General features: G+C 62.3%; 52 protein-coding genes. 33 read left to right on the top strand and 19 right to left on the bottom strand.

Going from position 1 to position 56,425, the window contains the following annotated elements:
* Positions 1–63: 63 nt before the first annotated feature.
* The 3 genes from ABLE85_RS13555 (at position 64) to ABLE85_RS13545 (ending at position 2,339) form a co-directional block, all read left to right on the top strand.
* Complete coding sequence (locus tag ABLE85_RS13555; RefSeq protein ID WP_348793517.1) at positions 64–207, top strand: hypothetical protein; 144 nt, start codon at positions 64–66, stop codon at positions 205–207.
* 201 nt (positions 208–408) lie between these two features.
* Positions 409–1,809 (top strand): L-serine ammonia-lyase, encoded by a 1,401-nt coding sequence (locus tag ABLE85_RS13550; protein ID WP_348793273.1) that lies wholly within the window; start codon positions 409–411, stop codon positions 1,807–1,809.
* A 92-nt stretch (positions 1,810–1,901) separates the two neighbouring features.
* Positions 1,902–2,339, top strand: a complete 438-nt coding sequence (locus ABLE85_RS13545) for a DUF1489 family protein (RefSeq protein WP_348793272.1) — start codon at positions 1,902–1,904, stop codon at positions 2,337–2,339.
* Between the two features lie 151 nt (positions 2,340–2,490).
* Here ABLE85_RS13545 and ABLE85_RS13540 read toward each other — a convergent pair whose 3' ends face one another.
* Both ABLE85_RS13540 and ABLE85_RS13535 read right to left on the bottom strand, forming a co-directional pair.
* Entirely contained in the window at positions 2,491–2,760 is a 270-nt protein-coding gene (locus tag ABLE85_RS13540; RefSeq protein ID WP_348793271.1) for a hypothetical protein, read from the bottom strand.
* Positions 2,761–2,813: 53 nt separating this feature from the next.
* A complete protein-coding gene (locus ABLE85_RS13535) occupies positions 2,814–4,232 on the bottom strand; it encodes a D-alanyl-D-alanine carboxypeptidase family protein (protein WP_348793270.1) in 1,419 nt (472 codons plus the stop codon).
* Between the two features lie 281 nt (positions 4,233–4,513).
* Between ABLE85_RS13535 and ABLE85_RS13530 the strand changes: the two genes are divergently transcribed.
* The 3 genes from ABLE85_RS13530 to clpA all read left to right on the top strand — a co-directional run bounded on the left by ABLE85_RS13530 (position 4,514) and on the right by clpA (position 7,911).
* Complete coding sequence (locus tag ABLE85_RS13530; protein WP_348793269.1) at positions 4,514–4,843, top strand: phasin family protein; 330 nt, start codon at positions 4,514–4,516, stop codon at positions 4,841–4,843.
* Between the two features lie 264 nt (positions 4,844–5,107).
* A complete protein-coding gene (gene clpS / locus ABLE85_RS13525; protein WP_348793505.1) occupies positions 5,108–5,437 on the top strand; it encodes an ATP-dependent Clp protease adapter ClpS in 330 nt (109 codons plus the stop codon).
* Positions 5,438–5,445: 8 nt separating this feature from the next.
* Entirely contained in the window at positions 5,446–7,911 is a 2,466-nt protein-coding gene (gene clpA, locus ABLE85_RS13520) for an ATP-dependent Clp protease ATP-binding subunit ClpA (RefSeq protein WP_348793268.1), read from the top strand.
* Between the two features lie 63 nt (positions 7,912–7,974).
* Here the strand turns inward: clpA and ABLE85_RS13515 are convergent, their stop codons facing one another.
* Entirely contained in the window at positions 7,975–8,394 is a 420-nt protein-coding gene (locus ABLE85_RS13515) for a VOC family protein (protein ID WP_348793267.1), read from the bottom strand.
* Between the two features lie 296 nt (positions 8,395–8,690).
* Here ABLE85_RS13515 and ABLE85_RS13510 point away from each other — a divergent pair, with 296 nt between their 5' ends.
* Both ABLE85_RS13510 and ABLE85_RS13505 read left to right on the top strand, forming a co-directional pair.
* Positions 8,691–9,425: an AzlC family ABC transporter permease gene (locus ABLE85_RS13510; RefSeq protein ID WP_348793266.1), complete on the top strand. Its 735-nt coding sequence runs from the start codon at positions 8,691–8,693 to the stop codon at positions 9,423–9,425.
* Complete coding sequence (locus tag ABLE85_RS13505; protein WP_348793265.1) at positions 9,425–9,772, top strand: AzlD domain-containing protein; 348 nt, start codon at positions 9,425–9,427, stop codon at positions 9,770–9,772. Before ABLE85_RS13510 ends, ABLE85_RS13505 begins: the two co-directional genes overlap by 1 nt.
* A gap of 41 nt (positions 9,773–9,813) precedes the next feature.
* Here the strand turns inward: ABLE85_RS13505 and ABLE85_RS13500 are convergent, their stop codons facing one another.
* Complete coding sequence (locus ABLE85_RS13500; RefSeq protein ID WP_348793264.1) at positions 9,814–10,239, bottom strand: HIT family protein; 426 nt, start codon at positions 10,237–10,239, stop codon at positions 9,814–9,816.
* 78 nt (positions 10,240–10,317) lie between these two features.
* Between ABLE85_RS13500 and ABLE85_RS13495 the strand changes: the two genes are divergently transcribed.
* Positions 10,318–10,653, top strand: a complete 336-nt coding sequence (locus ABLE85_RS13495) for a multidrug efflux SMR transporter (protein WP_348793263.1) — start codon at positions 10,318–10,320, stop codon at positions 10,651–10,653.
* 3 nt (positions 10,654–10,656) lie between these two features.
* Here the strand turns inward: ABLE85_RS13495 and ABLE85_RS13490 are convergent, their stop codons facing one another.
* From ABLE85_RS13490 to ABLE85_RS13480, 3 genes are read right to left on the bottom strand one after another with little or no spacing between them, the layout of a single operon-like run.
* A complete protein-coding gene (locus ABLE85_RS13490; RefSeq protein WP_348793262.1) occupies positions 10,657–11,880 on the bottom strand; it encodes a GNAT family N-acetyltransferase in 1,224 nt (407 codons plus the stop codon).
* Between the two features lie 53 nt (positions 11,881–11,933).
* Entirely contained in the window at positions 11,934–12,662 is a 729-nt protein-coding gene (locus ABLE85_RS13485; protein WP_348793261.1) for a glycerophosphodiester phosphodiesterase, read from the bottom strand.
* An 11-nt stretch (positions 12,663–12,673) separates the two neighbouring features.
* Positions 12,674–13,138 (bottom strand): RidA family protein, encoded by a 465-nt coding sequence (locus ABLE85_RS13480; RefSeq protein WP_348793260.1) that lies wholly within the window; start codon positions 13,136–13,138, stop codon positions 12,674–12,676.
* Positions 13,139–13,273: 135 nt separating this feature from the next.
* On the opposite strand from ABLE85_RS13480, the gene ABLE85_RS13475 reads away from it, so the two are divergent.
* The 14 genes from ABLE85_RS13475 to lpxB all read left to right on the top strand — a co-directional run bounded on the left by ABLE85_RS13475 (position 13,274) and on the right by lpxB (position 27,623).
* A complete protein-coding gene (locus ABLE85_RS13475) occupies positions 13,274–14,101 on the top strand; it encodes a cell envelope integrity EipB family protein (protein WP_348793259.1) in 828 nt (275 codons plus the stop codon).
* Positions 14,102–14,355: 254 nt separating this feature from the next.
* Positions 14,356–15,138, top strand: coding sequence for a 30S ribosomal protein S2 (rpsB, locus tag ABLE85_RS13470; protein ID WP_348793258.1), 783 nt, complete (start codon positions 14,356–14,358; stop codon positions 15,136–15,138).
* 127 nt (positions 15,139–15,265) lie between these two features.
* Entirely contained in the window at positions 15,266–16,189 is a 924-nt protein-coding gene (gene tsf / locus ABLE85_RS13465; protein WP_348793257.1) for a translation elongation factor Ts, read from the top strand.
* 160 nt (positions 16,190–16,349) lie between these two features.
* Positions 16,350–17,072, top strand: a complete 723-nt coding sequence (pyrH, locus tag ABLE85_RS13460) for a UMP kinase (protein WP_348793256.1) — start codon at positions 16,350–16,352, stop codon at positions 17,070–17,072.
* Between the two features lie 45 nt (positions 17,073–17,117).
* Entirely contained in the window at positions 17,118–17,678 is a 561-nt protein-coding gene (gene frr / locus ABLE85_RS13455; protein WP_348793255.1) for a ribosome recycling factor, read from the top strand.
* A 3-nt stretch (positions 17,679–17,681) separates the two neighbouring features.
* The gene (locus tag ABLE85_RS13450) at positions 17,682–18,437 is read left to right on the top strand and encodes an isoprenyl transferase (RefSeq protein WP_348793254.1); all 756 of its coding nucleotides are present in this window, start codon (positions 17,682–17,684) and stop codon (positions 18,435–18,437) included.
* Positions 18,438–18,448: 11 nt separating this feature from the next.
* Positions 18,449–19,261, top strand: a complete 813-nt coding sequence (locus tag ABLE85_RS13445) for a phosphatidate cytidylyltransferase (RefSeq protein WP_348793253.1) — start codon at positions 18,449–18,451, stop codon at positions 19,259–19,261.
* 102 nt (positions 19,262–19,363) lie between these two features.
* The gene (gene rseP / locus ABLE85_RS13440) at positions 19,364–20,509 is read left to right on the top strand and encodes an RIP metalloprotease RseP (RefSeq protein ID WP_348793252.1); all 1,146 of its coding nucleotides are present in this window, start codon (positions 19,364–19,366) and stop codon (positions 20,507–20,509) included.
* Between the two features lie 218 nt (positions 20,510–20,727).
* Entirely contained in the window at positions 20,728–23,130 is a 2,403-nt protein-coding gene (gene bamA / locus ABLE85_RS13435; RefSeq protein ID WP_348793251.1) for an outer membrane protein assembly factor BamA, read from the top strand.
* 51 nt (positions 23,131–23,181) lie between these two features.
* Positions 23,182–24,222 carry a UDP-3-O-(3-hydroxymyristoyl)glucosamine N-acyltransferase gene (gene lpxD, locus ABLE85_RS13430; RefSeq protein WP_348793250.1) on the top strand — a complete coding sequence of 347 codons (1,041 nt, stop codon included), beginning with the start codon at positions 23,182–23,184 and terminating at the stop codon, positions 24,220–24,222.
* Positions 24,223–24,229: 7 nt separating this feature from the next.
* On the top strand, positions 24,230–24,697 hold the full coding sequence (gene fabZ / locus ABLE85_RS13425) for a 3-hydroxyacyl-ACP dehydratase FabZ (protein WP_348793249.1): 468 nt from the start codon (positions 24,230–24,232) through the stop codon (positions 24,695–24,697).
* 13 nt (positions 24,698–24,710) lie between these two features.
* Positions 24,711–25,544 carry an acyl-ACP--UDP-N-acetylglucosamine O-acyltransferase gene (lpxA, locus tag ABLE85_RS13420; RefSeq protein WP_348793248.1) on the top strand — a complete coding sequence of 278 codons (834 nt, stop codon included), beginning with the start codon at positions 24,711–24,713 and terminating at the stop codon, positions 25,542–25,544.
* Positions 25,519–26,421: a UDP-2,3-diacylglucosamine diphosphatase LpxI gene (gene lpxI / locus ABLE85_RS13415; protein WP_348793247.1), complete on the top strand. Its 903-nt coding sequence runs from the start codon at positions 25,519–25,521 to the stop codon at positions 26,419–26,421. Before lpxA ends, lpxI begins: the two co-directional genes overlap by 26 nt.
* Entirely contained in the window at positions 26,418–27,623 is a 1,206-nt protein-coding gene (lpxB, locus tag ABLE85_RS13410; protein WP_348793246.1) for a lipid-A-disaccharide synthase, read from the top strand. The genes lpxI and lpxB overlap by 4 nt, the downstream gene beginning before the upstream one ends.
* A 46-nt stretch (positions 27,624–27,669) precedes the next feature.
* On the opposite strand, the gene gltA is transcribed toward lpxB, so the two are convergent.
* Positions 27,670–28,959: a citrate synthase gene (gltA, locus tag ABLE85_RS13405; protein WP_348793245.1), complete on the bottom strand. Its 1,290-nt coding sequence runs from the start codon at positions 28,957–28,959 to the stop codon at positions 27,670–27,672.
* A gap of 180 nt (positions 28,960–29,139) precedes the next feature.
* Positions 29,140–30,561 (bottom strand): glutamate--tRNA ligase, encoded by a 1,422-nt coding sequence (gene gltX, locus ABLE85_RS13400; RefSeq protein ID WP_348793244.1) that lies wholly within the window; start codon positions 30,559–30,561, stop codon positions 29,140–29,142.
* A 158-nt stretch (positions 30,562–30,719) separates the two neighbouring features.
* On the opposite strand from gltX, the gene ABLE85_RS13395 reads away from it, so the two are divergent.
* Positions 30,720–33,293 carry a ComEC/Rec2 family competence protein gene (locus ABLE85_RS13395; protein ID WP_348793243.1) on the top strand — a complete coding sequence of 858 codons (2,574 nt, stop codon included), beginning with the start codon at positions 30,720–30,722 and terminating at the stop codon, positions 33,291–33,293.
* Between the two features lie 50 nt (positions 33,294–33,343).
* On the opposite strand, the gene lexA is transcribed toward ABLE85_RS13395, so the two are convergent.
* The 6 genes from lexA to ABLE85_RS13365 all read right to left on the bottom strand — a co-directional run bounded on the left by lexA (position 33,344) and on the right by ABLE85_RS13365 (position 39,779).
* The gene (lexA, locus tag ABLE85_RS13390; protein WP_348793242.1) at positions 33,344–34,063 is read right to left on the bottom strand and encodes a transcriptional repressor LexA; all 720 of its coding nucleotides are present in this window, start codon (positions 34,061–34,063) and stop codon (positions 33,344–33,346) included.
* Positions 34,064–34,353: 290 nt separating this feature from the next.
* Positions 34,354–35,559, bottom strand: coding sequence for a gephyrin-like molybdotransferase Glp (gene glp, locus ABLE85_RS13385; protein ID WP_348793241.1), 1,206 nt, complete (start codon positions 35,557–35,559; stop codon positions 34,354–34,356).
* A gap of 2 nt (positions 35,560–35,561) precedes the next feature.
* Positions 35,562–36,050 carry a cyclic pyranopterin monophosphate synthase MoaC gene (gene moaC / locus ABLE85_RS13380; protein ID WP_348793240.1) on the bottom strand — a complete coding sequence of 163 codons (489 nt, stop codon included), beginning with the start codon at positions 36,048–36,050 and terminating at the stop codon, positions 35,562–35,564.
* Positions 36,051–36,053: 3 nt separating this feature from the next.
* Complete coding sequence (trpC, locus tag ABLE85_RS13375) at positions 36,054–36,872, bottom strand: indole-3-glycerol phosphate synthase TrpC (RefSeq protein WP_348793239.1); 819 nt, start codon at positions 36,870–36,872, stop codon at positions 36,054–36,056.
* Between the two features lie 4 nt (positions 36,873–36,876).
* On the bottom strand, positions 36,877–37,887 hold the full coding sequence (gene trpD, locus ABLE85_RS13370; RefSeq protein ID WP_348793238.1) for an anthranilate phosphoribosyltransferase: 1,011 nt from the start codon (positions 37,885–37,887) through the stop codon (positions 36,877–36,879).
* A 2-nt stretch (positions 37,888–37,889) separates the two neighbouring features.
* The gene (locus ABLE85_RS13365) at positions 37,890–39,779 is read right to left on the bottom strand and encodes a SurA N-terminal domain-containing protein (RefSeq protein WP_348793237.1); all 1,890 of its coding nucleotides are present in this window, start codon (positions 39,777–39,779) and stop codon (positions 37,890–37,892) included.
* 149 nt (positions 39,780–39,928) lie between these two features.
* Between ABLE85_RS13365 and tpiA the strand changes: the two genes are divergently transcribed.
* The 4 genes from tpiA to ABLE85_RS13345 all read left to right on the top strand — a co-directional run bounded on the left by tpiA (position 39,929) and on the right by ABLE85_RS13345 (position 44,174).
* The gene (tpiA, locus tag ABLE85_RS13360) at positions 39,929–40,693 is read left to right on the top strand and encodes a triose-phosphate isomerase (RefSeq protein ID WP_348793236.1); all 765 of its coding nucleotides are present in this window, start codon (positions 39,929–39,931) and stop codon (positions 40,691–40,693) included.
* Positions 40,694–40,843: 150 nt separating this feature from the next.
* Positions 40,844–41,239, top strand: a complete 396-nt coding sequence (secG, locus tag ABLE85_RS13355; protein ID WP_348793235.1) for a preprotein translocase subunit SecG — start codon at positions 40,844–40,846, stop codon at positions 41,237–41,239.
* A 270-nt stretch (positions 41,240–41,509) separates the two neighbouring features.
* Positions 41,510–42,400 (top strand): L,D-transpeptidase, encoded by an 891-nt coding sequence (locus ABLE85_RS13350; protein WP_348793234.1) that lies wholly within the window; start codon positions 41,510–41,512, stop codon positions 42,398–42,400.
* 136 nt (positions 42,401–42,536) lie between these two features.
* The gene (locus ABLE85_RS13345; protein WP_348793233.1) at positions 42,537–44,174 is read left to right on the top strand and encodes a CTP synthase; all 1,638 of its coding nucleotides are present in this window, start codon (positions 42,537–42,539) and stop codon (positions 44,172–44,174) included.
* A 90-nt stretch (positions 44,175–44,264) separates the two neighbouring features.
* Here the strand turns inward: ABLE85_RS13345 and ABLE85_RS13340 are convergent, their stop codons facing one another.
* Positions 44,265–45,722 carry an NCS1 family nucleobase:cation symporter-1 gene (locus ABLE85_RS13340; RefSeq protein ID WP_348793232.1) on the bottom strand — a complete coding sequence of 486 codons (1,458 nt, stop codon included), beginning with the start codon at positions 45,720–45,722 and terminating at the stop codon, positions 44,265–44,267.
* A 260-nt stretch (positions 45,723–45,982) separates the two neighbouring features.
* Here ABLE85_RS13340 and ABLE85_RS13335 point away from each other — a divergent pair, with 260 nt between their 5' ends.
* Complete coding sequence (locus ABLE85_RS13335) at positions 45,983–46,264, top strand: hypothetical protein (RefSeq protein ID WP_348793231.1); 282 nt, start codon at positions 45,983–45,985, stop codon at positions 46,262–46,264.
* Positions 46,265–46,323: 59 nt separating this feature from the next.
* Here ABLE85_RS13335 and ABLE85_RS13330 read toward each other — a convergent pair whose 3' ends face one another.
* From ABLE85_RS13330 to uvrA, 3 genes are all read right to left on the bottom strand, one after another.
* Positions 46,324–47,136, bottom strand: coding sequence for a DUF72 domain-containing protein (locus ABLE85_RS13330; RefSeq protein WP_348793230.1), 813 nt, complete (start codon positions 47,134–47,136; stop codon positions 46,324–46,326).
* A gap of 87 nt (positions 47,137–47,223) precedes the next feature.
* On the bottom strand, positions 47,224–47,631 hold the full coding sequence (locus ABLE85_RS13325) for a DUF302 domain-containing protein (RefSeq protein ID WP_348793504.1): 408 nt from the start codon (positions 47,629–47,631) through the stop codon (positions 47,224–47,226).
* Positions 47,631–50,555 (bottom strand): excinuclease ABC subunit UvrA, encoded by a 2,925-nt coding sequence (uvrA, locus tag ABLE85_RS13320; protein ID WP_348793229.1) that lies wholly within the window; start codon positions 50,553–50,555, stop codon positions 47,631–47,633. The genes ABLE85_RS13325 and uvrA overlap by 1 nt, the downstream gene beginning before the upstream one ends.
* Positions 50,556–51,483: 928 nt before the next feature.
* On the opposite strand from uvrA, the gene ssb reads away from it, so the two are divergent.
* From ssb to ABLE85_RS13300, 4 genes are all read left to right on the top strand, one after another.
* On the top strand, positions 51,484–52,014 hold the full coding sequence (gene ssb / locus ABLE85_RS13315) for a single-stranded DNA-binding protein (RefSeq protein WP_348793228.1): 531 nt from the start codon (positions 51,484–51,486) through the stop codon (positions 52,012–52,014).
* A 184-nt stretch (positions 52,015–52,198) separates the two neighbouring features.
* Positions 52,199–53,413 carry a tyrosine-type recombinase/integrase gene (locus ABLE85_RS13310; RefSeq protein ID WP_348793227.1) on the top strand — a complete coding sequence of 405 codons (1,215 nt, stop codon included), beginning with the start codon at positions 52,199–52,201 and terminating at the stop codon, positions 53,411–53,413.
* The gene (locus ABLE85_RS13305; protein ID WP_348793226.1) at positions 53,413–54,936 is read left to right on the top strand and encodes a site-specific integrase; all 1,524 of its coding nucleotides are present in this window, start codon (positions 53,413–53,415) and stop codon (positions 54,934–54,936) included. Before ABLE85_RS13310 ends, ABLE85_RS13305 begins: the two co-directional genes overlap by 1 nt.
* Positions 54,933–56,309, top strand: a complete 1,377-nt coding sequence (locus ABLE85_RS13300; RefSeq protein ID WP_348793225.1) for a hypothetical protein — start codon at positions 54,933–54,935, stop codon at positions 56,307–56,309. The genes ABLE85_RS13305 and ABLE85_RS13300 overlap by 4 nt, the downstream gene beginning before the upstream one ends.
* Positions 56,310–56,425 lie beyond the last annotated feature (116 nt).

Raw genomic sequence — 56,425 nt, 5'->3', positions numbered from 1 at the left:
CATGGCGCCTCTATGAGGTGGTAGAGGCGTCTTTCGAATCACGTCCGCACCGGTTCTTGGGGATTGAAAAAAGACATCATGGACGAAAGCGTTCAGAAATCCTGCTGGGGCTTGACCGCCAAGGCAGTGATTGGATTTGCCGGTATCATCCTTCTTGCCTGGCTTGTGAGCGGCGCCGACAAGGTCGCTGTCCTCGCGGGAGGATAAATCGAGGGATTGGCAACGAGGTTTGAGAAGAGACGCGGCTTTCGCGTCTCTTTTCTTTTGGGCTTGCCCCTTCCATGTCGTTGGCGAAGCAGCCGAGGTCGGGAAGCGCCAAGCTTCGCCTGACAAAGGCGAACAAACATCCTAATACTGTTCCGGCAAGGGCACGTGCCCTTCCTGTCCGTCCATGGAGATCTGCCGCTCGTGTTCCTGTCGGTTTTCGACCTTTTTAAGATTGGCATTGGCCCTTCGAGTTCCCACACCATGGGCCCGATGACAGCGGCATCCCGCTTTCTCGAAGAAATCCTGGGCAATGATTGGCCGCGCCCTGCGAATGCGAAAGTCGATCGCCTTGCGGCCAGCCTGCACGGTTCGCTTGCCTATACCGGCGTAGGTCATGGCACGGACCGGGCTGTTATCCTGGGCCTGACCGGCCTGATCCCGACAACCGTCGATCCGGACCACTCCGACTCTGTCATCGACAAGATCACGCTTGAGAAGCGGGTCACGCCTCCGGGTCATCCGTCCTACCGCTTCGATCCGGCCGTCGACCTTGTGCTGGACAAGAAGACGCCGCTTCTCGGACACGCCAACGGCATGGCGTTCTACGCCTATGACGGCGACGACCAGCTGCTGCTGAAGCGCATCTATTATTCGATCGGCGGCGGCTTCGTGGTGTCGGAAGAGGAGTTGCAGCGTCTCAAGTCGCACGGCGAAACGCCTTCGAGCGTCCAGGTGCCATATCCTTTCCGAAACGCGGTCGAGATGCTGGCGATGGCGGCGGAGAGCGGCCTGTCGATCGCCGAGATGAAGCGGGCCAATGAGGAGCGGCATATGTCGCGCGACGAGCTCGACGCCGGCCTGGACCGCATCTGGGGCGCGATGAAGGGCTGCATCGATCGCGGCCTGTCGCAGGACGGCATCATGCCGGGCGGGCTCAAAGTGCGCCGCCGCGCCCGCCAACTGCACGACAAGCTGCAGGAAGACTGGCGCCGGAACAAGCCGAACCCGCTGCTGGCCAACGACTGGCTCTCGGTCTATGCCATGGCGGTCAACGAGGAGAACGCGGCTGGCGGCCGCGTTGTCACGGCACCCACCAACGGTGCGGCAGGCACGTTGCCCGCAGTGCTGCGCTATTGGCTGCATTTCCACCCCGAGGCCGATCAGGTCAGCATCCGCGACTTCCTGCTGTCGGCTGCGGCCGTGGGCGGCATCATCAAGACCAACGCTTCAATTTCAGGCGCCGAGGTCGGCTGCCAGGGCGAGGTGGGCTCGGCTTCGGCCATGGCGGCGGCAGGCTTGTGCGCGGTCATGGGTGGCACGCCCGAACAGGTGGAGAATGCGGCCGAGATCGCGCTCGAGCACCATCTCGGCATGACCTGCGATCCGGTCGGCGGCCTCGTCCAGGTGCCTTGCATCGAGCGCAACGCGCTGGGTGCGGTCAAGGCGGTCACGGCGGCGTCGCTGGCGATCAAGGGCGACGGCACGCATTTCGTGCCGCTCGACGCGGCGATCGAAACCATGCGCCAGACCGGCATGGACATGAACGAACGCTACAAGGAAACCAGCCTGGGCGGTCTTGCCGTCAACGTCGTGGAGTGCTGAACTGCCACGCCTGAGAACGCGCTGGCGGCCGGCTCTGTGGACAACCGGCCCAGCGCGTTGACCCGGACACCGCCCGCGCTAAACCTTCAGCCATGGCCCTGAACCTCATAAAACTCTGCGTCGGCTGCGACAGCGTCGAGGATCTGGAAGAGTGGATTTCCTTCCGGCTCGATGAGCGTCGCCGCGCAGGCGAGCCGGTGGAGCAATATCACACGACCCGGATGGTTCCGACGCGCCGCGACGAACTCCTCGACGGCGGCTCGCTCTATTGGGTGATCAAGGGTAGCGTTCAGTGCCGCCAGCGGCTGCTGGATGTCCGGCCCTTCGTCGACGATGAGGGGATTTCGCGCTGCCACCTCGTGCTCGACCCGGTGGTGACGCGTACCGATTGGCAGCCGCGCCGCGCTTTCCAGGGCTGGCGCTACCTGAAGGTGCAGGATGCTCCGGCCGACCTCGGTGCAGGCCACGCCGGCCTGGCGGAAATGCCGCCTAAGCTCAGGCAGGAGCTTGCCGACCTGGGGCTTCTGTAGCCGCGGTCACGGGGCTGCGTCCGGCCTGACCAGGCCATCTCTAACGCTCATGTTTGCACGCAAACGAAAGGCTGGCACAGGTCAAGCGTCAGCCTTATGCGAGTCGATGGAACTTAGCTTAAAACTCTGAGACGACCCTCAAGACCGCCAGTTACGAGAGACGTATCCTGATGGCCGGGTTCCCGTCTGGTGCCACGACGCGGAGGCGAATCGTCGCGAGCGGCATGGTGCTTCGCCAGGTTCTGGCGCCGTGGCTGAGGAGGAGGCCCACAAGATCCTTTGTCTTGAAGCGAGGGGCTCCGGGTCGGATGTCGGCAAGGCGCATCGATGCCTGATGCAGCGCCTGCATTCCGATGTCGGAGGGGCGCTTTTCCTGGCGGCGCGGATCAATGAAGCCGAGGACGTTTTGCTCACCAATCACGATTAGGACTCCTTCGACACGGCTACCACCGGGAGGGTTTCTGTTGCAGGTGACTAGTTCTGGATGGCGTAACAGCTGATCTTTTGCTTCTTCAGTGCCGCGCAAGCATCCCACGCCGCGACCTTGGAGCCGAAGCCGCCGAAGCGTGCGCGGTGATAGGTCACGCCGCCCTTCTCGAATGGCACGGTGAAGCCGGAGGCCTTGCGGAGCACGCCCGGCGCCTGCTTGCTGGTCTTGTCGAGGATCGACTCGGCCTCGGCGCGGCTAGGCGAGGAAGCGATCTGCACCACCCATCCCGATGCGGCGACGGACGCCGTCTTGATGGGGTCGACTTGCGGCTTGGCGACTGCTGCTTCGAGGGCGGCCTGCGGGCGCGACGTAGGCTCTGCGTAGGCCTGCAGGGTCGGGGCGGGGACTTCTTCCGGAGTAGGCGCGGCCTTGGCCTTGCGAACCGGCGCTGCCGGAGCGTCGTCGACAGATGCAACAGTGACGTCGGCAGCGGGGCGCGTGTCGGGGGTGGGTGCTGCCTGCTTAGGCAGTGCCGCAACCTTGTCGACGGCGTCGAAGTTCGAGCCGCCGGCTCTTGCGACCAGCGGAGCACCCTTGCCGCTGTTGGAGGCGCTGGGCAGGTATTTCATGATCAGGTCGGCCATGTGGTTGTCGCGGCTGGCACCGCTGGCGCCACCCATGACGACGGCGACGATACGGCGGTTGCCGTCCGTAACCGACGACACGAGATTGAAGCCGGATGCGTTGGTGAAGCCCGTCTTGATGCCGTCGACGCCCTTGATGCGCCCGAGCAGGCGGTTGTGGTTGGGCATGCGCTGGCGGCCATAGGTAAAGGACGGCGTGGAGAAATAGCCGTAATACTGCGGATAGTGCTCGCGCAGAGCGAGGCCGAGGGTGGCCATGTCGCGCGCGGTGGTGAACTGTGCGCTGTTGGGCAAGCCGTTGGCGTTGCGGAACACGGTGCCGGACATGCCCAGCGAGCGTGCCTTGGCCGTCATCATGCGGGCGAAATTCTCCTCGGAGCCGCCGAGCATCTCGCCAAGGGCGGTGGAGGCGTCGTTGGCGGACTTGGTCACCAGCGACAGGATCGCGGTCTCGACCGTCACTGAGCCGCCTGCGCGCACACCGATCTTGGTCGGCGGTTCGGCGGAAGCGTGGGCCGAAAAGGGCACCAACGTCTGCTTCGTGATCTTGCCGCGCGAAAGTGCCTCGAAGGTGAGGTACAGGGTCATCATCTTGGTGAGCGAAGCTGGATAGCGGCGCGAATCCGCATTCGCCGAAAATAGGACCTTGCCCGTGTTGGCATCGATCACGAAGGCGGCGTACTTGGAATTCTGCTTGGCTGCCTGGGCGACGGCCGTACTTGCGGCTACGACGCTCATGGCTATGGCGAGGAGGCCTGCAATCGCTGATTTCGCAGAGAATATCTGCGTGAAGGCGAAGCCGGCAAACGCTTGACGCACTGTTACACCCTTTGATTTTTGTTGCACCCGAGGCGGCAAAGGCTCCTGCCTCACTTTCGGGCACACTAGGGCGGCAGCGTTACCAATCCGTTTATGGTAACTGCAACGTTCATCTTTTCGGCGGCGTTTTAGAAAGAATTTAGTTTTCCCGACAAGGCCAGCGTCGCTGGCGGTAGATGCGACGCATTGACTTGTTGTGCAGTGCACAATAAATTGACCATGACGCAAAATAACGCGCCGAGACCATCAACGGCCACCGAAACGTCGAAAGGGATGCGCAGATGTTGCAGTCGTTCGAGGAAGCCAACAAGTTCAGCAAGGAATTCGTGGATCGCGGGCTGAAAAGCTTCGCAGCGGTCTCCAAGAGCGCCCAAGCCATCGCCGTCGAGGCGGGGGAATACACCAAGCGCTCGTTCGAGACCGGGACTGCAGCCCTGGAGCAGGTGATGTCGTCCGGCTCCTTGGAGAAGGCGCTCGAGATCCAGAGCGACTATGCCAAGCAGACCTATGAAGGGTTCGTGGCGGAAGCTACCAGGCTTGGCGAACTTTATGCGGACCTGGCCAAGGAAGCCTACAAGCCGTTTGAGAACGTCGTGGCCAAGGCAAAATAGCTCAGCCACGAGTGTTTTCGGGGTTTTGGGCCCCGCCTTGAACCCGGCCGCGCAGCGCGGTCGGGTTTTTCGCGTCGCGACATCGGGTCGCCGGTTCACGAATGGGAGAAATCCCTCTCTTGGGTGGCAACCGTATTGTCAGCACCGAAGAAGAGCTTAAAATCTCTGAACGATTACCTACATTCGGGTTCGGGTGAGGATCCCGTGAAAGGCATGAAACTGGTGACGAGCGTTGGGGGCGCCATGACAGTACGAATGGCGCATATGCAGAATAGCGGAGATGGGAGCGGCAACCCCAGTCGGGGGACTGCGGTCATAACGCGTACGAAAACCAAGACCAAGAAGCCCAGCCTATATCGGGTTCTGATCCTCAATGACGACTACACGCCGATGGAGTTCGTGATCCATATTTTGGAGCGTTTTTTTCAAAAGGATCGTGAAACCGCCACACGCATCATGCTGCATGTTCACAATCATGGCGTGGGCGAGTGTGGAGTCTATACGTTCGAAGTGGCCGAGACGAAAGTGTCCCAGGTCATGGATTTTGCCCGCCAGAATCAACATCCGCTGCAATGCGTGATGGAGAAGAAATGAGGTTTTGAATGCCGGCTTTCTCACAGGGCTTGGAAAAGGCGCTTCATCAAGCGCTGACCTTTGCCAACGAGCGTCACCATGAATATGCCACGCTCGAACATCTCTTGCTGGCTCTGATCGACGACGCCGAGGCAGCGGCGGTGATGCGCGCCTGCAACGTCGATCTCAACGAACTGAGACAGACGGTTCTCAACTATATCGATACCGAACTCGACAATCTCGTCACCGGTTATGACGAGGATTCCAAGCCTACTGCGGGCTTCCAGCGCGTCATCCAGCGCGCCGTGATTCATGTGCAGTCGTCGGGCCGCGACGAGGTGTCTGGGGCCAACGTGCTCGTCGCGATCTTTGCCGAGCGCGAGAGCCACGCGGCCTATTTCCTGCAGGAACAGCAGATGACCCGTTACGACGCGGTCAACTACATCAGCCACGGCATCGCAAAGCGGCCGGGGGCCAGCGAGACGCGGACACCGCGCGGCGCCGAGGAGGATCAATCCGGCTCGACTGGCGATTCGTCGGAGGAAAGCGGCAAGAAGAAGCAGCAGGATGCGCTGACCGCCTATTGCGTCGACCTCAACAAGAAGGCGCGCGCCGGCAAGATCGATCCGCTGATCGGTCGCGAGGCCGAGATCAACCGCACCATCCAGGTGCTGTGCCGGCGTTCGAAGAACAACCCGCTCTATGTCGGTGATCCCGGCGTGGGGAAGACTGCGATTGCCGAGGGCTTGGCCAAACGCATCGTCGAGGGCGACGTTCCCGACGTTCTGGCCGATGCGACGATCTTTGCGCTCGACATGGGCACGCTCCTGGCGGGCACGCGGTATCGCGGCGATTTCGAAGAGCGCCTGAAGCAGGTGGTCAAGGAACTCGAGGAGTATCAGGGCGCGGTCCTGTTCATCGACGAGATCCACACCGTGATCGGCGCCGGCGCCACTTCCGGCGGCGCGATGGATGCGTCGAACCTGCTGAAGCCTGCGCTGTCGTCCGGTGCGATTCGCTGCATCGGCTCAACCACCTACAAGGAATTCCGCCAGTTCTTCGAGAAGGACCGCGCGCTGGTGCGGCGCTTCCAGAAGATCGACGTGAAGGAGCCGACGGTCGACGACGCAATCGAGATCATGAAGGGCCTGAAGCCCTACTATGAGCAGTTCCACAGGGTGAAGTACACCAACGAAGCCATCAAGGCGGCGGTGGAGCTGTCGGCGCGCTACATCAACGACCGCAAGCTGCCGGACAAGGCGATCGACGTGATCGACGAGACCGGCGCCTCGCAGATGCTGCTGCCGGAAGGCAAGCGCAAGAAGACGATCGGCATCAAGGAGATCGAGGCTACCATCGCCACCATGGCGCGCATTCCGCCCAAGACGGTCTCGGCCGACGACGAGCAGGTGCTGGCCAATCTGGAAAGCGAGCTGCGCCGCGTCGTCTATGGGCAGGACACGGCGATCACAGCGCTCGCCTCCGCGATCAAGCTGGCGCGCGCCGGCCTGCGCGAACCGGAGAAGCCGATCGGCTCCTACCTGTTCTCGGGTCCGACCGGCGTCGGCAAGACCGAGGTGGCGCGGCAGCTGGCCTCGTCGCTGGGCGTCGAGCTGATCCGCTTCGACATGTCCGAATACATGGAGCGCCACACAGTGTCGCGCCTGATCGGCGCGCCTCCCGGCTATGTCGGCTTCGACCAGGGTGGCCTGCTGACCGACGGTGTCGACCAGCATCCGCACTGCGTGCTGCTGCTCGACGAGGTCGAGAAGGCGCATCCGGACCTGTTCAACATCCTGTTGCAGGTAATGGACCACGGCAAGCTGACCGACCATAACGGCAAGCAGATCGACTTCCGCAACGTCATCCTGATCATGACGACCAATGCGGGTGCCGCTGACATGGCCAAGTCCGCCATCGGCTTTGGTTCGTCCAAGCGGGAAGGCGACGACATGGAGGCGATCAACCGGCTGTTCTCGCCGGAGTTCCGCAACCGTCTCGATGCGATCATCCCGTTCAGCTCGCTGCCGGTGCCGGTTGTGCATCAGGTCGTGCAGAAGTTCGTCATGCAGCTCGAGGCACAGCTTTCCGAGCGCGGCGTGACCTTCGATCTGTCGCCCGATTCGATCGCCTGGCTGGCCGACAAGGGCTACGACGAGCGCATGGGTGCGCGTCCGCTCGGACGCGTGATCCAGGAGTACATCAAGAAGCCGCTCGCTGAAGAGGTGCTGTTCGGCAAGCTCAAGAAGGGCGGCACGGTCCGCGTGACGGTCGAGACGAAGGAAGACGGCGAGACCGGCCTGAAGCTCGAGACCATCGCCGACGAGGTGCCGGTCAAGCCGAAGAAGGAAGAGCCGCGCAAGGCCCCCGTCAGGAAGCCCGCCGCGAAGAAGGCTGGACCCAAGAAGGTTGTGGCTCAGAAGCCCAGGGCTGCGCCGAAAGGCAAGGACGGCCCCAAGCGCAGCCTCGTGCCGCAATTGCCGCGGAAGGGCTGACAAAGCCTGCTGCGAACGAACAGACCGCCGGCCGCATCTGCGGCCGGCGGTCTTGCTTTATGTTCATACGCCAAAGGTGACCAATCCGGCCTCGCTGATGGCCCAGGAAGGGTTCCAGGCGATCTCCCAGGCATGATCGTCCGGGTCGGCGACATAGCCGCTGTAGCCGCCGTGCGGCGGCTCGATTGGCGCCTTGAGCAGGCGGCCGCCACTGGCCACGAGTTGGTCCATCGTCGGTTGCACGTCGCTACGCTGCGGCACATTGTGGCCCATGGCAAAGGCACCCGGCCGAGCAGGCGTGCGGCCGATATCCGTTGCGAGGGCGCCCTCAAGCCAAGTTCCGAGCATGAAGCCGTTCATCTGGTAGAAGACGATTTCTTCGTTCTCGAAAACCGGCTTCCAGCCGAAGCCTTCGACATAAAAGCGGCGCGACCGCGCGAGATCGCGGATGCCGAGCGTGATGACAGAGATTTGCTGTTGCATGACCATATCCCCAACGTTGCCGCGACGCACCATGCAGCGCGGCCTCCGTCACGGGACTTGGCGCCAAGCGCCAGCCAGAGCTTCCCTCGGGAAACGACCGGGCTAACCAAACCGGTGCGCCTTTTTAGACTGCAGCAGGCTAGCCGGAGCCTGCCGTCGCTTCAAGCACGGTGCCGCACGCCGGGCATGTCTCCTGACAAGCGGACATGCCGCCTGGCACAAGACTTTGCCGTCGCCCAGCTTTTCACCCCGTGCTAATCAGCGCGTCGATGTCGGAAGAGTCTGCTGCAGCGATAATGGAACATGCCGCCCCGGCTGTGCCTGCCGGGCGCAGGACTTGGTATCTGCGCGGCGTTCAGGCGGCGGTGTCCGTGCCTGGCCTGATCCTGGCCAGCGCATTCATCGGCTTTGCCGGGCTTGCGAAGGAATCGGGGCTGACGCTGGCGCAGGCCGTTTTCATGACCGGCATGGTCTGGGCGCTGCCGGCGAAGGTTGTTTTGATCGGAGGGATCCTGTCCGGCACGTCGCTGCCGGCCGCCGCGCTGGCGGTGGCGCTGTCGTCCGTGCGGCTGACGCCCATGGTGGTTGCGCTTGTGCCGGAATTGAAGGGATCGCGCACGCCGAGGTGGGTGCTTTACCTTCTGTCCCATTTCGTCGCGGTGACATCATGGGTCTTGGCTATGGAACGGCTCAGGAACATCCCGCGCGAGATGCGCACCACCTACTATGCAGGACTGGGCTCGACGCTCGTCCTGTTCAACATGGCGGTGGTGGCAGTCGTCTTCGTGGTCGCCGACAGCATGCCGCCCATGGTGTCGGCCGCACTGCTGCTGCTGACGCCCATGTATTTCCTGACCTCCCTGTGGGGCTCGGCACGAGAGCGGGCAGGGCATGTGGCGATGGTGCTGGGGCTGGTGCTCGGCCCGATCTTCCATGCCGCGTGGCCGGGATTCGATCTTCTTGCGGCCGGTCTGTGCGGCGGCGGCGGTGCCTATGCCTATCACCGCCTGTCTCGGAGAAGGGCAGGCTAATGACCTTCACGTCATACGACCAATGGTGGTGGCCGTTCCTGTTCATCCTCATCGCCGGCTGGCTTGCGACCGACAGCTGGCGGTTCCTCGGGGTCTATTTCGGCGGCCGGATTTCGGAAAGCTCCGACATCCTGGTGCTGGTGCGCACCATTGCCACGGCACTGGTGGCGGCGGTCATCGGCAACCTGATCATCTTTCCGAGCGGAACACTGGCGTCCGCGCCCATGGTCCTGCGGATCGGTGCCGTAGCTGTCGGCTTTGCGGCATATCTGCTGTGCGGCCGCCGTGTCCTGGTCGGCATCGCCGCGGCCGAGATCGTCCTCGGCGCGGGGCTGATGACGTTTTAGGGAAATCGCCTCGTTTGCGCTTCCCCGCGGGCCTGTCGGATCTATGAGTTCGCCAGGACTGCGCGGATTTTCTCGGCGTTAGCGGCCAGAACCTCCGGTTTCTCCATCTGCCCCGTGTGCGGCTTCAGCGCGACGCCCTCGAAGCGCGGCAGGACGTGGACGTGCAGGTGGTAGACCGTCTGGCCGGCAGCCGGCTCGTTGAACTGCATCACCGTCACGCCGTCCGCGGCGAATGCTTCCTTGGTGGCGCGAGCGATCTTCTGAACAACGGCCATGAGGGGACCAAAGGTTGCCGGATCAGCGTCGAGAAGGTTGCGAGAGGGAGCCCTGGGCAGCACCAGGGTGTGGCCCGTACCTTGCGGCATGAGGTCCATGAAAGCGATGGCGGTGTCGTCCTCATACACCTTGTGCGCGGGCAGCTCGCCGCGCAGGATCCGCGCAAAGATGTTGGTATCGTCGTATTTCATGGTCTGCCTCTCGTCCTGTACCTGTTCGGGTAATATTCGTTTCGAGGGTTTCTCGCAATCAACGAGGCAGGAATGCGCATGAGTTGGAATTACGCCTATCTGATCGTCGCCATCATATTCGAGGTTCTGGCGACCACCGCGCTGAAGGAGACGCACGGGTTCACCCGGCTAGTGCCTTCGCTGGCGACGGTCGTGGGCTATGCGCTGGCCTTCTATTTCCTGTCGCTGACATTGCGCAGCATGCCGGTCGGCATCGTCTACGCCCTCTGGTGCGGCGCCGGCATCATCCTGATCACTGCGATCGGCTGGATCTGGTTCCGGCAATCCCTGGACCTGCCGGCCGTGGTAGGCATGGGCTTCATCATGCTGGGCGTCGGCGTCATCAACCTGTTTTCGAAGACGCTCGTGCACTGAGGTCTATGCGTCGGGCGCGGGGCCGTCCTTGCGGAACGGTCCGTGCTCATCAAGATATTCGCCGATGCGTTCCATCTCCTGGCGCTCGCGCTCCAGGTAGTCGGCCACCGCGTTTCGCAGACCGGGATGCACGATGTAGTGGGCGGAATGCGTGGTGACGGGCCGGTAGCCGCGCGCGATCTTGTGCTCGCCCTGCGCGCCGGCCTCGACCACCTTCAGCCCCCGTGAAATCGCGAAGTCGATCGCCTGGTGGTAGCAGACCTCGAAATGCAGGAAGGGATGGTCCTCGATGCAGCCCCAGTTGCGGCCGAAAAGCGTATCCGAACCGATGAAGTTGATGGCGCCGGCCACGTAGCGGCCATTGCGCCGAGCCATGACGAGCAGGACGTCATCGCGCATGCGCTCTCCTACCAGGGAGAAGAACGTGCGGTTGAGATATGGCCGTCCCCATTTGCGGCCGCCGGTGTCCATGTAGAAGGCGAAGACGTCGTCCCAGACACGTTCGGTGAGGTCGCTTCCCGTCAACCAGTCGATGTCGATGCCGTGTGCAAGGGCCTCGCGCCGTTCCTTCTTCAGCGCCTTGCGCTTGCGCGAAGCGAGCGTGGCGAGGAAATCGTCATAGCTCGAAAAGCCCTCGTTGAAGAAATGGAACTGCTGGTCGGTACGGGCGAGAAAGCCTGCGCCCTCGAGCGCTCTCATGTCGTCTTGCGTGGCAAAGGTGACATGGGCGGACGAAACGCCGAGCCTGTCGGTCGCCAGTTTGAGTCCGGAGGCGAGGGCGGCCCTTACGACGTCGGCATCGGCCGCGCGGTGGGCAAGCAGCCTCGGCCCCGTCGCCGGCGTGAACGGTATGGAGACTTGCAGCTTGGGATAATAGCGCCCGCCAGCACGTTCGAAGGCGTCGGCCCAGCCGTGGTCGAAGACATATTCACCCTGGCTGTGCGACTTCAGATAGCAAGACACCGCGCCGAGAAGCGTGCCGTCGGGCGCCTCGAGGCGTAGGTGCTGACCCATCCAACCGGATCGGCGTATTGCGCAACCAGATTCTTCAAGAATCTGAAGAAAATCAAACGATATAAATGGATTATAGTAATTACCTAACTGATTGCGCGAGGTGCCGCTCAGGCATTCCCATTCAGCCCGGGTGAAGCCGCCGATACTGTCGACGACGCGGATGGCGTAGTCGCCACCCGCCTTTGTCTCGTTGCCGTCCCGCGTGCTGTCCATGAGGCTTTAGATACGTGGCCTGTCTGGCGGTGCAAGAGGGCGCGGCAATACATTCACGGTGCCTGCATCGGATTCGGTTCGAAGCCCTCGAAGGTCATCTGGTCTGCGTGGGCGAAGGTCTGGTCCACTGCCGCCTGGTCGCGCACCGTCCAGGTAATGACGGGCATGTTCAGCTTTCCGCGCACAAATTCGACGAAGCGGTTGGGTAGGTCGAACACGCCGAAGGAGACGAAGGAAACGCCATGCGCGAGCATGGAGAAATGCGCTTCCAGTTCATGGTCCTTGGCTCCGTAGGCCGTGAGCCCGGTGGGGATATCACCGGCATGCGCCGGAAACTGGCGGATCAGCCAGTGATCGAAGGACATGATCGCCACTTGCCCGGGATAGCTGCGCAGCAGCGCGCAGACTTTCTCCACCAGCCCCTCGTCCTTGCCAGGAATGCCCTTCAGTTCGACCACCAGCGGCACGCGGCCGCCGACGCGATCGAGCAATTCCTGCAGCGTTGGCGCATGGTCGGTCGTGCCGCCGATGCGCAGCGCCGCCATCTCGGCGGCGGTACGTTGCCAGACATAGCCTTCCGTGCCGGTCAGTCGCTTCAGGTCGTCGTCATGGAACAAGACGGGCACGCCGTCGGAGGACAGGTGCACGTCACATTCGATGGCGTAGCCCCGGTCGATGGCACGGTCGAAAGCCGACAGTGTGTTTTCCCACACAGCCTTGTTGAGGTCGTGATAGCCACGATGCGCGATCGGCCGCGCCGTCAGCCAGGACAGGTCGGTCATGCTCTGGCCTTTCAGGCGACTTCGACGATGGCTTCGACCTCGACAGCGGCGTTGAGCGGCAATACGGCCACGCCGACGGCCGAGCGCGCATGCTTGCCAGCCTCGCCGAGCGCGGCCACCAGGAAATCCGATGCTCCGTTGGCAACCAGATGCTGTTCGGTGAAGTCGGGTGCGGAGGCGACGAAGACGGTGATCTTCACCAGCCGCTTGATTCTTTCGAGGTCGCCGAGCGCGGCCTTCACCTGGGCGAGCACGTTGATCGCGCAGAACTTGGCAGCTTCCTGGCCCGTGGCGGTGTCGAGGTCGCGGCCGAGCAGGCCGGAGGCCGCGAGCTTGCCGTCCTTGAGGGGCAGCTGACCGGCCGTGAAGACGAGATTGCCGCTCTGCATGTAGGGCACATAGTTGGCCGCCGGGGCAGCCGCCACAGGCAGGGTCACGCCAAGCTTGCCGAGCCGGTTTTCGATTGTTTCACTCATCGTCTTTCCCTATGTCTTGCGATGGAGGTCGGGTGTCGCGCGCAAACTGCTATTTTTGCCTCGCTTCCGCCACGACTTTTTTTAAAGTGCCCACTCTTTCCAGCGGTTGACCGAACCGCGCCTGGGAGCGTCTCCATGAGCGCATCGCGCCTTGCCTTGCTTGCCGTCCTTTCCGCCTCCGCCTTTGGCCCTGTTCCGGCTTGGGCTGCGATGCCCCTGGCGCCGCATCGGGCGGTCTACGATCTTGTTCTCGACAAGGCGTCTGACAATTCCGGCGTAACGAGCCTTGCCGGGCGCATGGTTTACGAATTCAACGGTTCGGCCTGCGAGGGTTATACGGTCAAATTCCGATTCGTGACCCAGATCGACACCGATGAGAAATCCCAGGTCACTGATCAGCAGACTACGACTTTCGAAGACGCCGACGGCAAGACCTTCAGCTTTGTCACCAAATCCTTCGTGGATCAGAAACTCGACCGCGAGGTGAAGGGCAACGCCACCCGTGAAGCTGCCGGGCTCAAGGTTGCAATCGACAAACCTGAGAAGAGCAGCCTGGAACTCGCCCCTACCCAGTTTCCCACGCAGCATCTCGTCGAGCTGATCAACAAGGCCAACAGCGGCGAGACATTTTATGAGACCAGTCTTTTCGATGGTTCGGAGGACGCTAACAAGGTCATGACAACCACTGTCGTCGTCGGCAAGAAGACCTCGTCCGACAAGAGCGACCCCGAATTGACCGCTCTCAAGGGGTTGGCCAAGGATAAGTATTGGCCTGTCAACATCGCCTATTTCGACGAAAGCTCCGGGACCGGCGAGGAAATGCCGGAATATCGCATCAGCTTCAAGCTGCACGAGAACGGCCTGACGCGCGATCTCGTCATGGATTATGGCGATTTCTCGATGTCCGGAAAGCTGGTCGACCTGTCGCTGTTCGACCAGCCGCAGAAGGCCTGCAACAAGTAAGCAGGCTGACTGCGACCCTGTTGCCGCAAGCCGGCCGGCAAGGCGCTAAACCTTCCGCGGCCACACATCTTGCATTCGCGGCGCATCCTCTTTATATGCGCCCGCATTCCACACACGGACTTTGGTCTTCGCCGGGAGAAATCCGACCAAGACCTCCGGTGGCATTCTAGGGATGGCCCTAAGAAGTCTCGCACTTCGGCCAGCCCCAGAAATGTCGGGTGTCCGTGGAGGCTAACCGGAAAGGAAAACTAGGAATGGCTCTGCCTGATTTCAGCATGCGCCAGCTTTTGGAAGCTGGTGTTCACTTCGGCCACCAGACGCACCGCTGGAACCCGAAGATGGCGCCCTACATCTACGGCGCCCGCAACAACGTCCACATCATCGACCTGTCGCAGACGGTTCCGCTGCTCGCCCAGGCGCTCAAGCAGGTTTCCGACACCGTCGCCAAGGGCGGCCGCGTGCTGTTCGTCGGCACCAAGCGCCAGGCTTCGGACATCGTCGCTGACGCCGCGCAGCGTTCGGCTCAGTACTACGTCAACTCGCGTTGGCTCGGCGGCATGCTGACCAACTGGAAGACGATCTCGAACTCGATCCAGCGTCTGCGCAAGCTCGACGAGCTGCTGGCCGGCGAAGCCCAGGGCTTCACCAAGAAGGAGCGCCTGAACCTCGAGCGCGAGCGCGAGAAACTGGACAAGGCCCTCGGCGGCATCAAGGACATGGGCTCGACGCCGGACCTGATGTTCGTGATCGACACCAACAAGGAGGCGATCGCCATCCTCGAGGCCAAGCGTCTCGGCATTCCGGTCGTCGCGATCATCGACTCCAACTGCGACCCGGACAAGGTCGACTTCCCGATCCCGGGCAACGACGACGCCGCCCGCGCGATCTCGCTCTACTGCGACCTGGTTGCCCGCGCTGCCATCGATGGCATCGCCCGCCAGCAGGGCGCGCTGGGCGTCGATGTCGGCGCTTCGGCTGAAGCTCCGGTCGAGCCCGCGCTCGACGAGAAGCCGGAAGGCAGCGCTTCCGAGGCGTAATGGCGCTGGGGGTCGTGAAATGACCCCCGATTTTTCCCGGATTGGGCGCGCATTGTCGCGCTGGCGTCAGGCGCATCATCGATTGTTCGGTGGTGCGCCCACGCGTTTCTAACCAAGAGGCAAAAGAATGAGCATTTCAGCAGCACAGGTCAAAGAACTCCGCGATATGACCGGCGCGGGCATGATGGACTGTAAGGCTGCGCTGGCTGAGACCGGCGGCGACATGGAAGCCGCCGTTGACTGGCTGCGCGCCAAGGGTATCGCCAAGGCCGACAAGAAGGCCGGTCGCACGGCCGCCGAGGGCCTGATTGCCGTCGCTGGCGACTCGGGCAAGGCCGTCGTCGTCGAGGTGAACTCCGAGACCGACTTCGTTGCCCGCAACGAGGCCTTCCAGGACATCGTCCGCAACGTCGCGCAGGTCGCGCTGGCCACCGGCGGTGAGACCGAGGCTGTCGCCGCCGCCCAGTATCCCGGCTCGGAGAAGTCCGTTACGGACACCATCAAGGATGCGGTCGGCACCATCGGCGAGAACATGGGCTTCCGCCGTTCGGCCATGCTGTCGGTGCCGTCGGGCGCCGTCGCGACCTATGTCCACAACTCGGTTGTCGACGGCCTCGGCAAGCTCGGCGTCCTGGTTGCCGTCGAGACCACCGGCAATGCCGATGCCGCTCGCGCTTTCGGGCGCCAGGTGGCCATGCATGTCGCCGCAACCAACCCGCTGGCGCTGACCGCCGAGCAGATCGACCAGGCCGTGGTCGCCCGCGAAAAGGCGATCTTCATCGAGCAGGCCCGCGAGTCGGGCAAGCCGGACAACGTCATCGAGAAGATGGTCGAAGGCCGCCTGCGCAAGTTCTACGAGGAGACGGTGCTCCTGAAGCAGGCCTTCGTCATCAACCCCGATCTGACGGTTGAGGCCGCGCTCAAGGAAGCCGAGAAGGAAATCGGCGCCCCGGCCAAGATTTCGGGCTTCCTGCGTTTCGCGCTCGGCGAGGGCATCGAGAAGGAAGAAACCGACTTTGCCGCCGAAGTTGCGGCTGCAGTGAAAAAGTAACGCTGCATCAAGCCCTTCTTAGTGGTTGACGAACAAGGGCACCGCGTGACAACGCGGTGCCCTTCGTGTATCGCAATCGCGCATCGGCACATCCGCGACGCGGCGGATCTTCGCCGGCGCGAATGATGCCTTGAAAAATACCAGAACCAACGAGGACAAGATGACGGTCAAACCCTTGTACCGGCGTGTTTTGCTGAAGGCGTCAGGCGAGGCGCTCATGGGTGACCAGCATTTCGGCATCGACGTGTCCGTCGTTGATCGCATCGCCTCGGACATCGCCGAGGCGCGCGCGCTGGGCGTCGAGGTGGGCGTGGTCATCGGCGGCGGCAACATCTTCCGCGGCGTGGCAGTCGCGTCGAAGGGCGGCGATCGCGTCACCGGCGACCACATGGGCATGCTTGCCACCGTCATCAACTCGCTGGCGCTGCGCACCTCACTGGTCAAGCTGGGTGTCGACGCGGTGGTGCTTTCGGCCATCGCCATGCCGGAGCTCTGCGAGAGCTTCTCGCAGCGCCAGGCCACTGCCTACATGAACGCGGGCAAGGTGGTGATTTTTGCAGGCGGCACCGGCAATCCGTTCTTCACCACCGATTCGGCAGCTGCGCTGCGCGCCGCCGAGATCGGCGCCGACGCCTTGTTCAAAGGCACCCAGGTCGATGGCGTCTACTCGGCCGATCCGAAAAAGGATCCGACCGCGACCCGCTATGAGCGCATCACGCATGCCGAAGTTATTGCCCGCGGCCTTACGATCATGGATACGGCTGCAATTGCGCTTGCACGTGAAAACAACATTCCGATAATCGTCTATTCGATACATGAGCAGGGCGGTTTTGGTGAAATCCTCAGGGGCGGCGGCCACTGCACGGTCGTCTCCGACGCATGAACCGCAAGACTGACCTGACGACTTGAAGGTCAAGGAGAAGAAGAAATGAGCAACGGCGCAGATTTCAACGACATTCAGCGGCGCATGGAAGGCGCGGTCAACGCCTTCAAGCATGATCTTGCTTCGCTGAGAACCGGCCGTGCGTCCAGCAACCTTCTCGATCCGATCCAGGTTCAGGCCTATGGCTCGGCCATGCCAATCGCGCAGGTGGCGACGATTTCGGTGCCGGAGCCGCGCATGATCTCGGTTTCGGTCTGGGACAAGTCGATGGTCGGCGCGGTCGACCGCGCGATCCGCGAATCCAATCTCGGCTTCAATCCGATCATGGACGGCACGACGCTGCGCATCCCGCTGCCGGAACTCAACGAGCAGCGCCGCAAGGAACTGGTCAAGATCGCCCATACCTATGCGGAGAACGCTCGCGTGGCGGTGCGCCATGTGCGCCGCGACGGCATGGACCATCTCAAAAAGGCCCAGAAGGACGGCGATATCAGCGAAGACGATTCGCGCGTGCAGTCCGAGCGGGTCCAGAAGCTCACCGACGAGACGATCAGCACGATCGACAGCCTGCTCACCGGAAAAGAAGCCGAGATCATGCAAGTCTAAGGCATGACTGGCCAGGACCGGCGGCATGAAAGCGAACCGATGACAACGCCCGCGCATGTCGCAATCATCATGGATGGAAACGGCCGATGGGCGAAGGCCCGCGGCCTGCCGCGGCTTGCCGGCCACCGGGCCGGCGTCGAGGCGCTTCGCCAGACGGTCCGGGCGGCGGCCGACCTCGGCATTTCCTGGCTGACCGTCTACGCCTTCTCGTCGGAAAACTGGTCGCGGCCGAAATCGGAAGTCAGCGACCTCATGGGGCTGCTTCGGCTTTTCATCCGGCGAGACCTGGCAGAACTACATCAGAACGGCGTACGGGTTCGCACTATCGGTGATCGCACCGGCCTGCAGCCGGACATCGCGGCGCTGCTCAATGAGGCGGAAACGCTGACGGCGGGCAACAGCGCGATTAATCTCGTCATCGCCTTCAACTATGGCGGGCGCGACGAGATCGCACGGGCGGTACGCAAGATAGCCGGACAAGTCCTGGCCGGCGAAACTGAATTGGATCAGATCACGCCCGAGAGCGTGGCGATGGCGCTCGATACGAGCGACATTCCCGATCCAGACCTCGTCATCCGCACCAGCGGCGAGCAGCGCCTGTCGAATTTCCTGCTCTGGCAGGCGGCCTATAGCGAGCTAATCTTCATGTCCTGCTACTGGCCTGACTTCAGCAAGGGCCATCTCGTGGAGGCGCTGGAGCAGTTTGCCGCCCGCGAGCGTCGCTTCGGCGGCCTTGTCGCCAGGGGCGCGGCGTCTTGAGCGACAGGAAGATGAGCAATCTGCAACTTCGCGTCATTTCCGGCGTGATCATGGCGGCCGTGGTGCTTTGGCTGACCTGGCTGGGCGGCCTTCCGTTCCGCGCTCTCTCGGCGGTCATTTCCCTGGCGATCTTCTACGAGTGGTGCGCCATGTCGCGCACGCCCGCCAATGGCGCGTATCAATGGCTTTCGGCCGCGTTGCTCGCCCTTGTGCTGCTTGCGCTGCTGTTCGGAGCGCCCGCCCACGCCGTTCTGCTTGCGTTGTGCGGGGCGGTCCTGGTGTCTGCCGGGATCGACCTGGTGCGTGGGCAGGGCAGCTGGACCACGGTCGGGCTCGCCTATGCCGGCCTGTCGGGCATCTCCCTGGCGCTGCTGCGCGGCAGTGACAAGGCAGGGCTGGTTGCGATTCTCTTCCTGTTCGCCGTGGTCTGGGCGACCGACATCCTGGCCTATTTCGTGGGCCGCGCCGTCGGCGGACCGAAGCTTGCGCCGGCGATTTCGCCGGGAAAGACGTGGAGCGGCGCGATCGGCGGTACGATCTGTGGCATGATTGCCGGGCTTGCGGTGGCGGCTGCCGGCGGTGCTGACCTCTTAGTCACGGTGCCGGTGGTGCTGCTCTTGTCGGTCGTGTCCCAGATCGGGGATCTCTTCGAGTCCTGGGTGAAGCGGCGCCATGGCGTCAAGGATTCGAGCCACCTCATCCCCGGTCATGGCGGCGTCATGGACCGCGTGGACGGGCTTGTCGCGGCGGCTTTTGCCCTATACCTCATCGGTGCACTGCTTGGCGGTGCCGGGCAGCCAGCCAGCGGCTTGTTTTCGCTCTGAGATCAGGCGCGCGTCGCCTGACCGTTGACGGCAATACGCCTTGGATTTGCCGGGATTGGCATCACACTCGCCGCGAGCCCGGCTGATTCTTGCATTGGGAGCATGATATTGAGCGAGATACTTCCCGCGATTTTCGGCACGAACAGCCTGCTCGTGGGCACCATCATCCCGTTCCTGTTCGTGCTGACGGTGGTCGTGTTCGTTCACGAGATGGGTCACTATCTCGTCGGCCGCTGGTGCGGCATCGGTGTGAAGGCCTTTTCGATCGGGTTCGGACCGGAACTCTTCGGTTTCAACGACCGCCACGGAACGCGGTGGAAACTGTCGGCGATCCCGCTCGGTGGCTATGTGAAATTCGTCGGTGACATGAATGTCACCAGCACGCCGGACGCCGAGGAAACTGAAAAGCTCTCCGAAGAGGAGCGCAAGGTCGCCTTTCACACCCAGCCTGTATGGAAGCGGGCTGCAACCGTCTTTGCCGGCCCAATGTTCAATTTTCTGCTGACCATTGCCGTCTTCACGGTGATGTTCTCCATGTACGGCCGCTTTGTCTCGGAGCCGATGGTGGCGGAGGTGCGTGCGGGCAGCCCGGCTGCGGTGGCGGGTTTCCGTCCCGGGGACCGCTTCGTCAGCGTCGATGGTGAGCGCGTCGAGACGTTTTCCGATGTCCAGCGCCTGGTCTCGGGCCGGGCTGGCGACACGCTGGTCTTCGTGATGCTTCGCGACGGCCAGGATATCACCCTGACCGCCGCGCCCGAGCCGACGGAGCAGACCGACGCACTTGGCAACAAGGTCAAGGTCGGGGTGATCGGGGTGATCAACGACGAGCAGCTCGGGCATCCGCGCATCGTCCACTACAGCCCGCCAGCAGCTTTTGCGGAGGCGGTGCAAGAGACCGGCAGCATCATCGGCCGTACCGGCGAGTTCTTTCAGCGTTTCGTGGTCGGTCGCGAGGACAAGTGCCAGCTCGGTGGGCCCGTGAAGATCGCCGACATGGCGGGCAGGGCTGCAAAGCTCGGCTTCGAATGGCTGGTCCAGCTCGTCGCACTGCTTTCTGTGGGAATCGGATTCCTCAATCTTTTGCCGATCCCTCCACTGGACGGCGGCCATTTGCTTTTCTATGGAGTGGAGGCTGTCATCCGCAGGCCGGTGTCGGAGCGGACGATGGAGATTTTTTATCGAATCGGTATGATGGTGGTTCTGGGCTTCATGGGCTTCGTGTTCTGGAATGACCTGTTTGGTTGCTGAAATTTATGAAGAAATTGGCCTCGCACGGAGGCGCGTTGAGAGGGCGTTTACCATCAGCGGCAATATGCGTGACGCGAATGTCACGCGGGATCGCTAAGTAAATGCAAATTAACCAGAAGCCTTGCGTGTAGGGAAAATCCGGTTAATACGGTAGGGGAAATTAGCCGCACGTCCGGTTTTCTCGCCGTGGGGACTACGAGAAAAGGTTTAATAGCCCGATGAAGGCAGCATCCAATTTTCTAAGCGCCGCGTCTGCGGTGGCCTTGTCCGCGTCTCTGGTTGTGCCGGGGGCCGTGGTCGCTCAGATGGCCACCGTCTCGGCCGCGTCGGCGGCAGTCGTCAACAACATCGAGGTGCGCGGCAACAAGCGCATCGAGGCGTCGACGATTCGCGACTATGTTGCCGTTCGTCCCGGCAAGTCGTTCTCCGGCGCCGACATCGATGAGGCCGTAAAGCGCCTTTTCGCAACTGGCTTGTTTTCCGACGTGCGGATCAACCAGGTTGGCTCGACACTAGTCGTTCAGGTCTCCGAGCTCCAGGTCGTCAATCAGGTCCTGTTCCAGGGCAACAAGAAGATCAAGGACGTGCAGCTCAGCGGCACCGTGCAGCTGAAGCCGCGCGGCACCTTCTCGACCGCGACTCTGGAGACTGACGCCGAAGCGATTCGCGAAGCCTATCGCCGCATCGGTCGCAATGATGCGAACGTGACCACGCAGGTCATGGATCTGGGCGAGAATCGCGTCAACGTCGTCTTCAACATCAAGGAAGGCGATCGCACCAAGATCACGGCGGTCAATTTCGTGGGCAATCACGCCTTCAGCGCCCGCCGTCTGGCCGACGTGATCACGACCAAGAAGTCGTCGACCCTGTCCTTCCTCTTCCGCGATGACGTCTATGACGAGGATCGCCTGCGCGCCGACGAGGAGGCCCTTCGCCGCTTCTATTACAATCGCGGCTATGCCGATTTCCGTGTTGTTTCGGCCTCCGGCGATCTCGATCAGGCAACGAACGCCTATACCGTGACGATCACGGTCGACGAGGGTGAGCGCTATACGTTCGGCAACGTTTCGGTCGATACCTCTATCCCAGACATCAACACCGCCGAGCTCGAGTCGCAGGTCAAGACCAAGGCCGGGGCGGTCTACAGCGCCAAAAATGTCGAGGATTCGATCATTTCCCTCACCGAGGCTATGGCTGGCAAGGGCTATGCCTTCGCCCAGGTTACGCCGCGCGGTGACCGCAATTTCGAAAACCGCACGATCTCCGTGGCCTATACCGTCGACCAGGGGGCTAAGGCTTACGTCGAGCGCATCGAAATCCGGGGCAACGAGCGCACGCGCGACTACGTCATCCGTCGCGAGTTCGATGTCAGCGAAGGCGATGCCTTCAATCAGGTTCTGATCCAGCGCGCAAAAAAGCGTCTGGAAGGTCTTGGTTTCTTTGAAAGCGTCCAGGTTTCGACCGCGCCGGGCAGCGAGCCTGACCAGGTCGTTCTGGTGGTCGATGTCGTTGAGAAGTCCAGCGGTGAGTTCTCGGTCGGTGCCGGTTACACCACCGGCGGCCAGACGCCCGGGCCGTCGGTCGAGGGCTCGATCACCGAGCGCAACTTCCTCGGTCGTGGCCAGTACATCCGTCTTTCGGCTGGTGGCGGCAAGAATGCGCGCGACTTCATGGTCTCGTTCACCGAGCCGTATTTCCTCGGAAACCGCATCGCGGCCGGCTTCGATATCTATCGGCAGACCCGCACGTTCACCAACTACGAGAACGAGCTCAACGGCGGCACGGTGCGGTTCGGCTTGCCTGTCACCGAGACGCTGTCGACCCAGCTCGCGTACAATCTCACGCAGGAAAAGTACAAGTTCCGCGGCAACTGCACGGATGAGAACGCTGGCAAGGAATCGGACGATCCAACTAAAAAAGCGCCCTGCGGTCCCGATCAGATTTCTCAGGCGATCATCTCTGGTGTGAAAAACAGCCCGTGGATCAAGTCGTCCGTTTCCGGAACGCTGCTCTACAACACGATCGACGACATGAAGAACCCGCATTCGGGTCTCTATGCGGCGTTCACGACCGAAGTGGCGGGGCTTGGCGGTGACTCCAAGTTCGTCAAGGTTACCGGCCGTTCTACCTATTACCAGACGCTGTCCGAAGAGATGGACATTGTTGGTCTGGCAACCGTTGGTGGCGGCCATATCGTCGGCTACGGCTCTGACAACCTGCGTATCTTCGATCACTTCCAGAGCACCGATCGCATGATCCGCGGCTTCGAGTATGGCGGAATCGGTCCCTTTACGCCGAAGAACCAGGATCATGTCGGCGGCACGAGCTACCTGAATGCTTCTGCCGAAGCGCAATTCCCGATCCCGGCCATTCCCGAGAGCCTGGGCCTGCGCGGCGCGTTCTTTGCCGATGCTGCGACGCTGTTCGGAAACAAGATTCCTGACAGTCAGGGCGGTGGGGACGTTCTCGGCAAGAGCATGGAGTGGCGTGCATCCGTTGGTGCCGGCCTGATCTGGGCCTCGCCGTTCGGTCCGTTGCGGTTCGACTACGCGATACCGGTGCTCAAGAAGGACACGGACGTCGTGCAGAACTTCAACTTTGGTATCTCGACCCGCTTCTGATCTGAAGCGCGCGAACTTCCGGGCCGCTTGGGCCCGGAAGAAAAGGTTCATATGTCCGACCCGGTCTTCTTCGTGCCGTCGCGCCGTTTCACGGCGATTGAGATCGCGAACCTCACCGGCGCCGAGCTCATCGATTCCAGCTACGCTGACAAGGTGGTCTCTACCATCGCCCCGGCGAGCGAGGGCGGGAGCGAGGCGCTTGTTTTCGTCGAGGGAAGGCGCAATGCCGGTGTCCTCGAATCGCTGCGCGCAGCCGCGATCCTCTGCACTTCGGATGTGGCAGATCAGGTGCCGGCTGGAATCGCGGTTCTGGTCGCCGCGAAGGCCCAGGCTGCCTTCGCCCAAATCGGGCGACTGCTGTTTCCGGCGGCCGCTTCGCCAGGCACGATCACAGGTGAAACTGGCGTCTCGCCGCGCGCATTCGTTGATCCGAGCGCGCGCCTGGAGCCCGGCGTAGTCATCGAGCCCGGCGCGGTCATCGGGGCCGGCGTGGCGATCGGCAGTGGAACGATCGTGGCGCCCAATGCGGTGATCGGCATGTCCACGCAAATTGGCCGCGACTGCTATATCGGATCCAACTCTACCGTGCAGTGCGCGCTGGTCGGCAATCGCGTGGTGATCCACAGCGGTGCCAGCATCGGCCGCGAGGGTTTCGGCTTCGTCAGCGGCCCCACGGGGCCGGAGCGGATTCCACAGATCGGCCGCGTCATCATTCAGGACAACGTCGAGATCGGGGCCAACACCACGGTCGATCGCGGCACCATGGCCGACACCATCATTGGCGAAGGCACCAAGATCGACAATCTGGTCCAGATCGCGCACAACGTTCGCATCGGTCGCGGCTGCGTGATTGCCGGGCATTGCGGCATTTCCGGCTCCGTCACCATTGGCGACTACGTGATGATGGGCGGCCGCGTGGGACTTGCCGACCATCTGACGATCGGCAGCGGGGCTCGGCTGGCAGCGGCGAGCGGCTTCATGAACGACGTGCCCGCCGGCGAAGTGTGGGCAGGGCTACCCGCCAGGCCCATGATGGAATTCATGCGCGACGTTGCCACCATCCGCAAACTGTCGAAGCCCAAGAGGGGGTGAGATCACAATGGCTGACACTGGCGTAACGACACTCGAAGCCGTAGACATTATTGGCCTGCTGAAGCTGCTGCCGCACCGTTATCCCATGCTGCTGGTCGACAGGATCGTCGACATTGATGCCGACAATTCGGCCGTCGGCATCAAGAATGTCACTTTCAACGAGCCGCATTTCCAGGGCCATTTCCCCGATCAGCCGGTCATGCCTGGCGTCCTCATCATCGAGGCAATGGCACAGACTGCCGGCGCGATCTGCATCAAGAGCCAGAACACCGACAGGCCGTCGCTGGTCTATTTCATGACGATCGATAACGCAAAGTTCAGGCGGCCGGTGGTTCCGGGCGACCGTCTTCACATCCATGTGAAAAAGTTGAAAAAGCGGGGCAATATCTGGCGTTTCGCTTGCGAAGCGTTGGTCGACGGGGCAAAGGCAGCGGAAGCGGAGATTTCCGCGATGATGTCGCCGCCCACGGATTGACCAGCGAGAATACATGCAGACTGAAACCTTCGTTCATCCCTCGGCCGTCGTGGAAGCGGGCGCGCAGCTTGGCGCGGGCGCGCACATCGGACCTTTCTGTTACGTTGGCCCCGATGTGGTGATCGGTGCGGGTACCCGGCTCATCAGCCATGTCACCATCCTCGGCGCGACCACCATCGGTACGGGCTGCACGATCCACGCGCAGGCTGTGCTTGGCGGCCTGCCGCAGAACTTCAGCCACAAGGGCGGCCGCACCACGCTGACGATCGGCAACAACTGCACGATCCGCGAATTCGTCACCATGAACACCGGTACGGACAATTCGCGTGGTGCGACCATCGTCGGCGACAACTGTACCTTCCTTGCCTATTGCCACGTCGCGCATGACTGCGTCATCGGCAACAACGTCACCTTCGCCAACGGCGCCACACTGGCCGGCCACTGCGAGATCGGTGACAACGTCGGCATCGGCGGGCTGAGCGCGGTGCACCAATTCGTGCGCGTCGGCCGCAACGCCTTCCTGGCCGGCGGCTCCATGATTGCGGGCGACGTGATCCCTTTCGGCATTGCCGTGGGCAATCGCGCGAAACTGCGGGGTCTCAATATGGTCGGCCTGCGGCGGTCGGGCATGTCGAAGGCGGAGATCAAGACGCTGATCCGCGCCTATCGGACCGTTTTCGACCGCAGTCGCCCCGTCAGCGAGAATATCGAGATCGCACGGGCCGAGTTTTCGGATTCGCCGCTGGCCATGCTGATCGTCGATTTCATCAACGACCGCGGCAAGCGCCACTACACCGTGCCGCCGCTGAAGGGTGCCGTCGATGACGACGCCGACGATCAGGACTGAGCCGGAAATACGGTTCAAGTTTGCTCCCGGTGACAGGGTAGGTATCGTCGCGGGCAGCGGAAGACTGCCCGTCAACGTGGCGGAACGCCTGGTTGCGAACGGCCATTCGCCCTTCGTGGCCATGATCAGGGGCGAGGCTGACGACTTTTCGACCTTGACCGCTTGCGAGCACGATTTCATCGAATTGGAAAACTTCGCCGGCCTCGTGCCGATGCTGAAGCGCCGCGGTGTCACCCATGTCATCCTGGCCGGCGGGGTGGACCGTCGCCCCAGATGGCAGAAAGTGCGTCCCAGCCTCATGTTGCTAAGGATGCTCCCGAGGGCAATCGCCGCTCTGACGCGCGGCGACGACGGGCTCCTGTCGGCCCTCGTCAAAGGCTTGGAAGGCTTTGGCCTAAAAGTGGTTGGTGCGCACGAAGTCGTGCCCGACCTTCTGGCCCCATCAGGCCTCATGACGCGCGCGGCGCCGCAGAAGGCTGACTGGGCGGATCTGGATGCCGGGCTGGAGGCTGCGCTGGCGATCGGCCGGCTGGACATCGGCCAGGGCGCCGTGTCGATCGGGGGCCGCGTCATCGCTCTCGAAGGAATAGAGGGCACCGATTGCCTTCTTGCGCGCGTAGCCGACATGCGTGACCATGGCCGCCTCGCGGGCAGGAAGCGGGGGGTTCTCGTGAAGTGCTGCAAGCCGGGGCAGGAGAGGCGGGCAGACCTGCCGGCCATCGGGCCAGCCACGGTCGAGGGCGCCCATGCTGCCGGCCTCGCCGGCATCGGGGTAGAGGCTGGAAGTTCCTTCGTGCTCGACTACGGTCAGATGGTGAAGCGTGCGGATGAGCTCGGCCTGTTCGTCATCGGCCTGACAGCCGGTGAACGCAAATGACGGCGTCGCTGCCGCTGAAGATCGCAATCGTGGCCGGCGAGGAGTCCGGCGACCTGCTCGGCGCCGATCTTGTTCGTGCCTTGCAGAGCGCCACAGGGCGCGAAGTCGAGCTTGTCGGCATCGGTGGCCGCCATCTGCAGGCACTTGGCCTGAAGCCGCTCTTCGATGGCAGCGAAATCGCCCTGATGGGCATCACCGCAATCCTGCGCGACCTGCCGCGCCTGATCCGCCGCATTGGGGAAACGGCCCGGGAAATCGCCGCTGCGAAGCCCGATTGCCTCATCACCATCGACAGCCCGGATTTTTCGCTGCGCGTCACGACAAAGGTGAGGGCGCTGAACCCGGATATTCCGATCGTCCACTATGTCTGCCCCAGCGTGTGGGCATGGCGGCCGGGACGCGCCAAGGCCATGCGGCCGCATGTCGACAGGGTTTTGTGCATCCTGCCTTTCGAAGCTTCGGAGCTTGACCGGCTTGGCGGGCCGCCGGGCACCTATGTCGGCCACCGGCTGACGCAGGTGCCGGGCGTCATTGCCGCGTCCGCGGCCCAGGCACAGCCGCGGGATCTGTCGGCATCGCGGGAAAAGACGCTGCTTCTCCTGCCCGGGTCGCGCCGCGGCGAGGTGAGGGGGCTGCTGGAGCCCTTCGGCCAGACGGTGACGGCCTTGCGCGCGCGTGGCCACCGCCTGCGGCTTCTCCTGCCCACGGTTCCGCATGTAGCCGAAATTGTCCGCTCCACCGTCGCCGGCTGGGAACAGCAGCCTGAGATCATCTTGGAGCCTGCACGCAAGTGGCAGGCGTTTGGCGAGGCCGATGCCGCGCTGATCGCCTCGGGCACCGTGTCGCTCGAACTGGCGCTTTCCGGCGTGCCGATGGTCTCGGCCTACAAGCTCGATGCAATTGCACGGGTTCTGCAGGGCATGGTCACCGTGTGGTCGGCGCTTCTGCCAAACCTGATCGCGGATCGCGCGATCGTGCCGGAATTTTATGATCGCTACGTGCGGCCGGAAAACCTGGCCCGCCAGCTCGAGGCGCTTTTGGGCGACACCGGCTTCCGCGCCTGGCAGAAGGACGGTTTTGCGGAAGTTGCCCGGCGCATGGCTACTTCCCGGCCGTCCGGTGAAATCGCGGCGGAGGCCGTGCTTGCCGAGATCGCGAGACGAAGCCGGCTGGCCACGCAAGGCACCCCGCAAAACGCATAAAAAAAGCGCCCCGCGGGGCGCTTTTTCGTTTCGAGGCTTCTGCCGATCAGCGCTTGGCGATCGGTACGTAGTCGCGCTCCGGATAGCCGGTATAGAGCTGGCGCGGACGGCCGATTCTCTGGCTCGGATCTTCGATCATCTCCTTCCACTGCGCGATCCAGCCGACGGTGCGCGCCACGGCGAACAGGACAGTGAACATGGTGGTGGGGAAGCCGAGTGCCTTCAGCGTGATGCCCGAGTAGAAGTCGATGTTCGGATAAAGCTTCTTTTCGATGAAATATTCATCGGTAAGCGCGATCTTCTCAAGTTCCATCGCAACGTCGAGCAGCGGATCGTCCTTGATGCCGAGCTCGCCGAGCACCTCATGCGTGGTCTTCTGCATGATCTTGGCGCGCGGATCATAGTTCTTGTAGACGCGGTGGCCGAAGCCCATCAGGCGGAACGGATCGTTCTTGTCCTTGGCGCGGGCGATGAACTCGGGGATACGGTCGACATGACCGATCTCGGCCAGCATGTTGAGCGCGGCCTCGTTGGCGCCGCCATGGGCCGGGCCCCAGAGGCAGGCGATGCCGGCGGCGATGCAGGCAAACGGATTGGCGCCCGACGAGCCGGCCAGACGCACCGTCGAGGTCGACGCATTCTGCTCGTGGTCGGCGTGCAGGATGAATATCCGCTCCATGGCGCGGGCGAGAACCGGGTTGACCTTGTATTCCTCGCACGGCACCGCAAAGCACATGTGCAGGAAGTTGGCCGCAAAATTCAGCTCGTTCTTCGGATAAACGAAGGGCTGGCCGATGTGGTACTTGTAGGCCATCGCCGCGATCGTCGGCATCTTGGCGATCAGGCGGATCGAGGCGACCATGCGCTGGTGCGGATCCGAGATGTCGGTCGAGTCGTGATAGAAGGCCGACAGCGCGCCCACCACGCCGCACATCACCGCCATCGGGTGAGCATCGCGGCGGAAGCCCGTGAAGAAGCGGGACATCTGCTCATGCACCATGGTGTGGCGCGTGACGCGATAGTCGAAGTCGTCCTTCTGCGTCTTGGTCGGCAGCTCGCCGTAGAGCAGCAGGTAGCAGACTTCGAGGAAGTCGCCATGCTCGGCAAGCTGGTCGATTGGGTAGCCGCGGTGCAGCAGCACGCCGGCGTCGCCGTCAATGTAGGTGATCTGCGATTCGCAGCTGGCCGTCGACGTGAAGCCCGGATCGTAGGTGAATGCGCCGGTTTCCTTGTAGAGCGCGCCGATGTCGATGACTTGTGGTCCGACCGAGCCACTTCGCACTTTGAATTCGTGGGTCTTGCCACCAAATTCTAGCTTGGCTGTCGAGTCGGTCATCGCAAACTTCCTTTTTTCCATTCGGCGAACGGCATCGCCCGCGAAACAATGCCGGAAATCCGGCATTCGAAATGCGGGTTTTTGCTAACGCATTTCCGGGAGCGTGCCAAGTTCAGCAACGGCATTATGTTGCACCGCAGCAGGCATGTTGCAATGCCAATCAGCGGTGCCACAATTACGTTAATCGATTTGATCCGAGATGCGCGCCAGGCTCTCTTCCCGGCCGAGCACCGCAAGCACATCGAACACGCCCGGAGAGGTGGCGCGGCCGGTGAGTGCCGCCCGCAACGGCTGTGCAACAGCCCCCAGCTTGAGCTCGCTTCGGGTCGCGAATTCCCGGATTGCCGACTCGGTAGAGGCGGCTGACCATTCGTTCACGCCCTTCAGAGCATCGAAGGCGCCGGAAAGCACGGTGCGAGGTTTTTCGCCGACCAGCGAGGCCGCCTTTTCATCCAGAGCCAGAGGGCGCTGCGCGAAAAGGAAGGCTGCGCCATCAGCGAGTTCGACCAGCGTCTTGGCGCGCTCCTTGAGGCCGGGCATGGCCGCGAGCAATTGCGCCCTGGTGGCATCGTTCAGCCCGGCTGCGATTGCCTCTCCATTCGGCAGATAAGGCAGCGTGTCGATGAAGATGTCGAGCAGTTCGGCATCGTCCATCTTGCGCATGTACACACCGTTCAGCGCTTCGAGCTTCTGGAAATCGAAGCGAGCCGCCCCCTTGTTGACGTCGACGATGTCGAACCAGCCGATCATGTCGTCCATCGACATGACCTCGTCGTCGCCATGACTCCAGCCGAGGCGCGCGAGATAGTTGAGCAGGGCCGCCGGCAGGTAGCCCATGGCGCGATAGGATTCGACGCCGAGCGCGCCGTGTCGCTTGGAGAGCTTGGCGCCGTCCGAGCCATGGATCAGCGGGATATGTGCCATCTGCGGCACGTCCCAGCCCATGGCGTTGTAGATGACGGTCTGGCGCGCGGCGTTGGTCAGGTGGTCGTCGCCGCGGATGATGTGGGTGACGCCCATGTCATGGTCGTCGACAACCACGGCATGCATGTAGGTGGGGTTGCCGTCCGAACGCAGGATGATGAAATCGTCGAGATCCTTGTTGGGGAAGCGGACCTCGCCCTGGACGCTGTCGTTCACCACCGTCTCGCCTTCGGTCGGCGCCTTGATGCGGATAGCGGGCTTCACGCCGGCCGGCGCCTCGGACTGATCGCGGTCGCGCCAGCGCCCGTCATAACGCGGCGGACGGCCCTCGGCGCGAGCCTTTTCGCGCATCTCGTTCAGCTCCTCGGGCGTGGCGTAGCAATAGTAAGCCTTGCCCATGCGCACCAGGTCCTCGGCCACTTCGCGATGGCGCGGCGCGCGCTCGAACTGCGACACAGGCTCGCCTTCCCAGGTGAGACCCAGCCAGGTCAGGCCGTCGAGAATGGCTGCCGTGGCGGCATCGGTGGAGCGCTCGCGGTCGGTGTCTTCGATACGCAGCAGCATCGTGCCGCCGGTGTGGCGCGCATAGAGCCAGTTGAACAGTGCCGTACGGGCGCCGCCGATATGCAGGTAACCGGTGGGAGAGGGGGCGAAACGGGTGATGACTTTATCGGACATTGGGTTTCCAGAAGGAAGGGACAACTGGGCGGAGCCGCCGCGGCGGGCGCATGGCAATTCGGTAGCGTTCATGTAGCATAGAGGGTCAGGGGTGCAAGGGGCAGGGCCGGTTCAGTGCCGCGTGGCGTCGCAAGCCGGGTCCGGGATGGGGGACTTGCATGGCGCGCGGGACGGCCTCCGACGAGGTAAGCGAACGGGAGCTGTTCGCCTCCGGGGCGGAAGGCGCTGCGCCGCGGGAACCGCAATCCTATCCTGAGGCCGACGCCCGGAGTTCACCGAGGTCGGCCAAACCCGGGCGAGGCACGAGACCATCTGCAGCCTCGTGGCTCGCCGTTGTCAAAATCCTCTACGCCAAAGCAGTTCGCGCGACCACCGCCGCTCTCGCCACTGAGCTGGACCGCGGAACGCCCTTCCTTTTTGCGCCCGTGCTTTTCGGCTGCGGCACGATCATCTACTACGGATTGCCCGAAGAGCCCGACATTCAGGTCCTAATCGGCGGGCTGGTGGTCGCTGCGGTGGCGCTCGCCTTTGTTCCCGTACACCGACAGGCTCTGCGGCTTCTCATCATTGCGGCACTGTTCTGCCTGTTGGGCATGTTTCTTGCCAAGTTTGAAACCTGGCGGGCCGGAACGAATACGCTCGGCAGCGAGATTTCAACGCGCCTGACGGGGCGGGTCGCCGAGATCGACCACATGGCCAATGGCCGCGTGCGCCTGACCATCGATGTTTTGACAACCGCCAAACCGAAGCTGCGCTATGCGCCCGAGCGCGTGCGCCTTTCTGCTCGCAAGATCCCGCCGGGGTTGGTCGTCGGTTCGGAGATCGAGGGCGCGGTTCGCCTGATGCCGCCGACCGGCCCGGTTCGTCCCGACAGCTACGACTTCTCGTTCAGGAGCTATTTTTCGGGCATCGGCGCCAGCGGCTTTTTCATGCGCGGTCCCGATCTCGTTGAGGGGGACGCGCCGTTGCCGGTCAGCGCACGCCTCTTCAACAGCGTCCAAAACCTCCGCAACACCATTGCCGAGCGTATCCGCGACCTTATCGGCGGACCCGAAGGCGAGATCGCGGCTGCGCTGGTGGTGGGCATCCGCGCCGGCATTCCTGACGACATCAACGAAGCGATGCGGCGAACGGGCATCTATCACATCGTCGCCATTTCGGGGCTTCACATGGCACTGGTCGCGGGAACGGTGATGGGCTCACTGCGGATGATCTTCGCCCTGTTTCCCGGCTTTTCCTCCCGTCATCCGGTCAAGAAATATGCGGCGGTCGCGGCGCTTGCCGCCATCATCAGCTACCTGTTCATTTCGGGCGGCCAGGTGGCGGCGCAGCGCAGTTGCTTCATGCTGGGCATCATGCTCACCGCACTGCTGTTCAACCGTGGCGCGCTGACCACGCGCAACCTGGCGATTTCGGCCTTCGTCATCGTGGCGATTTCGCCGCACGAATTGATAGGCCCAAGTTTCCAGATGTCCTTCGCTGCCACGGCCGCGCTCGTCGGTGGCTACGCGCTTTGGTCGGAATACCGCCAAAAGCGCAGGCGTGCGCCACCTGCTACCGGGCGCCCGCTGGCGATCGCAATCGTCAGCAAGGTAGCGGGCGATGTCGGCAGCCTGATGTTCACCTCGACCATCGCCGGCATCGCCACCACTGCCTTCGGCGTCTACCACTTCCAGCGCGTCTCGCCGCTCAGCCTGATCGCCAACCTGGCCGTCATGCCGAGCGTGTCGTTCCTGGTGATGCCCTTCGCCGTCCTCGGTTCGCTCGCCATGCCGCTCGGTCTGGATGCGCCATTCTTCTACGTGATGGGCAAGGGACTGACGATCATGATCACGGTCGCGAAATGGATATCGGACCGTTCGCCGATAGATGGGGTCGGCCTGATTTCCTCGCATTCGCTGGCCCTTTTGACCATTGCCCTGGTCATCGTCACCATGGCCACGACCTGGCTGCGTGCGCTGGCACTTCCCTTTGCGTTCGCGGGCATGCTCACGCTGACGGACGTCCGCACGCCCGATGTACTCATCTCCGAAGATGGTCGGCTCGTCGGGGTGCCCATCGGCGATCAAATGTTCGCGGTAAACAGGGCGCGACCAAATGCATTCACCGTCGAAAACTGGAGACGGGCGCTGCGCACCGAAGAGATCGTGGGCCCAATCGACAGCCTGAAGCCAAAGTCCGGCCGCAAGGGCATTGTGATCCTGGAAACGAGGGCTATCACCGACCCCGATGACATCTCTGCGGAACAGCTGGCCACCAGCGTACCACGCCAGGCAGATGCTGACGCAAGCTTGGCGGACGGCGCGTCAGGCAGCGGATTCGATTGCCATGACGGGCTTTGCGTTGCGGTGCATGCTTCCGGCACCATCGTGGCGCATGCGACCGACATACGGGCCGCGCATCGGGCTTGTGACTATGCCAGCCTCATCGTCATCGAAGACGCCACCGCGAAAAACGTCTGTTCGACCGGCCCGCCGCTGATCCTCACCAAACGCGAACTGGCAAAGTACGGCAGCGCCGCCGTCTACCTTCCGGACGATGAAACCGGCCAAGTGCCGGAAGTCAGGTTTGCGCTCTCCGAGCCCTATCGGCCCTGGCACACGCAGAGACGGTTTTCGCGTGAAGCACGCGGTTTGCCGCCATATGAGCAGAAGCAGCACGCGTTCTCAGGCGCCAAATTCCCCCGGGTCAAAAAACAGCCGGCCGATGATTCTGGCCCATTGGAGGACTAACGCCGACCCAAGCAATACGGCCAAGCCAAAACAATACAGCTGAACGAGGTTCAGTAGCGGCGGATGAGGCCGACCAGCTTGCCTTGCACCTTCACGCGGTCCGGGCCGAAGATGCGTGTCTCATAGGCGGGGTTGGCGGCCTCCAGGGCGATGGACGCCCCCTTGCGGCGGAAGCGCTTCAAGGTTGCTTCTTCATCATCGACCAGCGCCACGACGATTTCGCCGGGGCTGGCGGTATTGGCGTTGCGGATGATGACAGTGTCGCCGTCGAAGATGCCGGCCTCGATCATCGAGTCACCCTTGACCTCGAGCGCGTAGTGCTCGCCACCGGTGATCATCTCGGGCGGCACCGAAATGGAATGGGTCTTGTGCTGGATGGCATCGATCGGCACGCCGGCTGCGATGCGGCCCATGACGGGAATGGAAATCGCGATGCCGGCTTCGTCATTGCCTGCCACCGGGGGGCGAGCAGGTTCCGGCGCGCGGCGCCCAAGGCTGCCTTCGATGACGCTAGGCGAGAATTTTGCGCGCTGGGGAGCAAGGCCGGGCGCAATGGAATCAGGCAGGCGCAGCACTTCGAGAGCGCGCGCGCGGTTCGGAAGTCGCCGAATGAAACCGCGTTCCTCCAGCGCCGTGATCAGGCGGTGAATGCCGGATTTGGACGCGAGATCGAGCGCTTCCTTCATCTCGTCGAAAGACGGCGGGATGCCCGTCTCTTTCAGCCGCTCGTGGATGAAGAGAAGCAACTCGTGTTGTTTGCGCGTCAGCATCGCCGGCTCCCCCGAGAATCAAACCCAAAACAAAACCAGAACAAACACTATCTGTTCCATTTGTGTTCCGCAACTGTTTAAATTTTAATGAATGGGTTAAGGGGCCGGAAACCATGACGGTTCTGCTGAGGACCAGGGCCGGTAACGCGAACCGGCAGAATCCGTCTCTACGGTCTTGATTCCAGGACGTTTTCCTTATGACGCCGCGGCATGCGGCATGTCGATCGCCGGTTGCCTTTTTCCAGCGGTTCTCACTGCGCTTTCAGAGACACGGCAGCCCCTGCCACGGCTCAGCGGAGCCTCAGCACCGTGCAGGGTGAGCCGGCCGATGCGGCCGGCGCGAAGGGTTCGCGGATAATCAGGGCATTGGCTTCGGCGAATGTCCTGAGCATCGAAGAATCCTGCACCTCGAACGGCGTCGCTATCAGCCCCTCGGGTTCTTGGCGTAGCACCGCGCGGACATAATCCTGGCGCTGGTCGTTGGCCGCCATGGTCCTGTCGAGCACGGCCTGGCAAAGGTCAGGCTCGTAGGGCCTGCCGCCGAGCCGCGACAGGAGCGGCTTCAGGAACAGATGCGAACAGACGAGACTGGCGACCGGATTTCCGGGCAGGCCGAGGAAGCGGGTGCGCCCACGCCGGCCGAACATCAGCGGCTTGCCGGGGCGCATGGCAATCTTCCAGAAATCGAGCTTCATGCCTTCGCCGACCAGCACCTCGTTGGTCAGGTCGTGGTCGCCAACGGAGGCGCCGCCGAGCGTGACGACCACGTCGGCGTCCTTTTCCAGGGCCTGCCTGATGCGCGCCGCGATGGCCGGGCGGCTGTCAGGCACGACGCCCAGATCGAGCACACGCGCGCCAACAGATGCCGCGATCGCGGCCACGCCGAAGGCATTCGAGGCGACGATCTGGTCGGGCCCCAGCTCGCTGCCCGGGGGCAGCAGCTCGTCGCCGGTGGCGATGATGGCGATCAGCGGCTGCTTGATCACGTTGAGGCGAGGGTGGTTTGCCGAAGCGACCAGCGAAAGCGCGCCGGGATCCAGTTCGCGGCCCTTTTTCAGGAGCAGATCGCCGGTGACGAAGTCGAGCCCCATGCGCCGGATGTGGCGGCCAATGGCGACAGTCTCGAAGACTTCGACGGAGTCGGGCCCGAGCTTGCGCGCATTTTCCTGGATCACGATGGTGTCGGCACCCTCCGGTACCGGCGCCCCGGTGAAGATGCGTACAGCCTCTCCGATGCCGATGGAGCCGTCGAAGCGCTTGCCGGCTGGTGCCTGGCCGATGACCTTGAGCGTGACCGGCACAGTTTCAACGTCTGCACCGCGGACCGCGTATCCGTCCATCGCCGCTGCATCGAACGGAGGCTGCGTTCTCAGCGCCCTGACGTCCTCGGCGAGTATGCGCCCGGCGGCTTCCGCCAGCGGCACGGATTCTCCCTCGCCAGGTACTGCTCCTTCCAGAAGCCGCTCGAGCGCTTCCTTGACCGGCAGCAGCGCCATCGTCACGCGTCCGCCCGATAGTCGCCGGACTTGCCGCCGGTCTTCTCGACCAGCCTGATGCCGGAAATCACCATGCCGCGATCGACCGCCTTGGCCATGTCGTAGATGGTCAGGCAGGCGACGGAAGCCGCCGTCAGCGCCTCCATTTCGACGCCGGTCTTGCCGGTAACGCGCGCCAGCGCGGTCACGCGCAGGCCGGGCAGCGATTCGTCCGGCTCGATGTCCACCGAAACCTTGGTCAGCAGCAGCGGGTGGCAGAGAGGGATCAGCTCGTGCGTACGCTTAGCGGCCATGATACCGGCCAGTCGCGCGGTGCCCAGCACGTCGCCCTTCTTGGCGTCGCCCTCACGGATCATCCGCAACGTCTCCGGCAGCATGGTAACGGTGCCCTCGGCGATCGCCGTGCGCTGGGTCTCCGCCTTGGCGCCGACATCGACCATGTGCGCCTGGCCCTCGGCGCCCAGATGGGTAAGCGCGGGCTTGTCAGTCATGGCCTATCCATTCGCCGCGTGAGCCGTTAGCGCGCCCGTGAGAAGAGCCCGGGTGGCCTCGGTCACATCGGCCTGTCGCATCAGGCTTTCGCCGACCAGGAAGGTCCCGATGCCGCAGTGTTCCAGGCGCAGACAGTCGTCATGCGTGAAGATGCCACTTTCGCCGACAAGCAGCTTGTTGTCTGGCACCAGCTTCGAAAGCCGTTCGGAGGTTTCGAGGCTGACCTCGAAAGTGCGCAGGTTGCGGTTGTTCACGCCGATCAGGGGGGAGGCGAGCTTCAGCGCCCGCTCCATCTCAGCCTCGTCATGCACCTCCACCAGCACGTCCATGCCGAGATGGTGGGCGGTGTCCTCGAGCGCCTTGGCTTCGTCGTCGCCCAGGCTGGCCATGATGACTAGGATGGCATCGGCGCCCCAGGCGCGGGCCTCATAGACCTGGTAGGACTCGAACATGAAGTCCTTGCGCAGGGCCGGCAGCCCGCAAGCCGCGCGCGCACTGGTCAGGAAATCCGGCGCGCCCTGGAAGGACGGCGTATCGGTCAGAACCGAAAGGCATGCGGCTCCGCCCAACTCGTAGGCGCGGGCAAGCGCCGGCGGGTCGAAGTCCGCTCGGATAAGGCCCTTGGACGGGCTGGCTTTCTTGATCTCGGCAATCAGCGCGAAATCGCCGGCAGCGCGCTTTGCCCGCAATGCGGCCAGGAAGCCGCGCGGGGCCTCGGCGTCGCGGAGGCGCGCCTTCAGTTCCACAAGCGGGAGCCGAGCCTTGGCGGCCGCGATTTCCTCGCGCTTGTAAGCTTCGATCTTGGCGAGAATGTCGGCCATGGCCCTATCCGTTGGAAACCCTGATCAGCGCTTCGAGCACGCCCAGAGCGCGGCCGTTGTCGATCGCCGCGGCGGCAGTCTTTACGCCCTCGGCGATGGTGGCGGCCTTGCCGGCCACAACCAGGCCCGCGCCTGCGTTCATCAACACGGTGTCGCGATACGCCCCGTCGGCGCCAGACAGCACACCGCGCAGCGCGTTGGCGTTAAAGGCTGCGTCGCCGCCGCGCAGTTCTTCCTTGGTGTGACGCTTCAGGCCGAGCTCCTCGGGCGTCAGCACGAATCGCCTGAGCGCGCCGTCGACCAGCTCGACGACATGCGTCTCGCCCGTGGTGGTGATCTCGTCATAGCCGTCGCCATGCACGACCCAGACGTGGTCGGCGCCAAGAGCCTTCAGCGTCTCGGCTACCGGTTCGATCCATTCGGGAGAGAACACACCAACCATCTGGCGTGTCACGCCCGCCGGGTTCGACAGTGGGCCGAGCAGGTTGAAGATGGTGCGCGTGCCAAGCTCGACGCGCGTCGGGCCAACATGGCGCATCGCCGGATGATGCGCCGGCGCGAACATGAAGCCGACGCCGGCCTCGCGCACGCATTCGCCGATCTGCTCCGGCGTCAGGTCGATTTTGACGCCGAGAGCCATCAACACGTCGGCGGCGCCCGTCTGCGAGGAGAGGCCGCGGTTGCCATGCTTGGCCACCGGTACGCCGGCACCCGCTATCACGAAGGAGGAGGCGGTCGAGATGTTGACGCTGTGCGAGCCGTCACCGCCAGTGCCGACGATGTCGACCGAGCCGGCCGGCGCGTCGACACGGAGCATCTTGTCGCGCATCGTCGCAACCGCACCGGAGATTTCGTCGACAGTTTCGCCGCGCACCCGGAGCGCCATGAGGAAGCCGCCGATCTGGCCCGGCGTCGCGTCGCCGGACATGATGATGTCAAATGCCTCGCGGGCTTCCTCGAAGGTGAGGGGGGTGCCCGCGGCGACCTTGGCGAGATGGGGTTTCAGCGTGGTCATTTTCAGAAAGCCAGAGCCTGATCAACCGCGTTCCGGTTGACCTCGACCGAGTACTGGGTCTGCAGCTTTGCCACCAGCTCGTCCAGCAGGTCGTCGGCAATGCCGGTCGCGAACTGCTTCTTGAGGTCTTCCGGTACGGAGTTGGCATCCGCGCCTGCAGGCTCGAACACTTCCGTTACCTTGAACAGGATTTCAGCGTCACCGGTCGGCGAGGGGAACAGCCCGACGCCGTTCTGGGCGACGCCGAACACCGCCGACACGCCCGCCCTGCCGAAATCGCCGTCATCGGCTTCGCGCTTCAGACCGCGCTTGGTCTGCTTATCGAGCGACAGCTCGCTGGCCAGCGTATCGAACGACGTGCCGTCGCTGAGGCGCTTGCGCAGCTCTTCGCCCTTGGCCGCGAGCCGCTTCTCCGTCTCGACCTTGGTCCAGTCGGCAACGACTTTCTCGCGAACTTCGTCAAGCGTGCGGTCGCGCGCAGCGGTGATGTCCTCGACCTCGTAGAACACATATCCGGCGGCGCCCAGGTTCACCGGCGGGTTGTCGGCGCCAACGTCGGCCTGGAACACAGCCTGCACGAGTTGCTGCGGTTGCGGCAGCGAGTCGATCGGCGTGCCGTCGGGACGCTGGCCGGCGCGGTCGATGGCATCGATGGTCACCATCTTCAGATGCGCCTTGGCGGCGGCGTCAGCCATCGAGTCGCCAGCAGTGCGTGCATCTTCGTAGTTGTCATGCACTTCGAGCAGCACCCGGTTGGCTTCGGCGAGCGCGAGCCGCTTGCGGATGTCGCCGGCCACCTCATCCAGAGGCTTGACCACTTCCGGCTTGATCTCGGTCACGCGCAACAGGACAGGGCCGAACTGCCCCTGGACGACAGGGCTGACCTCATTGACGGCGAGCGAGAAGGCAGCGTCGGCGACGGCCCGGTCGGCAATCTTGTCCTTGGCAAGGGTCCCAAGCAGCGTATCGGCTTCGGTCTTGCCCTCTGCCGCGGCGATCTTGTCGAAAGTGGCGCCGCCCTTGAGCGAATCCAGCGCGGCATTCGCCGCTTCCGGTGACTTGAACACGATCTGCTCGATCGTGCGCGTCTCCGGCGTTGTGTAGAGCGCCTTGTTCTTCTCGTAGTCCTCGCGAACCTGTTCGTCGGTAATCGACTTCTCGTCGGCGATGTCGGACGGCTCGAGCTTTACATAGGAGAACTTGCGGTATTCAGGGGCAGCGTACTTCTTCTTGTTTTCCTCGAACCAGGCCGACAGCACATCGTTGGACGGTGCCGTGATCGGCTCGACCAGCGACTTGGGCAGGACCAGGTAGTCTACCGTGCGATCTTCGCCACGATACAGTGCGACGGCGCGCAGCAGCGTGTCGGGCGCCTTGAGCCCGTCGGACACGGCCTCGATGACCTGCTGACGGATCGCCACCTGGGAACGGTTGGCGAAATAGTCGTCCGGCCGCATGCCGATCTGACGCAGCACATAGTCGAACTGCTGACGGTTGAAGCGGCCGTCGGGCCCGCGGAAGGCCGGATCCTCGGCCGTCAGGGCAGCCAGGCGGTCCTTCGAAAGGCCGAGCCCCATCTTGCGCGCTTGCTCGTCGAGCAGGGCGCCGGCAACCATTTGCGCCAGAACCTGGTTGTCGATGCCTAGCGCCTTGGCCTGGTCTCGGCTGAGGCGCTGGCCGAATTGCTGCGACATAAGGTTGACCTGGCGATCATAGGCCAGCCGGAACTCGTTGATCGACACCGAGGTGCTGCCGGCAGTGATCACCTTGTTGCTGCCGTGGCCTTCCATCATCTTGCCCGTAATGCCCCAGATGGCGAAGCTCAGGACCAACATGAGAAGCAGCAGCTTCGCAACCCAGGTTCCAGCGGCATTTCGCAAGCTATTGAGCATTGATCACTTCCGGTCTTGGCGCATTCTGGCGCGTTTCGCGTCTGAATAATGGGCAATAGCGCCCTTCACGGCCAGTGTCGATTGCTTTGTAGATCGATTTTGGTAGTGAGGACTCGGGTCACCGGTCACAGGAACAGGATTAGAGCATAATGACGCCAGGAATTCGCCCGCTGGTCGCCGGCAATTGGAAAATGAATGGAACGAGCGCGTCGCTCGGCGAGCTCCGCGCCATGGGCGAGGGCTTCACGAATGGGCTCGACGCTGTCGCGGACGCCCTGGTCTGCGTGCCGGCAACACTCATTTCGCGGGCTGCGGACGTGCTGACCAAGACCCCGGTGACTGTGGGCGGCGAGGATTGCCACGCGAGGGAGAACGGTGCGCACACCGGGGACATTTCGGCCGAAATGCTTAGGGACGCAGGCGCCACGCATGCGATCGTCGGCCATTCCGAACGCCGCACCGATCATTGCGAGGATGACGCGAAGGTCCATGCCAAGGCGGAAGCTGCATGGCAAGCCGGGCTCGTCGCCATCATCTGCATCGGCGAGACCAAGGACGAGCGCGAGGGCGGCGCAACCCTCGACATTCTTTCCCGCCAGATCGACGGATCGGTTCCGGCAGGCGCCACCGCGGACAACACCGTCGTCGCCTACGAGCCCGTGTGGGCGATCGGTACCGGCCTGACGCCGACGGCCGCCGACGTGGCTGAGGCGCATGCTCACATCCGCGCGCGGCTGGCCGCCAAGCTGGGAGCGCGCGCCGGCAAGATGCGCATTCTCTATGGCGGCTCGGTAAAGCCGTCGAATGCGGTCGAACTGCTCGCGGTCGAGAATGTCGACGGAGCACTGGTCGGCGGCGCCAGCCTGAAGGCGGCCGATTTCCTCGGTATTGCCGACGCTTACCGGTCTATCTGACGGGTTTCACCACACAAAAGCGTTGCAAAGCCGGTTTCGTATCCCATATTGCGACACAGGCTTGGAAATGCGGCGAAACCGTTGTATTGAGCCGCCTCCACACTCCGCGATGCCATCGCATCCGCACATCCGCCAGATTCAGGTGAAGCCATGCAAACTGTAATCATCGTCATTCATCTGATGATCGTTCTCGCGCTTGTCGGCGTCGTTCTGCTGCAGCGCTCCGAAGGCGGCGGGCTCGGCATTGGCGGCGGTTCAGGCTTCATGACCGCGCGAGGCGCTGCCAACGCGCTCACCCGCGCGACCGCGATCCTTGCCGTCGCGTTCTTCGCGACCTCGCTGATCCTTTCGGTGATCGCTCGCTATGGCGAGCGCCCGATCGACATTCTCGACCGGGTTCCGATCACGCAGGGCGACACGGGGACAGGCACGGGCACCGGCGGCGCTGGCGTCCTCAACCAACTGGGCGGCACCCCGGCCGCGCCGGCAGCTCCTGCCACGTCGGAGCCCGCGCAGCCGGCAGAACCGCAGGTTCCGAACCAGTAACAGGTCACGAACCTTTCAACGTCTCGCATTCGAACGCTTCGCCTGCACATGCCGGCGGAGCGTTTTGCTTTGGGCGGCCTGCGCAGCTGTTGTCGTTTGAACACACTCCCCACAAATGGCGAATCGCCGGTCGGATTTTGGCTGTCGCCGGGCAGTGGTTCTCTTGAGATTGTTAGTATTAATGGCTTATAAAGCCTGAAGCGGCAGTATCTGCTTACGCAACGCATGAACATGCGCTGCCGCAAGCCATTTTATATCAGGATCGCCATCATGCATATTCGCAGCCTCGTTGCCTTGGGCATCTGCGCGGCCGTCGGCCTGTCCGTACCGGCCTACGCTGAAACACCCCCAGCCAAGACACCCCTGTTTTCGTCGAAGGCCAAGGCCGTTGAGGCCGATGCCAAGGAAGAGCAGCTCAAGAAAAAGCTGACCTCCAAGCAGAAGGCTAAGGAAAACGAAAAGCAGCAGGTCGCCAAGAACAAGCAGCCGGAGACGACCGGCGCGATTCCTGACCCGGTGGCTATCACGCAATCCGGCAACAGCGGAGAACTGCGCAGCGAGGCGGCTGGCCGGCCGCAAGGCGGCTTCCTGGCTCTGCTGCTCGGCGGCGATGCTTCCACCCCTAACATGCTGCCTCAGACGCGTGCGCTGGACGCCGTGCTTGAACAGCGCCAGGCCAAGAAGCAGTTCAAGGTGAAGGCGGACTTCGAGCCCCAGTCCGTTGCTTTCTCGGGCTACGAGCGCGGCACCATCGTGATCGACACCAAGGCCCGTTACCTCTACCTGGTCGAAAGCTCGTCCACCGCCCGCCGTTACGCGATCGCGGTCGGCCGCGAAGGTCTCGAGTTCAAGGGTACGGCCAAGGTCGGCGACAAGCAGGAATGGCCGCGCTGGATCCCGACGCTGGACATGCAGAAGCGCGATCCGCAGAAGTATGGTCACTACAAGGATGGCATGAACGGCGGCCCGGACAATCCGCTCGGCGCCCGGGCGATCTATCTCTACCAGGGCAAGAGCGACACGCACATTCGCATCCACGGCACCAACCAGCCGCAGACGATCGGTACGAACTCGTCCAACGGCTGCTTCCGTATGGTCAATGATCACGTCATCGACCTCTACAACCGCGTCAAGATGGGCACGGAAGTCGTCGTTCTGTGATCGATAAGGCATCGTGGAAAGGGCCGGCCCTGCCGGCCCTTTTTGTTTGGGCGCATGGCGTCCGCGAAAACCGAGCCGGGAAAATGCGCAGTGCGCGGATTTTTTTCTGGCGGAATCAATCCTACAGCGATAAGCGATGACTCCCATGGCGCGATATGTATTCATCACTGGCGGCGTGGTTTCTTCCCTTGGAAAAGGCATAGCCGCAGCAGCACTCGGTGCTCTCCTTCAGGCACGCGGTTACCGCGTGCGTATCCGGAAACTCGATCCATACCTCAATGTGGATCCCGGCACGATGTCGCCGTATCAACACGGCGAGGTCTTCGTGACCGACGACGGGGCGGAAACCGACCTCGATCTCGGCCACTATGAACGCTTTACAGGCCGCTCTGCGAATCAGAGCGACAACATCACCACTGGCCGCATCTACAAGAACATCATCGAACGCGAACGCCGCGGCGATTATCTCGGCGCGACCGTGCAGGTCATTCCCCACGTCACCGACGAGATCAAGAACTTCATCGTGTCCGGCAACGACGACTACGATTTCGTGCTCTGCGAGATCGGCGGCACCGTCGGCGATATCGAGGCGATGCCCTTCCTGGAGGCCATCCGCCAGCTCGGTAACGACCTGCCGCGCAACAACGCGGTCTATGTCCATCTAACTCTGATGCCGTACATCCCGACGGCCGGCGAGTTGAAAACCAAACCGACCCAGCACTCGGTCAAGGAACTGCGTTCGATCGGCATTGCACCCGACATCTTGCTCGTGCGTGCTGACCGGCCAATCCCCAAGGAAGAGCGCAGGAAGCTGTCGCTGTTCTGCAATGTCCGTGAAACCTCGGTCATTCAGGCACTCGACGTCGGCCACATCTACGATGTGCCGCTGGCTTATCATAAGGAAGGGCTGGATTCGGAAGTGCTCGCAGCATTCGGCATCGATCCGGCGCCCAAGCCGCGCCTCGACGCGTGGCAAGGCGTTTCGCAGCTCATCCATAATCCGGAGGGCGAGGTCACCATCGCGGTGGTCGGCAAGTACACCGGCCTCAAGGACGCCTACAAGTCGCTTATCGAGGCGCTCTCGCATGGCGGCCTGGCCAATCGGGTCAAGGTCAAGCTCGAATGGATCGAGTCGGAGATTTTTGAAAAGGAAGATCCGGCTCCCTGGCTCGAAAAGGTCCACGGGATTCTGGTGCCCGGCGGCTTCGGCGAGCGCGGCGCGGAAGGCAAGATCCTTGCCGCCAAGTTCGCCCGCGAGCGCAAGGTGCCGTATTTCGGCATCTGCTTCGGCATGCAGATGGCCTGCATCGAGGCGGCTCGTTCGCTCGCCGGCATCGAGAGTGCATCCTCGACCGAGTTCGGCCCGACCAAGGAGCCGGTCGTCGGTCTGATGACCGAATGGCTGAAGGGCAACATGCTCGAGAAGCGGCAGTCGGCCGGCGATCTCGGCGGCACGATGCGGCTCGGCGCCTATGAGGCGCGTCTCGCGGAGGGCTCGAAGATCGCGGAGATCTACGGCGACACCGATATCTCCGAGCGTCACCGCCATCGCTACGAGGTCAATGTCGACTACAAGGAGCGGCTGGAGGAGTGCGGGCTGGTCTTTGCCGGCATGTCGCCCGACGGCGTCCTGCCCGAGACGGTCGAATATCCCGACCATCCGTGGTTCATTGGCGTGCAGTACCATCCGGAACTGAAGAGCCGCCCGCTCGACCCGCACCCGCTATTTGCGAGCTTCATTGAAGCGGCAGTGGAGCAGAGCCGGCTGGTCTAATCGGCCAGACATCGCGCTTCGGTTCATTCGAACGCTGAATCGAAACGGGCGGAGTTTCCTCCGCCCGTTTTTCGTTGCTCGTGACTGCGGCTATGCCCGCGCCACCGATTTGTTGGCGCCTACCTTGGCCGAGCGGAGCGCATAGTAGACGATACCCGCGATGCCCACGCCGAAGAACCAGCCATACACGCCCCACCATGCCGGCAGCCAATCGGTAAAGTTCGGCAGGATCGACGAGAACAAGGCGCCTATGCCGGCCGCGATGAAGGCGGGGACGTGCCAGCCAGACTGGAAGCGATATTCCCCATCGTCGCGGTAGAGATCCTCGACGTTCATCTCACCCTTCCGAATGAGATAGTAGTCGACCATCATCACCCCGAAGATCGGGCCCATGGTGGCGCCGATGATGCCGACAAACACGGCCGCGCTGCTTTCCCAAGGCGCGAAGGGATAGAGGACTAGCGCAATCAGTGCAGCGATATAGCCGCCTTTCTTGAAGTCGATTTGCTTCGGAAACACGTTCGAGAAGTCGAAGGCCGGCGAGACGAAGTTAGCCACCACATTGATGCCGAGCGTCGCCACCGCAAAGGTAACGGCCGCCAGCGCCGCCAGGAAGAAGCTGTCGAACTTCGCCGAGATCTGGTCGGGATGCAGCAGCACTTCGCCGTAGACGTCGTAGGCAGCAATGGTGGTGACACCGGCCACCAGCGAGAACAGCATCAGGTTGATCGGCAGCCCCCAGAGGTTGCCCTTGCGCACCGCGGCCTTGTCGGGAGCATAGCGCGAGAAGTCGCAGAAATTCAGGTAGAGTGCCGAGAAATAGGTCACCCAAATGGCCGCCGCTGCCGCCAGGGAGGCAACGGAACCGGGGGTGCCGGGAATGCCGGCGTCTTTGGTCTTCTCAAGCAGGACGTCCATCGGGATGTCGCTGGTGAAGGCCAGGCTGCCCGCCTTGAAGCAGAGATAAACAGCCAGGATCAGCATCATGATCCATACGGCCGGTCCCGCCCAGTCCTGGAAGCGTCTTACCGTTTCCATGCCGTGCTGGATGATCAGCAATTGGAGTGCCCAAACGACGAGGAAACAGATGACCTCAAGCCCGGAATGGCCGAGGAAGTGCACGTTCTGATGAAAGCTGGTGAACAAGTCGGTGCGGATCAACAGTGCCACAATGGCGCCGGATGCTGCAGCCGTCTGCGCTCCGTACCAGAAGCAGGCAACGACCGCCCGAACCAGGGCAGGGATGTTTGCACCCCAGATGCCGAATGAAGCGCGCGCCAGAACCGGGAAGGGCACACCGGTCTTGACGCCCGCATTGCCGATGAGATTCATCAGCGCGAAGATGATCAGCGAGCCGATGCCGATCGCGATCAGGAAATTGACGAAGCTGCCGCAGAAGAGAAATAGGCTCGCCGCAAGATAGTAGCCCCAGAGGCTGTGAACGTCCGACGTCCAGACGTTGAAGATACTGAACGCACCCCAATTCCGCACTTTGGCCGGGGCCAAATCTTCATTGTAGAGAGATGATGATGCGCCAGTAATGCTCATGTTTGTCTCCCCCAAGACTCAGTAAACATCGCGCTGTGCGTCAAACGCTACGCCTGACGCTGGGGAATGTCCATCGCGTCATTCACGAAGAGTTGAGGGAGCTTGGCGGGGCGACACCATGATGTGACGACCTCGTTAGCCGACACATCGTTCACCGAAACGCGCCTGACAATCCAAATCTCGTTCACATACCTACGGTGTGTCGGGGCTGCACAACGGCCGACCGACAGGTTCGAGAAAGAGACTATTGGAGAGTTGAAATGAACAAGACCATCGTTACCCTCGCCGCCGTTCTGCTTGCTTCGGGCGCGGCCTTTGCCGGCGAGCGCTCTGGCGATGCAGCGCCGGCCATGAACCGCGTCAATGCAGGCACCATCGCAACCACAACGTCCGAGCCACTTGTCCGCTCCGGTGACGCCGCGCCGGCTTCGATTGTGGTCAATGCTCCGCAAGTCGGTGGACTTACCTCTGACGCCGCCTTGGTCGGCACGACCTCGACCCATATCGCGGTCAGCCCGCGTGCGCTCTATGGCAGCAACTGAGCCATATTTGGAAAAAGCCATACGGGCGGCAGGCTTCGGCGTGGCCGCCCTTGGTTCATTCAGCCCGCTCGATCGACGCGTTCCATGAACGCCATGGCCCCCTGCGGCGCGTGAACTTTTCCGGACGTGATGAAATAGACGAACACGTCACGCGGTCTAGTCGGCGCATCGTGAGCAGGATCCGCGCGCGGCAGGTCGGAGGGCACGCCGCCTTGCGCCCAGGTCTTGGCGCGCGCAGCCCATTCGTCCAGCGCCTTGGGCTCGTAACAGGTCGCAATGTCGTCCGAACCAGTCTGCAGCCGGGCATAGACGAAATCGCCGGTGACATCGGCAATGGCCGGGTAGGTGGCGTGGTCGGCATAGACCACCGGCACATTGTATTTGCGCAGCAGCGCGGCAAATTCCGGCACGACGAAGGAAGCATGGCGCACCTCAACCGTGTGGCGCAGCGCCACGCCGTCCTGCTTTTCCGGCAGCAGTTTCAGGAAGGCTTCGAAATCGTCGGGATCGAACTTTTTCGTGTGCGCGAACTGCCACAGGATCGGCCCGAGCTTTTCGCCGAGTGCGGCGATGCCCGAGCCCAGGAAGCGCATCATGGATTCGCCCGCCTCGCCGAGCACGCGGCGATTGGTGACGAAGCGATTGCCTTTCAATGAGTAGACGAACCCGTCCGGCGCCTCGCTCGCCCATTTGACGAAGGTGGGCTCCTTGAAGCTCGAATAATAGGTGCCGTTCACCTCGATGGTCGGCACCTGGCGGCTGGCATATTGGAGTTGCTTCGCCTTGGGCAGCTTTTCCGGATAGAAGGACGTGTCCCAGGGCTCGAAGGTCCAGCCGCCCATGCCGGCGCGGATTGTTCCCGACTTGGTCATACGTTCCTCCACTTCGTCCTAAAAATTGAAGCTCACGCAATAAATAAATTTGACACGGCTCGGCAACGCGGACCAGAGCCGGCTGAATTACCGCTCGACACCGGCCGCCAGGGCGGCCAACTTGTTCAGCCCCGCGCCCAGCGCCTCGACTGCCTGCTTGCTTGCGGAGCCCAGCCCGTGCCGGGCCGCTATCCATTCAGCCGTGTTGTAGGACAGCCAGACCTTGCCGGCTTCGTCCTCCCAGGCCAGCGCCTTTACCGGAAGATCGATGCCGGAGATCTGCCGATCCTGCATCAGCGGCGTGCCGCCTTTCGGATTGCCGAAGATGAGCAGTTCGGTGGGACGCAGCGGCATGTCCACCTTCGCCGCGCCTGCAGCATGATCGATGCGAGCAAAGACGGTGAGGCCGAGCTTCGTCACCGTTTCCGCCAGCCGGTCGATGGTTTCGGAGACCCCGAACCGGCTTTCAAGGGAAACGATGCCGTTGTCGTCCATCACTCCGCCGCTTCCCGTTTTCCCTTCGGCCGCCGCTCCAGAAGTTCCTTCAGGAAATGTCCGGTGTAGCTGCGCGGCTCGGCGATAATGGCTTCCGGCGGGCCGGCGGCCACGATCTCGCCGCCGCCGTCGCCGCCCTCGGGGCCGAGGTCGAGGATCCAGTCGGCCGTCTTGATGACCTCGAGATTGTGCTCGATCACCACCACCGTATTGCCCTGTTCGACCAACTCGTGCAGCACTTCCAGTAGCTTGGCCACGTCGTGGAAATGTAGGCCGGTTGTCGGCTCGTCAAGGATATAGAGCGTCTTGCCGGTCGCCTTGCGCGACAGTTCCTTGGCTAGCTTGATGCGCTGCGCCTCGCCGCCTGAAAGCGTCGTCGCCTGCTGGCCGACATGGATGTAGCCCAAGCCCACCTTGACCAGCGTTTCCAGTTTGTCACGCACCGCCGGAACGGCCGCGAAGAACTCCGCGCCTTCCTCCACCGTCATATCGAGCACGTCGGCGATCGACTTGCCCTTGAAGGTCACGTCCAGCGTTTCGCGGTTGTAGCGCTTGCCGTGGCAGACGTCGCAGGTGACGTAGACGTCCGGCAGGAAGTGCATCTCGATCTTGATGACGCCGTCGCCCTGGCAGGCCTCGCAGCGGCCGCCCTTCACGTTGAAGGAGAAACGGCCCGGCTGGTAGCCGCGCGCCTTGGCTTCCGGCAGGCCCGCGAACCAGTCGCGGATCGGCGTGAAGGCCCCGGTATAGGTCGCCGGGTTGGAGCGTGGCGTGCGCCCGATAGGCGACTGGTCGATGTCGATGACCTTGTCGAGGAATTCGAGCCCCTCGATGCGGTCGTGCTCGGCCGGATGCTCGCGCGAGCCCATGATGCGCCGCGACGCTGCCTTGAACAGCGTCTCGATCAGGAAGGTCGACTTGCCGCCGCCCGAAACGCCGGTGACGGCCGTGAAGCTGCCGAGCGGGATTTCCGCCGTGACGTTCTTCAGATTGTTGCCGCGCGCGCCGACCACTTTAATGCGCCGGCCCTTCTTCATCTGCCGGTGCGCCTCGGGCACCTGAACTTCCAACTCGCCGCTCAGATACTTGCCGGTGATCGAGTTGGGGTTGGCCATGATCTCGGCCGGCGTACCCTGCGCGATGATCTGCCCGCCGTGGATGCCGGCGGCCGGCCCGATATCGACGACATAGTCGGCGGTGAGGATCGCGTCCTCGTCATGCTCCACCACGATCACCGTGTTGCCGAGATCGCGCAGATGCTTCAGCGTATCGAGCAGCCGGTCGTTGTCGCGCTGATGCAGGCCGATCGACGGCTCGTCGAGCACGTAGAGCACGCCGGTCAGGCCCGAGCCGATCTGCGAGGCCAGGCGGATACGCTGGCTTTCGCCGCCCGAAAGCGTGCCGGAATTACGCGCCAGCGTCAGATACTCGAGGCCGACATCGTTGAGGAAGCGCAGGCGCTCGCGGATTTCCTTGAGGATGCGGACCGCGATCTCGTTCTGCTTTTCGTTGAGCGCGGCCGGCAGCTCTTCGAACCAGCTGTTCGCCTTGCGGATCGAAAGCTCCGTCACCTCGCCGATGTGCCTGCCGCCGACCTTCACGGCCAGGGCCTCCGGCTTCAGGCGATAGCCGTTGCATGCAGGGCAGGGGGTGGCCGACATGAAGCGCTCGATCTCCTCGCGCATCCAGGCCGACTCCGTCTCCTTCCAGCGACGCTCCAGGTTCGGGATCACGCCCTCGAAGGTCTTTGTCGTCTTGTAGGAGCGCAAGCCGTCGTCATAGTTGAAGGTGATCTCGCGGCTGCCGGTACCATGCAGGATGGCCTGCTTGGCTTCGTCCGTCAGGTCCTTGAACTTGTCGCCCAGCTTGAAGCCGTAAACCTTGCCCAGCGCTTCCAGCGTCTGCGCGTAATAGGGTGAGGTCGACTTCGCCCAAGGGCTCACCGCACCGTCGCGCAGCGAGACATTGTCGTCCGGCACGATCAGGCTGGCATCGATTGCGCGCTGGCTGCCGAGGCCATCGCAGGCCGGACAGGCGCCGAACGGATTGTTGAACGAGAACAGCCGCGGCTCGATCTCCGGAATGGTGAAGCCGGACACCGGGCAGGCAAACTTTTCGGAGAAAAGAACGCGCTCATGCGTGTCGTTGGCCGACTTGTTGGCCGCGCCGCCTTCCGCAGTCTCCCCAGGGGGAAGCGGCCTGTCGGCGAACTCGGCCACCGCCAGGCCGTCGGCCAGCTTGAGCGCCGTCTCCATCGAGTCCGCAAGACGGGTCGCGAGATCGCCGCGCACGACGATACGGTCCACCACGACATCGATGTCGTGCTTGTACTTCTTGTCCAGCGCGGGAACATCGGCGATCTCGTAGAAGGTGCCATCCACCTTCACGCGCTGAAAGCCCTTCTTCTGCAGCTCGGCCAGTTCCTTGCGGTACTCGCCTTTGCGGCCGCGCACCAAGGGCGCCAGTATGTAGAGGCGGGTGCCTTCGTCCAGCGCCAGCACGCGGTCGACCATCTGGCTCACCGTCTGGCTTTCGATCGGCAGGCCGGTCGCCGGCGAATAGGGCACGCCCACGCGCGCGAACAGCAGGCGCATGTAGTCGTAGATTTCGGTGACGGTGCCGACCGTCGAACGCGGGTTGCGCGAGGTCGTCTTCTGCTCGATCGAGATGGCGGGCGACAGGCCGTCGATCTGGTCGACGTCCGGCTTCTGCATCATCTCGAGGAACTGCCGCGCATAAGCCGACAGGCTTTCGACATAACGGCGTTGGCCTTCCGCATAGATCGTGTCGAAGGCGAGCGACGACTTGCCCGAACCGGACAGGCCGGTCATGACGATCAAGGAATCTCGCGGAAGGTCGAGATCGACGTTCTTGAGATTGTGTTCACGTGCGCCACGAATGGAGAGATATTTGTGCTCGGCCATGCCGGGTCTGCCGCCTCGATTCCAAGATTTGCAGGTTTGGCTCGCGTGTCCGGCCAATCCGCTCATGTAGGTATTTTCGCCAGTCTGTCGAGGGATGCAGCTATCCCCGTAACAGGGGTTTAGCCGCCTTTGGCTGGTCCGGGCAAGTGAAAAGAACAAAGGTCGAACGACCTCCTGACATCGTGCTGGCAGGAGGCGTCGTGATCACATTTTTGGTCAAGCCAACCTCCAGCGTTGACGTCAGGGATGCAGGGGCGCAAGATTACCTCGCCTTCGAGACGGAGCGCCATGACGCTCTTCGCTGCCGATAGGTGGTTTGCGAGACGCCGCAAGCCTGCGAATAGGTCCTCGGAAGGCGTTGGAGCAATCGACCGAGGAGCGAGGCATGATCCCACCGGACAATACGAATTGGCTCCACAAGGCCGTGGAGCCGCAGCGGGTCTGACCACCCGAGGTACCCGGCTAGGTCGGCTGGCTGTTTCCCTTTTCCTAAAATCTGAACACCATATTGGATCATCGGCTGACGCCGAGGGGATCCGAAGAAAAGCCGGTAAAACATTCCCGGCATCTGGCGAGATACGCCACAAGGGCCTCGTCCGCACCCGAGGGAGCGGCGAGGCCGCTCTATATGTGCTGCGCTTTCGCGCGTATTGCACGCACCACTGCGGATCAACGCCGTCTATGCCACAGGCGAGACGTTTTGACAGGGAAATATGGCTCGGCCATCACGGCGCGAAGGAGAGAATTCGCGTTTGATCTGCCGGCGGTCTTGAAAAGTCGCGCAAGGTAATATAGAACAAAAATAGAACAAAAACACTTGTGGACAGCGGCCCTTTTTTCGCAGCCTCATGCGCCCGGTGCGGTGGCTATCGGATAGGGTACGTGGGCAATCAGTGCAGTAGTGTTAGGACGAGCGCGGAGCGGTGTCATGGCGGGTAGCGTCAATAAAGTCATTCTGGTCGGTAATCTTGGCGCGGACCCCGAAGTCAGGCGGCTGAACTCGGGCGAACCGGTCGTCAACATTCGCGTTGCGACGTCAGAAAGCTGGCGCGACAAAAATACCGGCGAGCGCAAGGAAAAGACCGAGTGGCACAATGTCGTGATCTTCAACGACAATCTCGCCAAGGTCGCCGAGCAGTTTTTGAAGAAGGGCATGAAGGTCTATGTCGAGGGTCAGTTGCAGACCCGCAAGTGGCAGGACCAGAACGGCAATGAGCGCTACACCACTGAGGTGGTGCTGCAGAAGTTCCGGGGTGAATTGCAGATGCTCGACGCACGCGGCCAGGGCGGCGAAGGCGGACAGGTAGGCTACAGCGGCGGCGGTGGTGGCCGCGGGAGCTCCGATTTCGGCCAGTCCGGCCCGAACGACGACTATGGACGTGGCGGCGGTTTTGGCGGTGGTCGTGGCGGCGGCGGTGGCGGTTCTTCGCGCGACCTCGACGACGAAATCCCGTTCTAGCGAACCGTGCGTTGGTTTTTGTAAACTAGTGCGGTGGAACCGACTGAATCCATTGAGGAATGCTGTTTACATGAACGACTTTCGCGTCTAGCCTGTGACCGGGCTAGTGCGGAATTGATATTTGTCAACGAAAAGCGCAAATCCGTATGCGATTAGATGGGCCAAGTTTGGGAGCGGCGAGCGCATGCCGTTCCTCGTTCCCGTTGACACGGGCGTGCCCTTGGCGGCCCCGACCTTTTGGATCGTCGCCCACCGGCGCGCCTTAGGTCGGCAGCCCAGCACCCTTTACAACGAGCTTCGCTCGCTGATGTGGCTCTACCTTTGGGCGGCTGCGCGGGGCGTCGACATCCAACAGAGGCTTCGTGAAGGGGCCTTCTTTGCGCTTACCGAAATCATCGACATCGTTAACTTCTGCGGGCGCTTCACCGCCGACGCGCTCCAAGAGATAGACGAACGATCGTCCAAGCTCTCGAGGCTCGCCCGGCGGAGGAAAGACTCCGGGCGGAGCGTCCAGTCAGCCGAACAACGCAATCGCCTTGCTGCCATCAGCTCATTCATCGAGTTCACCAGCGCCGACTTCCTCTCCGTCCTTGCTCCCTGGCCGCAGCGGTGGGATCACTACAACGCGGTGCGAACGCAGTGCCTCGACCGACTCCGTGGATACACTGGCGGCCTGGCAAAGCCGCGTCGCGACGATCTCGGACTGCCGGAGGGGTTGGAGGCAGCCGCGCTCAAACGGTTGCGCGAAGTGATCGAACCGGACCATCCCGACAATCCCTTCCAGCCTGAAGTCCGCTTCCGCAACTATTTCATCATAAGACTGTTGCTCGAACTCGGCCTGCGCCGCGGGGAGCTTCTCGGGGTCAAGCTGTCCGACTGCAACCTCGGGTCGACCGGCTCGTTGACGGTGCACCGAAGGCCCGACGACCCTGATGACCCGAGACGTGATAAACCTTCAGCGAAGACCGCTGCGAGGGTTCTCGCCCTCAACGGTCGGATGACCGAACTGGCCCACGAGTGGGTTGTCCACTACAGGGCCAAAATTCCCGGCGCGCGACGGCATCTGTTCTTGGTTGTTAACAGTCGGACTGGCGGGCCGATGTCAAAGTCGAATCTGAACAAAATCTTCGAGGCCCTCCGCCACAGGGTGCCCGGGCTGCCTGCGGAACTCTCGCCGCATATCCTTCGGCATTCCTGGAACGACGCGTTTTCGGAGACTATGGACAGGAAGGGCATCCCGGGGGCTCAGGAAGTCAAATGGCGCGCCCGGCTCATGGGCTGGCGGAGCGAGTTCACGGCCCGCAATTATCTCCGCCGGACAGTGCGCCGTAGGTCCAACGAAGTGCTCAAGGAAATGCAGGACGGCCTCAATATTGCGCCTTTGGAGGGCGTTAGTTAATGACTGTCGTAGATAGCCATCAACAACCTTCGCATATTTTACCAGCTATACCGGAAACATCGACAACAAGGGATGGTTTTGTTTATCGTCCACGTGATGATGAGTGGAGAATTGCAAGTCTTCTGACGAAGATGAACTTCAAGTTCAGTAATCTAGATGGATTCTCTGATCGTATTATCCATCGGCTTAAGCTTGTATTCATTTGGTACCTGGAGAACCGGTCCTTCGCGCACGCGAGAAATGTTTACTTATGTCTGCAGGCATTTCGCAGGCAGTTGGACCCATCCGAAGATGCTTGCTTTGAGATCGACCTCGGACGAATCTTAAGTTACCGGGCCAGCCTTGATGACACCACGGAATGGAAGCTAGGCGTCCTTAGAATCCTCTTGGAGGACATGGAGAAACTCAGCTTTGGCATAGCCACGTCGGAGGCGTTGGAATACCTCCGCGATGCGACAATCCGGGGCAATATTAAAGGGACCTCGGTCAGGACACGCGATCCGGAGAAGGGGGCATTCAACGACACCGAGTTGTTGGCAATCCAGGCGGCCCTTAATAATTCCTTTGCCCGGGGAGAGATCGATTTATACCACTTCGCTCTAACTTGGCTATTCCTTGGCTATGGCCCGAGACCGATCCAGATAGCAGCGATCAAAGAGCGCGATCTCATCATCTCGGAAGGTGATGAAGGACGTTTCTACGCTCTGAGGATGCCCCGCGCGAAACAGCGAAGCGAGGACGTCCGCGCCTCGTTCAAGGTGCGCTACTGCAGCAAGCAGATCGGTCAGCTCCTTGAGGAAGTCATCCGCCTGAACCAACGACGCCGCGAACAACTCGGCTTGGACGGTGACGACTGGCCCATGTTCATGTCTCGGAAGGAAGGCCATCTTCCTGGACTGCGCCACCACATGAATGCAAACACGATTGGTCACATGCTGAACCAAGTGGTCGGCCGTATCACTGGCATGAAGACCAACTCACGCCGATTCCGTATAACTCTCGCACAACGGGCAGTAGACGACGGCAAGGATAAGTACACCGTCGCCGAGCTGCTGGATCATTCGGATACGCAAAACGTCGGGGTTTACTATGAGGCAAGCCCGTCGATAGTTCTTAGGCTAGATCGTCATCTGGCTATGGAGCTTGCGCCTCTCGCTCAGGCGTTTGCCGGGGTCGTCGTCCAGACGGAAGCGGAGGCGCAACGGGGCGGCGACCGATCCAGCCGCATTTACGACCGCTCGCTTGTAGACAACGTTGCCGACCCGCTTGGTACCTGCGGCCAGATGAGCTTCTGCGGCTTGGCGGTTCCGTTTGCCTGTTATACGTGTCGGCACTTCCAGCCGTGGCTAGATGGTCCCCACGAGGAGTTTATGGCGGCCCTTATCGCCGACCGCGAGCGGATGGCTGCGGAGAATTATTCTCCTAAGATTTACTCGATCCGCGACAGGATCATCCTCGCCGTAGCCGAGGTCATCCAGCTTTGCGCGGCTGAGCGCGACCAGATGGAATTGGATGTCGCATGACCGCAGCCGTTGTCGCTTTATCCTCGCCTGCGATCGTATTTCCGTCGAATCGGGTGCGGGATTTCATCGAACTCGCCCGCGATCAGATCGACGCTCTGATCCCAACTGAGGAATGGCCCAGCGACGTTTGGCACGTGGGCAGGCACTTCATCACGAAAGGCCAAAACCGGGACAACCGTGTCCTCGCCTTCTACAATAGTTCCTCGACGCTCTCGAGCAGACAGGAGGTCGAGGGTGAGCCTCTCGATCCGGCTTTCAAGGAGTTCGCAAAGGCGTATGTGCGCTACATGCACTCGACGTCGCCGGTTGCTTTCGAGAACACGACAAAGCGTCTCGACGCCCTTCAGTTCATGGAGGCGGCGTTTCGGAAACTGGGCCTGCATCCCGCCATCGAGAGCCTCAACCACGTTGTCCTGAACATGGCCGTCGAGTTGGCGCAGGCGGGGGTCGGTCCCGCCAGGCATTACCAATTCGCCATCTACATCCAGCAGGTCCACCGGTTCTGCATGGACCGCAAGTTCCTGAATGGCCCATTCCAGTGGAAGCACGGGGTCCGCAAGCCGAAGGATCGCACCGAGGAAATCGGTAACAAAGCGAAGCAGTGGCGCGAGGAGAAGCTACCCAGTCCCGAGGCCTATGACGCGCTCGCACACATTTTCCGGAACGCAGAGTCGTTCATAGACCGACTGTACTCTTCCGTCTGTGCGATCTGTATCTCTATCCCGATCCGCGCGCATGAAGTCCTCCAGCTTCGGCTAGATTGCGAAGTCCACGGGCGCGCAAAATCACCTGAAACCGGCGAGGATGTTGAGACCTATGGCATCCGTGTCTGGCCAGGGAAGGGAAATCCACCCCATGTCAAGTGGGTGCCGTCCCAAATGGCGTCAGCTGTCAAGGAGGCAGTCCAGCGACTTCGCGAAATGTGCTCTGAAGCGCGACAGGTTGCGGCATGGTACGAGTTGCACCCAGACAGGCTTTGGCTTCCGACGGAACTGGAGACTTACCGGCAGTCAGATTTTCTTGCACTAACGGACCTTCAAACCATCATTGCAATGCAATCGATAAAAGGATTAGCGCACTGGGTTCGAAAGGCGGGGGTCGATTGGCGGTCGGATAGCAGTTCGTCGAATTACCTCCGTGAAGTTCGCATTTCTTCCTTGGCAGAGGTTCTTGTTTCCCGACTGCCGTCCGACTTTCCTGAATTCAACAAAATTGCAGAGCAACTGTATTCGCAGACCCTTATATTGTTGGCGTATAATCAAGGGCATGCGGACAAGGCCACTTATCGGTGTCTGGTAGAAAAGGCGACCGTTCAGAGCTTCGAGCACTGGCTGTCGGGCCACGACGGGGGCAGGAAGCCGAGTGTCTGTTGATTTCCGCCAGGAACTGACCCGGGATTAGCGAATATTTCCATCGAGAAGTGACCCATGTTTGAACCTTGCCCCGCGTGTTTTCAGCGGGGGCTATGGAGTGATCGACATGGCGTTAT

This window comes from Mesorhizobium sp. KR1-2 (assembly GCF_040045035.1).
GTDB lineage: Bacteria > Pseudomonadota > Alphaproteobacteria > Rhizobiales > Rhizobiaceae > Pseudaminobacter.
Note: the sequence above shows the minus strand (reverse complement) of the source record. Positions and strands in the feature narration are given on the sequence as shown.

Bases quoted from the DNA above. Each gene is read 5' to 3' on its own strand.
- pyrH (WP_348793256.1), top strand. From the start codon at position 16,350: ATGACGGTCAAACCCTTGTACCGGCGTGTTTTGCTGAAGGCGTCAGGC.
- trpD (WP_348793238.1), bottom strand. From the start codon at position 37,887: ATGACCACGCTGAAACCCCATCTCGCCAAGGTCGCCGCGGGCACCCCC.
- ABLE85_RS13530 (WP_348793269.1), top strand. From the start codon at position 4,514: ATGTTGCAGTCGTTCGAGGAAGCCAACAAGTTCAGCAAGGAATTCGTG.
- tpiA (WP_348793236.1), top strand. From the start codon at position 39,929: ATGACGCCAGGAATTCGCCCGCTGGTCGCCGGCAATTGGAAAATGAAT.
- lpxB (WP_348793246.1), top strand. From the start codon at position 26,418: ATGACGGCGTCGCTGCCGCTGAAGATCGCAATCGTGGCCGGCGAGGAG.
- ABLE85_RS13335 (WP_348793231.1), top strand. From the start codon at position 45,983: ATGAACAAGACCATCGTTACCCTCGCCGCCGTTCTGCTTGCTTCGGGC.
- rseP (WP_348793252.1), top strand. From the start codon at position 19,364: ATGATATTGAGCGAGATACTTCCCGCGATTTTCGGCACGAACAGCCTG.
- bamA (WP_348793251.1), top strand. From the start codon at position 20,728: ATGAAGGCAGCATCCAATTTTCTAAGCGCCGCGTCTGCGGTGGCCTTG.
- moaC (WP_348793240.1), bottom strand. From the start codon at position 36,050: ATGACTGACAAGCCCGCGCTTACCCATCTGGGCGCCGAGGGCCAGGCG.
- secG (WP_348793235.1), top strand. From the start codon at position 40,844: ATGCAAACTGTAATCATCGTCATTCATCTGATGATCGTTCTCGCGCTT.
- ABLE85_RS13500 (WP_348793264.1), bottom strand. From the start codon at position 10,239: ATGAAATACGACGATACCAACATCTTTGCGCGGATCCTGCGCGGCGAG.
- ABLE85_RS13445 (WP_348793253.1), top strand. From the start codon at position 18,449: ATGAGCAATCTGCAACTTCGCGTCATTTCCGGCGTGATCATGGCGGCC.
- ABLE85_RS13305 (WP_348793226.1), top strand. From the start codon at position 53,413: ATGACTGTCGTAGATAGCCATCAACAACCTTCGCATATTTTACCAGCT.
- lexA (WP_348793242.1), bottom strand. From the start codon at position 34,063: ATGCTGACGCGCAAACAACACGAGTTGCTTCTCTTCATCCACGAGCGG.
- ssb (WP_348793228.1), top strand. From the start codon at position 51,484: ATGGCGGGTAGCGTCAATAAAGTCATTCTGGTCGGTAATCTTGGCGCG.
- clpS (WP_348793505.1), top strand. From the start codon at position 5,108: ATGCAGAATAGCGGAGATGGGAGCGGCAACCCCAGTCGGGGGACTGCG.
- ABLE85_RS13350 (WP_348793234.1), top strand. From the start codon at position 41,510: ATGCATATTCGCAGCCTCGTTGCCTTGGGCATCTGCGCGGCCGTCGGC.
- ABLE85_RS13475 (WP_348793259.1), top strand. From the start codon at position 13,274: ATGAGCGCATCGCGCCTTGCCTTGCTTGCCGTCCTTTCCGCCTCCGCC.
- ABLE85_RS13545 (WP_348793272.1), top strand. From the start codon at position 1,902: ATGGCCCTGAACCTCATAAAACTCTGCGTCGGCTGCGACAGCGTCGAG.
- ABLE85_RS13365 (WP_348793237.1), bottom strand. From the start codon at position 39,779: ATGCTCAATAGCTTGCGAAATGCCGCTGGAACCTGGGTTGCGAAGCTG.
- ABLE85_RS13510 (WP_348793266.1), top strand. From the start codon at position 8,691: ATGGAACATGCCGCCCCGGCTGTGCCTGCCGGGCGCAGGACTTGGTAT.
- gltA (WP_348793245.1), bottom strand. From the start codon at position 28,959: ATGACCGACTCGACAGCCAAGCTAGAATTTGGTGGCAAGACCCACGAA.
- tsf (WP_348793257.1), top strand. From the start codon at position 15,266: ATGAGCATTTCAGCAGCACAGGTCAAAGAACTCCGCGATATGACCGGC.
- fabZ (WP_348793249.1), top strand. From the start codon at position 24,230: ATGGCTGACACTGGCGTAACGACACTCGAAGCCGTAGACATTATTGGC.
- ABLE85_RS13490 (WP_348793262.1), bottom strand. From the start codon at position 11,880: ATGGACAGCACGCGGGACGGCAACGAGACAAAGGCGGGTGGCGACTAC.
- glp (WP_348793241.1), bottom strand. From the start codon at position 35,559: ATGGCGCTGCTGCCGGTCAAGGAAGCGCTCGAGCGGCTTCTGGAAGGA.
- trpC (WP_348793239.1), bottom strand. From the start codon at position 36,872: ATGGCCGACATTCTCGCCAAGATCGAAGCTTACAAGCGCGAGGAAATC.
- ABLE85_RS13515 (WP_348793267.1), bottom strand. From the start codon at position 8,394: ATGCAACAGCAAATCTCTGTCATCACGCTCGGCATCCGCGATCTCGCG.
- frr (WP_348793255.1), top strand. From the start codon at position 17,118: ATGAGCAACGGCGCAGATTTCAACGACATTCAGCGGCGCATGGAAGGC.
- clpA (WP_348793268.1), top strand. From the start codon at position 5,446: ATGCCGGCTTTCTCACAGGGCTTGGAAAAGGCGCTTCATCAAGCGCTG.
- gltX (WP_348793244.1), bottom strand. From the start codon at position 30,561: ATGTCCGATAAAGTCATCACCCGTTTCGCCCCCTCTCCCACCGGTTAC.
- lpxA (WP_348793248.1), top strand. From the start codon at position 24,711: ATGCAGACTGAAACCTTCGTTCATCCCTCGGCCGTCGTGGAAGCGGGC.
- ABLE85_RS13300 (WP_348793225.1), top strand. From the start codon at position 54,933: ATGACCGCAGCCGTTGTCGCTTTATCCTCGCCTGCGATCGTATTTCCG.
- ABLE85_RS13340 (WP_348793232.1), bottom strand. From the start codon at position 45,722: ATGAGCATTACTGGCGCATCATCATCTCTCTACAATGAAGATTTGGCC.
- ABLE85_RS13330 (WP_348793230.1), bottom strand. From the start codon at position 47,136: ATGACCAAGTCGGGAACAATCCGCGCCGGCATGGGCGGCTGGACCTTC.
- ABLE85_RS13480 (WP_348793260.1), bottom strand. From the start codon at position 13,138: ATGAGTGAAACAATCGAAAACCGGCTCGGCAAGCTTGGCGTGACCCTG.
- ABLE85_RS13505 (WP_348793265.1), top strand. From the start codon at position 9,425: ATGACCTTCACGTCATACGACCAATGGTGGTGGCCGTTCCTGTTCATC.
- uvrA (WP_348793229.1), bottom strand. From the start codon at position 50,555: ATGGCCGAGCACAAATATCTCTCCATTCGTGGCGCACGTGAACACAAT.
- ABLE85_RS13485 (WP_348793261.1), bottom strand. From the start codon at position 12,662: ATGACCGACCTGTCCTGGCTGACGGCGCGGCCGATCGCGCATCGTGGC.
- rpsB (WP_348793258.1), top strand. From the start codon at position 14,356: ATGGCTCTGCCTGATTTCAGCATGCGCCAGCTTTTGGAAGCTGGTGTT.
- lpxD (WP_348793250.1), top strand. From the start codon at position 23,182: ATGTCCGACCCGGTCTTCTTCGTGCCGTCGCGCCGTTTCACGGCGATT.
- ABLE85_RS13495 (WP_348793263.1), top strand. From the start codon at position 10,318: ATGAGTTGGAATTACGCCTATCTGATCGTCGCCATCATATTCGAGGTT.
- ABLE85_RS13310 (WP_348793227.1), top strand. From the start codon at position 52,199: ATGCCGTTCCTCGTTCCCGTTGACACGGGCGTGCCCTTGGCGGCCCCG.
- ABLE85_RS13325 (WP_348793504.1), bottom strand. From the start codon at position 47,631: ATGGACGACAACGGCATCGTTTCCCTTGAAAGCCGGTTCGGGGTCTCC.
- lpxI (WP_348793247.1), top strand. From the start codon at position 25,519: ATGACGACGCCGACGATCAGGACTGAGCCGGAAATACGGTTCAAGTTT.
- ABLE85_RS13345 (WP_348793233.1), top strand. From the start codon at position 42,537: ATGACTCCCATGGCGCGATATGTATTCATCACTGGCGGCGTGGTTTCT.
- ABLE85_RS13450 (WP_348793254.1), top strand. From the start codon at position 17,682: ATGACTGGCCAGGACCGGCGGCATGAAAGCGAACCGATGACAACGCCC.
- ABLE85_RS13395 (WP_348793243.1), top strand. From the start codon at position 30,720: ATGGCGCGCGGGACGGCCTCCGACGAGGTAAGCGAACGGGAGCTGTTC.